Below are 57671 nucleotides of genomic sequence, written 5' to 3'. Positions count from 1 at the left end.
CGTGACGAAGCGCTTCGGATTGCGGAGGAGGCCGAGGAGACACGGGATTTTACCCCGAAAATCGGAGAGGTTACGGTTGGGCTATCGTCAGGAACCAGCGGCAGCCGCGGTATTTTCCTGGTCGGGCCGGATGAGCGGGTCAGATGGGCCGGTGCCATACTGGCGAAGGCATTGCCGGGGCCGCTCTGGGAGAAGCAGCGGGTCGCCTTTTTTCTGCGGGCCAACAGCAATTTGTATACATCGGTAAAACGGAAACGGCTGCAATTCGCCTTTTTCGACCTGCTTCTTTCGCTGGAAGCGCATATTGCCCATCTGCAGCAATACCAGCCGACGATACTGGTAGCGCCTCCCTCCATGCTTCGGTTGCTGGCCGTCGCCAAGCAGGAAGGCTCCCTTGATATCCGGCCAGGCAAGGTTATCTCCGTAGCGGAGGTGCTGGACCCGATCGATGAAGAGGTGATCCGCGAGGCATTCGGCGGGCCCGTCCACCAGATCTACCAATGTACGGAAGGCTTCCTGGCGGCGACCTGCTCGCATGGCACTCTGCATGTAAACGAGGACATCCTGGTAATGGAAAAGGAGTATCTGGACGAGGAAAAAACCCGGTTCCATCCGATTATTACCGACTTTTCCCGGTACACGCAGCCGATGATCCGATACCGTTTGAACGACATCTTGACGGAACGGAAGGACCCTTGTCCCTGCGGCTCCGTGTTTTTGGCTCTCGAACAGATCGAGGGACGGGCAGATGACATTTTCTATTTTCCATCTGCCAAAGGCGCTGATGGTTCTGCTGAAAGAGGCGAGGGGCTCCGCCCCTTTTTCCCTGATTTTGTCCGCCGGGCAGTGATGACTGCGTCACAGGGAATTGAGGAGTACATCGTCCGTCAAAAAAGTCCCGAGCACGTAGAAGTCTCGCTTGTCATTTCGTCGGGATATCGGCGGGAGGATGTGGAAGAGGACGTCCGTCGGAAGCTGCAGCGGGAAATAGAGAGGCAGGGGTACGCAGGGCCCGAAATCGTTTTTTCTCCTTATCAACCACCGGAGCGGGGAAGGAAGCTCCGGCGCGTGGAAAGGATGTTCCAACCTGATGAACGCTGAACGCGTCCGCCTGTATGAGAAAACGGATTTGGCAGAGCTTGCCTGGGAGAGGATGAAGGACGGAGAGTATGCCCGCGCCTATCTGGAGCCGCTGATTCTCGATTCTGTCCCGGCGTACATGTCTAATGTCCGCACGCGGATGGGGGCGCTTGTCATCGATGATCTCGTACTGCCTGTAACTGTCAATGACGAGGAGTACGACAACTCATACGTATGCTCGCCCTATACACACTACATCAGCTATGCCCGCGAGGAAATGAAGCTGGTCACGTCTTCCATGATAGCTTCTCTCGGCGGGCCGTTGTTGTCCGGGGCAGGTGCCCTGATGAAGCTTAGCCGTGTGAATCGGATTGTGTTCGTGAACAATTGGCTTCTGTCCACCAATCTGTATCACCCGTTGACGGCTGAACAGGTCCGGGAAATCACCAGCTTCCTGACCAGGAGGTTTCCGGACCACGCCGTGGCTTTTCGATCCGTAAGTCCAATCGTCTGTCCGGAGGCATGGACCGGCCTGGAGCGGAGCGGATATGTGATGGTGCCGAGTCGGTATGTGTACCTGTTTGACCCCAAACAGGCTAATGAAAAGGGCTGGCGCGTTCGCAATACGTTAAAGCGGGACCGGGATATGCTGAAGAAAAGCGGTTATCGCATCCTTCGGCACGAGGAGCTTGGGGAGGAGCATGCAGAGAGGATCGCCGCACTTTACCAAGCGCTTTACCTGGACAAATACTCCCAACTGAATCCGCAATTGACGCCGGCCTTTGTCCGACTGGCGCTGCACAGGCAGATACTGACCTTGATTGGTCTGGAAAAGGAAGGCAGATTGGACGGGATTCTCGGTTATTTTCAGCGAAACGGCATGATGACCACTCCCCTGTTCGGGTACGATACCGCTCTTCCCAAAAAACTGGGGCTGTACCGGATGCTCTCCAGCCTTTTGGTGTCGGAGGCGGAACAAAAGGGCCTCTTGCTTCATCAAAGCGCCGGAGTCGGGGCGTTCAAAGCGGATCGCGGGGCAGAGGGTACTGCGGAGTATACGGCAGTGTATATAAAGCATCTTCCTTACCGGCGACAGATGATCTGGAGAGCCTTGGCTGCGATCCTCGATCGCGCTGTCATCGGCATGGCGAAAAAGTACAAGTGGTAACGGACAAAAAGACAGCTTGGAAACCATTCAAGTCAGCACGGTATCGGTTTATGTCTATCGATACCGTGCTCTTTTTTTGCGGGCAAGGGATTTGCCAAAGACAAACGAACAGCGTGCATGCCGGACAATCGGATGTTCCGCGTTACCGATACAGGGTAAACTTCCGGACTTGGTCCTGCAGCTTCTCGGCAACCCTCGCGAGTGATTCGGCAGAAGAAGAGACCTGCTCGACAGCAGCCAGTTGTTCTTCGGTTGCGGCGGAAACGTTTTGTGTACCGTCTGCCGAGTTTTCTGCCACCTTGGATATTTGCTCGATCAAATAGACGGCTTGTTCCGTGCTTGCCGTCATTTGCTGGGAATAGGCCTGCACTTCCTGAATCTTGCTGGCGACCTGAGCGACGGATTCGCTGATCTGAACGAATGAGCTGCCAGCCTCGTTAACCACTTCAATACCGAGTGCCACTTCCTTCGTTCCTTTTTCCATGGAAAGCACGGCGGTATGGGATTCGGTCTGAATCGTTGTGATCAGTTGTTCAATCTGCTGGGCTGATTTCGCCGATTCCTCGGCCAGCTTCCGCACCTCGTCAGCGACCACGGCAAAGCCTCTTCCCTGCTCTCCTGCTCTTGCTGCCTCGATTGCAGCATTGAGTGACAACAGGTTTGTCTGTTGGGCGATGTCGGTAATCACCTGGACGATCTGTCCGATTTCCTGTGAGCTGTCTCCGAGGCGTTTGACGATGCCGGCGATCTCGTTTACTGTGCTGTGAATCAACTGCATCTGGCTCATGACCGTGTCGATCGCCTTGTTGCCGCCGACAGCAATTTCCGAAGCAGTCACGGCAGAGTCAGCTGCATTTTGTGCGTTAACGGCTATCTGCTGAATGCCCGTTGAGACTTCATTGATGGCTCCTACACTTTCCGCCACGCTTTGTACCTGCTGTTCCGCTCCGTATGCCACCTCCTGAATCGAAGAGGCGATCTGTTCCGTTGCCTTGCTGGTCTCCTCGGCATTGGCCGACAGCTCCTCTGCAGAGGAAGCGAGCTCTTCGGCTGCTGTGTTTACCTGTTCGATGATTGACCTCAGATTGCCTACCATATGGTTGACTGACTCGGAGAGCTGCCCTACTTCATCCCGGCTTCTGATGGCCAGCGGATCTACCGCCAGATCGCCATCGGAAATTCGGCTGGCCACGGCGGCAACCTCAACGATGGGACGGCTGATTTGACGAGACACAAAGTAGGCGGCTGCAATGACGATGGCTGCTACGATACCTACAATCAACATCACATTCAGTGTCAGCGCTGTTACCTCAGAGGTGATGGACTCGATCGGGATGTGGAAAAACAGGCTGTAATGAGTCTTGGGGATAGAAGCGTACGTAACGACGTATTCGGTACCGCCGTCCAGATACGTAAAGGAGCCCGATTCGGGTGCGTTATTTTTGAGAATGCTGCTCAAGCCTTCAGGGAGAGCTGCTTCCTCAATGGTTTTGCCGATCAGGTCGGGGTTGGGGTGTACCTGGATCAGTCCTTGGTTATCGACCAAAATCGGGTAACCGCCTTCACCCAGTTGTACATTGTCCAAAAAGGTCGAGGTGAACGAATCCACGTTTACAAGCCCGGTCAGTACGCCGAGTTTTTCTCCGGCATTGCTCACAACGGGAGAAGCGACTACAATCGACCGATTTCCGGTCGTTTTTGCGATCAGCATGTCAGAGTAGCTGGTTTTTCCCTCCATGCCGAGTTTGAAGAACGGACGCTCCGCCAGGTTGATCCCTACGCTGCCTTCAAACGTGTCCGCTGTTACCTTCCCGTCCGGGGAAATAAATGTATTTCCGTCAAAGATTTTGATTTCGTTCGTAAATTTGCGAATGAACTTGTTCTTTGCTTCATTGTCAAAGGATTGGATGTCCGAGGATCGTGCCAGAATCATTACTTCCGACAGTCTCCTGTCCAGCCATTGGTCCATGGCGTTTGCAGTCGACTCCGTCAAATGAACAAAGGAATCCTTTTGCTTGTCGATCAAAATTCTGGTGCTTTCGGTCAGTACCAGATAAGAGCAGGCGATCAAGGGGAGTACGGCCACAAGCAAAAACCAGATAATGATTTTATTCCGAAGCTTGCTGAACAGACGCATCGTTGCAGCATCCTTTCATAATTCATGCTGGGAATCCGGAAGGGACAGAGTATAAAGCTGGAAATGCAGACTGCTGAGATAATCCCAGCAGTCTGCACGTATTATAAATCAATAGCCCATGGCAGCCCCTTCGCCGCGCGGGTCTGCACCGCCAAACTTGATGTTGCTTTTCGGATCGATCAGAATGGCACCGGATTGACCCATCGCATCGGTATAAGCGGCTTCCAGCTTCTCAACCGGATGACCGCGTTTTACCAGCTCGTCGAGGACTTCCTGCGGAATGCGGCTCTCTACCTTCAGATTGTTGGAGGAGGAGCCCCAGTTGCGGCCATGCAGCCATCTCGGTGCTTCAATCGCGTCTTGAACCGTGAATCCGAAGTCGATAATGCGCGTGACGAGAGCGGCTTGTGTCTGCGGCTGCCCCTCACCGCCCTGTGTACCGTACAGCAGGTAAGGCTTGTTGTCTTTCAAGAGCATAGCCGGGTTGATCGTGTGGAAGGTGCGCTTGCCTGGCTCCAGGTGGTTGATATGATTCGGGTCCAGAGAGAAGTAGCTTCCACGGTTTTGCAAGAGAACACCAGTGTCCTTCGCGACGACGCCCGAGCCCCAATCGAAGTAGTGGCTCTGGATCATGGAAACGGCATTGCCGTACTTGTCGACTACACCGAGCCAGGTAGTGTCGCCCTTGGGATCGAGCGGTTCTACGGTTTTGGCAGCCTGCTTCATGTCAATCCGGGCAGCAAGGTCTTTGCCGTGCTGCTTGGACAGCAGCTCGTCTACCGGAATGTCAACAAACTCAGGGTCTGTCAGCCATTTGTCGCGGTCGGCAAACGCTTGCTTCGTCGCTTCCACGATAGCGTGGTAGTAATCCGGCGTGCCTTCGCCCATGCTCTTCAGGTCAATGTTGTTCAATATGTTCAGAATCGACAATGAGGCCATGCCTTGAGAGTTGGGCGGTACGTTGTAGGCTTGGTATCCGCGATAGTCGACGGTGATCGGATCAGCCCAGGTGGACGTGTGCTTTTCAAAGTCTTTCAGAGTCAGCAAACCGCCGTTTGCCTGCATGTCTTTTACGATTTTTTCGGCGATCTCGCCTTTGTAAAAACCGTCTGCGCCTTTTTTGGCGATCACTTTCAACGTTTTCGCCAGATCCTCCTGCTTGAGGATTTCGCCGGCCTGGTACGGCTCGCCGTTCGCTTTCAGGTAGGTCTTGCGGAACCCTTCAAAGCGCTGCAGATTTTTCAGATCGTTGTCTGTCGGATCGATCGCGTATTTGGTCCAGTACACTTGGTTGGGAGAGACCGGATAGCCTTTTTCCGCATATCCAATCGCCGGCTCCAACAGTCTGTCCCATTTCAGCTTGCTATCTCCAGCCAATTCCTTGTGTGCGTAGTTGTACGCTTCCCACCAACCGGAAACGACACCAGGGACCGTGTTGGCGGACTCGTACCCGCGGGAAGGAATTTTTTCGTAGCCTTTCTTTTTGTAATATTCGATCGTTGCCTTTTCACCAGCTCGACCGCTTCCGTTCAGCGCTCTTACTTCTTTCGTCTTTGCATTGTAGATCAGCCAGAAGTTGTCGCCGCCAATCGACGTGTAGTGCGGGTAAACAACGGCGAGCGTAGACGCGGCGGCAATCGCGGCATCGACTGCGTTTCCGCCCTCCTCGAGTGTTTTGAGAGCTGCGGCTGTAGCCAGGTAGTGAGGAGCCGTAACCATGCCGTTTGGCGACATTGTTGTGGGGCGATTTGCCGCCTCCACTGCGGCAGTTGTGAAGCTGGACAGACCGATCGTCGCGGTCAGCGCTAAAACAGAGAGTTTCTTCCAGATTGACTTTTTCACTTTCCATCCTCCTTGTTGTGTACGGTCGAAGCATGAAAGGTTGAACGGTTCGGGTCAAAATCGATTGGCATCACCTCCTTTGCATAACAACACAAAAAGACCAATGACATAGGATCATTGGTCTTTGGTCCTACATCAATACTTCGGCAGCTGGCTGGCTTGTCCATTTGCTGGAGGTAGCCCCTGTAGCTTTGCGTCGCCGGATTTCCCCGGGTTTGCCATTATCGATATCAATGTGAAATAAGATAGTGAACGCAATTTGTGAAACTTAGTACATATGAAAAATTGTACATATGGGAAAAGATTCGTAAGATTGAATCTGATTCCATAGATGCAAAAAATATCTATCCATTACCTATATTCGGTAATATTGGACTAGTACTTTAGTGAAAAATTTATTTATTTTTTTCAAACAGATGCATATCCGTCTTCCGTTTCTCTTTCTTACTCCGAAACGGCTAAGATCTGCTGGCTAAGCTGTTGAAGGTTGCGAGCAAAGAGGCTGGGATAGCTCCAGGAGGCATATGGTTCGGGTATGGGGATTGCTTCGATGGCTTCGGGTGTGGAGCCGTTCTCGGCCAGATGCTTGGCTTGGTCCCACAAAGCTTCCAAATAGTGAAGACAGCTATCCACAGTTTGATGGTCTCCGACCGGGCCGTGGCCGCCGACTGCTGCCGAAATGGGCAGGTCTTTCCAAGCCTTCAAAACGGAGACCCAGTGGGAAAGATTTCCTGTCTGCATACTGGGATGATTTTGCACAAAAAGCAGGTCGCCGGCCAGAAGAACGCGGTCTTCGGGCAGGTACAGGACAGAGTCGCATGTGCTGTGTCCGTTTCCTTTGGCGGTCAGTACGGCAGTTCGCTTCGAGCCGTGGAGCGTGACAGAATCAGAAAATGTCAGGGAGGCAGGGGTCGCGGAGAACGTAGGCAGTGCAGCGTCAAGGGCGAGAATGTCTCCGAGGTCGGTGCGAAGCTCCTTTTGCTTTTCCGGATCTGATTCGGCTTCCAAAGATTGGCGAACCTTGTCAGGGTATTCGGGGTGCTGCTTTGCGAATTGGACGAGGCTTGTACAACGCTCGAGCATGAGATTTTTGGTGGTTTCTGTGGAGAGGATAATGGCATCGGAAAAGACTTGGTTGCCGCCCACATGGTCAAAGTGGAAATGGGAATTGATAACCAACGATACAGGGCGTCCAAGCAATTGCTCGGCTGCTTCTCGCAGTGCAAGCCCTGCCTTGGGCGTGTACATGGTGTCAAAAACGACCGTCCGATCGCCCAGATCGACGATGGCGGCATTGCCCATGGCTCCTGTGCCTGCTTTGATAACGGCGGCAAAAACACCTTCCACAATTTCTGCCAATGTAAAAAAGGAGGATTGTGTATTGATTTTTTCAAGCACACTCACAACAGATCACCCCAATCATAAAATATGTTTCTGCCTGTAGGATAAAATGGGAATCTTTTGGAAACAACTTCAATTTATATACATCGTGTGAACACCCACGGGGGCTCTCCTGCTTATGATAGTAAAAACCCTCTGAAGGGCGGTTTGTAAAAGCGCCTGGTCCAGAGAAGGTGATTCTTGCTACAAGCCGGTTGGCCAAGGGGTGACTGATAACGATGATGCATCGGCCCAACATCAGAAGCCAGGCGAATTTGTTGAACTATCGCCGGGGAATCAGTATTATGGAATGTAAAGGTGAAGGGAAAGGTTGAATTTCTGTGGAAAATAAATCGGCATCATCATCCAACTTTATCCGCAACATTGTCCTGGAAGACCTGCGAGAGGGCCGAGTCGGGGAAATCGTTACCCGCTTTCCTCCGGAGCCAAACGGGTATTTGCACATCGGACATGCCAAAGCGATTTGCCTTAATTTTGAACTGGCAAAGGAATTCAATGGCAGAGCCAATCTTCGTTTTGACGACACCAACCCGGTGAAAGAAGACACGGAGTACGTAGAAGCGATCAAGGAAGACGTACAATGGCTTGGCTTTGAGTGGGACGGACTGTTCTTTGCATCGGATTATTTTGAGGAAATGTACAATCGCGCCGTTCTGTTGATAAAAAAAGGACTGGCTTACGTATGTGATCTGTCCCCGGAAGAAATCCGCCAAACCAGAGGGACCTTGACGGAGCCGGGTACAAACAGCCCTTACCGCGACCGGTCGGTGGAAGAAAACCTGGATTTGTTCCAGCGGATGCGCAACGGCGAGTTTAAGGACGGCGAAAAGGTGTTGCGCGCCAAAATCGACATGAGCTCCCCCAATATCAACCTGCGTGACCCGATTTTGTACCGGATTTCGCATGCTACCCACCACAACACGGGAGACAAATGGTGCATCTACCCGATGTATGATTATGCACACCCGCTGGAGGACGCTATCGAGGGCGTAACCCACTCTCTCTGTTCGCTTGAGTTCGAGGATCATCGCCCGCTGTACGACTGGGTTGTCCGCGAATGTGAAATGGAAAACGTGCCGAGACAATACGAATTTGCCCGGTTGAACCTGACCAATACGGTAATGAGCAAACGGAAGCTGAAACAGTTGGTCGACGAACAGGTAGTAGACGGATGGGATGATCCGCGCATGCCTACCATTTCGGGACTTCGCCGCCGCGGCTTTACTCCTGAGTCCATCCGTACATTTGCCCGGGAAATCGGTGTGGCCAGAAGCAACAGCACCGTGGATGAAAAAATGCTGGAGCACTTCATCCGCGAGGACCTGAAGCTGAAAGCGCCGCGGACGATGGCTGTACTGCGCCCGCTGAAAGTGGTCATCACCAATTATCCGGAAGACCAGGTCGAGCTGCTGGATGCGGAGATCAACCCGGAAAATCCGGAAATGGGAACCAGACAAATTCCATTCTCCCGCGAAATCTACATTGAGCAGGACGACTTCATGGAGAACCCGCCGAGCAAGTATTTCCGCCTGTTCCCGGGAAATGAAGTACGGCTCAAGCACGCGTACTTCATCAAGTGCACGGACGTGATCAAGGATGAGCAAGGCAATGTCGTCGAAATCCACTGTACGTATGACCCTGAAACGAAGAGCGGCAGCGGCTTTACCGGTCGCAAAGTAAAAGGAACGATCCACTGGGTAGACGCCAAGCATGCGCTCCCTGCGGAGTTCCGCCTGTATGAACCGCTGATTTTGGATGATCAGGAGGAAGGAACCACGTTCCTTGACAATATCAATCCAAACTCTTTGGAGATCGTGAACGGATACGTGGAGCCTAACATGAAAGAGACCAAGCCCCACGACAAATACCAATTCTTCCGTCACGGATACTTTAATGTCGACCCGAAATATACGACAGAAGACAAGCTGGTGTTCAACCGGATTGTTTCCTTGAAGAGCTCGTTTGAACTGCCGAAGCAGCAGGGATAACAGAGAATGCAAAGCAGAAAGCTGTTGAAGTCTCATTGAGGCGTTCAACAGCTTTTTTTATTGGCTACATAGGATTAGGAACGTGGCTGCAGTGAGAGAAGCATATTTCCAGGATGCGCTCCGGTCTGCGTCCGCAAGGGAGCCGAGACTGTCCGCTCTACAACGATTCGCGGGGGAGCGTAAAAGCAGCAGCCGTTCCGAAGCCCAATCAGAGTTACGCTCCTGATTCCCGCGATTTCGTTGTTCCGCTGGGCTGGACTCCGCTAGTCGCTCCGCCTGGAAATATGCTTCTCTGTCGTCGCGGGTTCTTTCGGGTATCTCGGGGAGAAAACAAAAGCTGTAGAGATGAAACAGGAGAAAAACGCGAAGGTCTTTGGGACACATACCCAGGCTTCGTTCCAAAAGTGGAACACGCTTTTAGCGTCCAACCTCTGAGAGGCTTCTGCGAACGGGCTGCTTTTGGACGCGGTTCCACTTTTGGAACGAAGCCGGCCAGGATTACCCACGGCAAGTGTCCCACCGAACCTGGAGCGTTTTTCTCCTGTTTCATCTCCTCCTCCCAAAGCCCGAGCAACGCTCATTCTAAAAAACTACTATCGCTACCCTCGGTATCCATCTGACGTTCTTATCAAAATGGCCCTAGCAGATTAAAGAAGATTTGCTGTACCCAAGTCCATCTATAAACCTGTTCAAGCCATTGCGAGAGTCAGCGCGGAGGGGTAAACTAGCATCATGATCATGTAAACCGTTTTCATAGATAAAGGAGGTTACTAGAGATGGGAACGTCTCTCTTTCGGCGAAAGTGGACGACTGTCGACTTTGTCCTGATCGTCGTCACGGCGGCCTTGTACGCGGTCGCCTTGATTATGCTCGCTAACATCAAATTAGCTCCATCCGTACCGCTTCGACCGGCGAATGCGCTGCAGCCTGTTTTCGGCATTTTGTTTGGCATTCCCGGCTGCCTGGGTCTAGCATTTGGAAACGTGGCCAGCGATCTGCTGACGGGAGGCACACCGCCGCATGCAGTCATCGTCGGCTTCATCGGCAACTTTTTAGGAGGATTGATCGGATATTTGGCTGTGAGTCATCCGGCCTTGAAAACAGGGCGCAGCATCTTGCAATATTACATATTTGTTGTATTGATTGCCTCTGCAGTGGTGGCCTGCTCGATTTTGATCAATGTGGCGCTTGGCTTTACGCCGATGGCCATCGCAACCTTGTTTATTCCGACCGTCTTTTTGAATCAGGCAGTATCGACGGCAATACTGGGGCCAGTTCTGCTAAAGCTGCTGTATCCGTTTGTGAAGCGGGCAGGCTTGTACCGGGGACGAGCACACGGCAATGGACTGCTTTCCATTGAAGAAGGCGGGCTTCGTCCGTGACCGGTCAGCCGCTGCTCCGTTTGGAGAACGTTCGTTGGCAGTACGAGGATAGCGCCAAGCATGCGCTATCCGACATCAATCTTTCCCTCTATCCGGGCGAAGTGGTGGGAATCGTCGGCCCCTCTGCCGCGGGCAAAACAACGCTTCTTTTGGCTTTGGCCGGGCTGGTACCGCGCAATTATTCCGGGCAGTTTTCCGGCGAACGCCGGGTCACCGGGGAGTTGGGCATCGTCTTTCAAGACCCGGAGACACAGTTTATCGGCCTTACGGTAGAGGAAGAGATCGCCTTTAGTTTGGAAAACAGCGGGCAAGCGGATGAGGAAATCGAGCAGCGGATTGGTGAAGTCCTCAAGCTGGTCGGTCTGGAAGGCTTTGCTCTCCGCTCTCCCTTTGAATTATCCGGAGGAGAGAAGCAACGGGTGGCCATCGCTTCGGCATTGGCCCATCAACCCCGAATCTTGCTTTTGGATGAGCCTACCTCCGAGCTGGACCCAAAAGGAGCTAGGGAAGTGTTTCAACTGCTTTCACAGCTAAAGCGGGAGCAGGAAATCACGATAGTCGTCTCTTCCCACGCGACAGAGGAATTGGCTCAATTTTGCGATCGCATTTTGCTCTTGGCGGACGGGCGGATTGAACTCGATTTGCCCGTACGTCCGTTTTTTGGCAAGGTGGAGGAGCTTGAGAAGCACGGAATTCTCGTCCCCGATGTCATACAGTTGTATTTGCAGATGTGCCGGACAGGCGTCATCACCGCGAACAAATACGGGGTGCCGCTCCATGTGGATGAGTTGGCCGAGTGGTACCGCGAAGCTCGCATAAGCGGCAGGAGGGATGAGACATGAGCAGCTTGATCCGTTTTGAGAACGTCTCATTTGGCTATGAAGCTGACAAGCAGGTGCTCAAGGATGTTTCCCTGAACGTGGATCGAGGCGAACTCATCGCCATTATCGGCGGAAATGGCTCCGGGAAAACGACGCTGGCCAAGCATTGCAACGGTCTGTACAAACCGACGAGCGGGACAGTCACAGTAAAAGGAAGAGATACGCGTGAACAATCGGTTGCTGAGCTGTCTCGCACCGTGACGTACTGCTACCAAAATCCTGATCATCAGATTTTTCAATCAACCATTTTCGAAGAAGTCGCTTTCGGGCCGAAAAACCTGGGGCTGCCGCAGACTGAGATAGAACAGCGCGTCACAGAAGCTCTGGCTGCTGTGGGACTTGAGCAGATGCGCTCAGCCGAGCCGTATTTTTCGAGCAAAGGGACCCGGCAAAAGATTGCGGTGGCCTCTATTTTGGCGATGAAGCCGGAGGCGATCGTGCTGGATGAGCCGACGACAGGGCTGGACTACCGCGGCGTGCGGGATATCATGGCGCTGTTGCGAAAGCTGCACCAGGCCGGCCATACGATCATCGTCGTGACCCATGACATGAAGCTGGTGGCAGAATACGCCTTGCGCGTGCTGGTCATGCATCAGGGGAGGCTGCTGTGCGACGGGACGCCACAAGAGGTTTTTGCCCGACAGGAAGTGCTGATGAAAGCCCAGGTGGAGGCCCCTGCAGTTTATCGTTTCGGCGTTGCCGCAGGCTGGAGCGAGCCTGTACCGCTCACACTGGAGCAGGCTAAGGTGCGGGTGACAGAGGAGAGAATGCTGCATGAAACACGCTCATCCTAGTTTTGTACTGCTGTCGTTTATCTTGCTGGGGACGTTGCCGTTTCTGTTTCAAGACCCGCGATTTCTCGCAGTCGTTTTGTTGATCAATGCCTTGTTGATCGCCAAGCTGGGGTGGAGCCGATCGATGTTGAAGGGCTACCTGTTGATCGGGGGAATCGGGGCCGTGTTTGCGGCGATCACGTGGCTGCCGTTTACCAGCATCGGCCATCCGTATTGGAGCAGCAGGATCCCTTTGGTCAATTATCCGATCCAAGTGACGGACGTAGGTGTCCTGTGGGCATTAGGCATGGGACTAAGGCTGGCAAACGTGGCTCTGCTGTCGATGTATTACCTGTTTTCAACCAGTCCCCGGGAAATGGCGATGGGACTGAAGGGGATCGGTGTTCCATTTTCCGTCAGTTATTTGCTCTCGCTGATTTTTCGTTTTATCCCTCTCGTCAAGCATGACCTTGTCACGATCCGGGAAGCCCAGATGGTGCGGGGCCTGCAGCTCAGTGAAGGAAGCATTCCGGAGAGGATGCGAAAGTATGGCTTCGTTCTGGTTCCGCTCATTTTCAGCTCGCTCAAGCGCGTGCAGTTGATCGCCAATGCGCTGGACGCGAAAGGGTTCCGGATGAGAAATCGCCAGCATCGCTTTTACCGAATGCCCAAATGGAAATCCAAAGAGCTCGTCGTACTGGCTTGCGGTTTTGTTGTCGTTGCCGTATTGCTTTACTTCGCCCGCATTCATCCTGAACATTTGGGCGTGTTGATACCCGGGAGGATTTGATTTGCACAAAATGCGGAAGTGCCGGGTTTGAAACATTACGGAAGGTAGGGGAATCATGGCCGGACAACAAAGAAAGCAGCTGGTGAAAAACGGACTTGTTCTGGCGTATACGGTCGCAGGGAGACCAGAGGCTCCTGCTCTTCTGCTGCTTCATGCGATTCGCAACACCAGTCGATTATTTGACCACATCCTTCCGGAGCTGGCGAAGCGTTGCCGGGTGATTGCGGTTGATCTGCGCGGACACGGAGAGTCGGTCAAAGAGGGGCCCTATACATTTGAACAGCTGGCTGAGGATATCCGTACCCTGCTGGATACGGAGGAAGTGGAACAAGCGGCCATCGTTGCCGCCTCTTTCTCGGCGGTCCCGGCACAAATGTTTGCGGCAGCCTTCCCGGAACGAGTCACACACTTGATTTTGCTGGACGGCGGCTTCTATAGCCTGCGAGAGATGCCCGGCTTTGACAGAGCGTCCACAGTAGACAGACTGGCAGAAACCCGCTTTCCTTCGATAGCTGCAGCGAGGGAGTCCTATATCGCCCGTTATGGAAAGGGCGGCATTCCGTCGTCCTTGCCGGAGAGCGAGCTGGAGCAAAAGGAAGACGGCGCTTATGGCTACAGGCTGCCGCGGGAAGCGTTTGACGGCTACTTTCGGGCATATGCCGCATTTGACAAGGAAGCCTTGTTTGCCTCGCTGAAATGCCCGGTATTGCTGCTGCTCGCAGACGAGATGACGCTGTCCGACGGGGAGCAGCAGCGTTTTTTTCAGAGGGCAGCAGCCGAATACAGACAAAAGGTTCCGCGTGCTGTATGCGAAAAAATTCCCCATGCACAGCATTTGCTCATGCTTACCCACCCGCGAGAGACGGTGGAGAGAATCATATCGTTTGTCCACTAGAAAAGGGACAGGCTGACTGGGTTGCCAGATCAGCCTGTCCCTTTTGCATGTGTACGACCGGAACGCATAGCAATAAAGGCTGATCGCGCCGGAGCACATAGCGAAGCTGGAGTTCTTGGGGCGCGATGCCGTCCCCGATAGCTTGACGAAGCCGAGCTTCTTTCACAAGCCGCCCTTACGGCTGTTTGGAACCGGAGCGGAACAGGAGAGCCAGGTCATCCCCGATATTGGCGCTTTCTTTTCCCGGCCTTGTCGCTTGCTTGATCCGATCCATGGCGGCTATCGCTTGCGGGTTGGTGACAGTCCGGATCTCTACGCCCCCGCCGTAAATGCGTTCGATTTGATCCTTGGCTTTGGACAGCGTTTGTGCTTGAGCGCTTGCGCCCATCGTACCGATTTTGTCCGTCGGCCGCGAAGGTCCGCGGTAGGAGCTTCCTTCATAGGGGCTTAGCAGGTGGTTTTGTGTCTCGTCCATAGAGTTGGTGGAAAGGGTTTTTCCGTCTGCCGGAGCGAGGAAGACGCAGTCATGAACGACCAGAACATTGACTCCGTTGACTCCCGCAGCGGCCAGACGAGCCTCCAGATTCGACGAAGGTCCGCCGTCGTTTAAGCCGGAGCTGCCCATCATGCTGTAGGTGGCTGTCCCCATGCCGCTGTTTGTTGCTCCGTACTGATTGGTGGTCAGCTTCTTGTCGCGGTCAACACTGGGAATGACAGTCGTGTGGTCGTGTCCGGGAGCAGCCTGCTGATGCATGGACTGGGTTTGCGCTCCCTGGTTCGCTGCTCCTTGGTTTTGCCCTCCTTGATTCGGTGTCGCCTGGTTTGTACACGCAGTCAAAAGGCAAATGACACCGATCCCGCTGATCATTTTTCGTATCCGCATCCAAAATCCCTCCAGATTAGTGTTTGCCAGCTACCCGATATGATTTGCCGATTATTGCCTATTTATTGATGTCCGCAGTTGGAAATTTTTTTGGAGAAAATGGTTATTTTGCCGAAGAATTGCACACATAAAAGATATACATTCAGGAGGTGGTAGCTTTGGCACAGACAAACGAAGGACAAGAGCAAGCCGTTTCAAGAAGGAAATTCTTGAAAAACTCCGGTTTGGTTCTGGGCGGTCTGGTAGTAGGCGGCGTTGCGGGCAGCTTGCTCAGGACACAGGCCCCGCCCCCACCTGCGGCAGCTCCTGCACCGGCCGACTTCAATCAGGCTCTGATGTATTTTTCACCGGAGCAATTCCGGGTGGTTGATGCGGCGACAGAGAGGATTTTCCCTGAGGATGAGAACGGCCCCGGAGCCAGAACCCTTGGTGCAGCTTATTTTATCGACCACCAACTGGCAGGGGATTGGGGATTCAATGCCCGCGATTATATGCAAGGCCCTTTTTATCCCGGTGAAGCTACCCAAGGATATCAAGGCCGGCTCAGAAGGCGGGAAATTTTTGATATCGGGATTCAGGAAATGAACAACTACAGTACAACGAAATACGGGAAGCGTTTCTACGAATTGGAGGCAGATCAGCAAGATGCTGTATTAAAAGCCTTTGAAGCGGACGAAGTGAAGTTGACCACCATCTCTGCCAGCGGCTTCTTCAAGATGCTGCGTGCCAGCACGATGGAGGGCGTCTACGCTGATCCGCTTTACGGCGGCAACAAAAACATGGACGGCTGGAGGCTGAAAAATTACCCGGGGAACCAGATGGCTTATACCCAGGTAATCGAGCAAGACCAATTTGTCAAAATGGAACCAAAAAGCTTGCGTGACCATCAGCACGGATAAGAGGGGGATCGGACATGCCCAGAAGACTGCCCAAGGTAGATGTCGTGATTGTCGGAGTTGGTTGGGGCGGAGGAATCATCGCCTCGGAATTGACGAAGCAAGGCATGACTGTAGTAGGTTTGGAGCGAGGGAAAGAGCGAAAAACGGAGGACTATTTCATGGTCCACGACGAGCTGCGCTACGCTCTCCGCTACGAGCTGATGCAGGATTTATCCAAGGAAACGATTACTTTCCGAAGCAATACGAGGATCAGAGCGCTGCCGATGCGGAGCTACGGTTCCTTCTTGCTGGGGACGGGATTGGGCGGTGCCGGTGTCCACTGGAATGGACAGACCTTCCGCTTTTTGCCGTATGATTTCGAGATTCGCAGCAAGACGATTGAGCGGTACGGCGAGAAGAAAATTCCCGAAGGCATGACCATCCAGGATTGGGGCATCACCTATGATCAGTTGGAGCCGTACTACGACCGTTTTGAAAAACTCTGCGGGATCTCCGGTGAGGAAAATCCGCTGGCCGGAAAACGATCAAGTCCATACCCCACACCGCCGATGAAGCAGACACCGGCCATGAAAATGTTTGCCGAAGCGGCTAAAAAGCTGAAGCTTCACCCCTACATGATGCCTTCGGCCAACTTGTCGCAGCAGTATACGAACCCGGATGGAGTATCGCGGGCCGCCTGCCAATATTGCGGATATTGCGAGCGGTTTGGCTGTGAGTACGGAGCCAAAGCCGACCCGGTCGTAACCGTGATTCCTGTGGCGAAAAAGACGGGCAAGTTTGAGATCCGGACGCATTCCCATGTACGGAGAATTTTACATACCGGCAACAAGGCGACAGGTGTTCTCTACACAGACGTGACGACCGGAGAGGAATTCGAACAGCCGGCGGACATTGTCGTGTTGACCAGCTACGTGTTCAACAACGCCCGTCTTTTGCTCTTGTCCAAGCTGGGCCGTCCGTACGATCCGGCTACCGGAAGAGGAGTAATCGGGAAGAACTATGCGTATCAGGTAATCCGCGGGGGAGCGACAGGCTTCTTTGAAGAGAAGGAGTTTAACCTGTACGCAGGAGCAGGCTCTCTCGGCATGACGCTGGACGATTACAACGGGGACAACTTTGATCACTCCGATCTGAAGTTCCTGCACGGAGCGAGCATCAGCCTTTCGCAGACCGGACAGCGTCCGATCGCCAACAACCCGGTTCCTTCAGGTACGCCGAACTGGGGCAAGGAATATAAGGCAGCTTCGCTCAAGTATTTCAACAGGGCCCTCGGAGTCGGAGCCCAGGGGGCGTCCATGCCCTTCAGGCACCACTTCCTCGATCTTGACCCGACATATCGGGACGTCTTTGGCGATCCGTTGATGCGCATTACCTTTGACTTTGAAGAGCAGGACCGTCAATTGGCTGCCTTCACGGCGGACAAGTGTGGACAAATTTTAAAGGAAATGGGAGCGACCCATATCGATGTGAGGCGCGAGCTTGGCCCATACGACATTACCCCGTATCAGTCCACTCACAATACGGGTGGAGTTATCATGGGTGCCTCGCCTGACACTTCTGCCGTGAATAACTACTTGCAGATGTGGGATGTGGAAAATTTGTTTGTGGTCGGTGCGTCGGCTTTCCCCCACAACAGTGGTTACAACCCGACAGATACTGTGGGGGCGCTTGCTTACCGGGCGGCAGAGGGGATTGCGAAGTACGCGAAAGGCAACGGAGGGCTGCTTGTGTAGGTGGTTTGGTCTTTCGATGGAGGGACCTGGCTGTTTGAAGAAGGGGGCGTCTTGGGCGCTTCCTTCTTTTTTCTTGATGATACGCATCTGGGGCGGACTCTAGCGTACCTGGGCCTGACTTTCGTGAAGGAGATGAAAACGGAGAAAAACGCTACAGGTTCGGTGGGACACTTGCTCGGGATTGACTGTCCGGCTCCATTCCAAAAGCGAAACCGCGTCCAAAAGCAGCGGTTTCAGGGGGTATCTCAGAGGTTGGACGCTGAAAGCGTGTTTCGCTTTTGGAATGGAGCCTGGGTGGGTGTCCCAAAGACCTTCGCGTTTTTCTCCGTTTTCATCTCTACAGCTTTTAGGTTTTATCAGTTGGTCGCAGCGCCCACTCAAACGCTCGAGTACGCAGTAGTCAGTCAGACACCCGAGCCTTCATTCTTCACTTTCAAAGTCCATTCTCCACACTGATTGTCAGTTTTGCTAAAACGTTTAGCGAAAATGCGAAAAAACGGGTGTAGATTTGTTGGGGAAATTTGCGGGTCGGTTTCCGGCCTTTTTCTCCAATAGGGAAAAACACCGTGTTGGTAAGGAAAATAAGGCGGTTTTGGAACGCTTAGTTTCGGTATTTAAGTTAATTGCAGAATTGGCACAATCCTTGCAAAAGTAAAAGGCAAACGAACAGTGAGAGGAAGAAGCATCATGGACGCAAAAAAATGGAAGATGGATACAGCGTTGATTCATGCCGGGCATCAGCCTTGCGATAAGACGGGGGCGGTAGCTCCGGCAGTTGTACCGGCGGTGGCTTATGCGTTTTCCGATGCGGATGCCGCGGCTGCGGTTGTATCCGGGGAGAGGGAGGGAACGTACTATGGACGCTACGGCAACCCTACGATTGCTTCTTTGGAGATGAAGATCGCCGCGTTGGAGAATGGCGAGGCGGCTTTGGGCGTCAGCAGCGGCATGGCGGCGATCTCCGGGGCTTTGCTCGCTTTTTTGAAGCAGGGTGACCACGTCGTATGTACCAAGGATGTGTACGGCGGCAGCCATAAATTTTTGACTTCGCTTGCTCCACGCTACGGGATTGAGGTCGATTTTGTCGATTGTACCAAGCTCGCTGCTGTGAAACAGGCGATCAAGCCGAACACGCGGGTGCTTTATCTGGAGACGCCTTCCAATCCATGTCTGACAGTCCTGGATCTCCGGGAGCTTTCCCGACTGGCCCACGAGCACGGACTTACGGTCATTGTCGACAATACGTTCATGACGCCGTACCTGCAAAAGCCTCTGGAACTGGGGGCCGATGTGGTCGTACACAGCGCGACCAAGTATCTAAACGGCCATGGCGATGTGATCGCTGGCTTCATCGTTGGCAAACAGGATGTGATCCGGTTTATTCGGAAAAATATCATGGGTGATCTGGGCCAAAATTTGAACGCCTGGGATGCCTTTTTGATTTTGCGCGGGCTCAAGACGCTGGGCTTGCGGATTCGCCAGCACTGCCAGAGCGCGGAGGCGATTGCCCGGTATCTGGAGGCGCATCCGGCGATCGAACGGGTGTATTATCCGGGTCTTGCCTCGCATCCGCAGCACGAGCTGGCGAAAAGGCAGATGAGCGGGATGGGCGGAATTGTTTCGTTTGAAGTAAGGGGCGGATACGAAGCAGCAAAATCTTTCATTAACGGACTGCGCCTGGCTATGATATCGTTTAGCTTGGGAGATCCGGAAACACTGGTTCAGCATCCAGCGTCCATGACGCATTTTTCCATACCGCCAGAGGAGAGGGAAGCCTTTCATATTACGGAAGGGTTGATCCGGCTGTCTACGGGCCTGGAGGATGTGTCGGACATTATCGAAGATCTGGAGCAGGCGCTTCGGCCGCTTGCGAATCACGTGTCTGCCGGCGTGTAACGTTTGACCGGGAAATGGCAGGGAGGTCGGGGCATGACGGAATTTTCTCGCATCCGCACATTTATTCAGGGGTACGCGGATAATATTGCGGAGGTGCTGGGGCTTGATGTCACTATTCTGGATGAACAGGGCATCCGGGTCAGCGGAACCGGAGATTACCGGGACCTGATCGGTTTGCCAGCCCCGGAAGGTTCGTTTTTTCGGATGATTTTGCAGACCGGGCAGCCGGGTATCATTTACGACATGAAGAAGAACGAATCCCAGTGCATGAACTGCAAGTTTCTGCTGCAGTGCAGGGAGCTCGCGACGATCGGGTTTCCGGTTCACAAACGGGAAAAGACCGTTGGTGTGATCGGCCTCATCGGTTTTTTGCCCGAGCAAAAAGAGAAGATGCTGCAGCATTCGGAAAAGCTGATGACGTTTTTGCACCATACCAGTGCTCTGATCGTGCACAAGCTGCTGGAGCTGGAGGAAGAGCGCAGACAAGGCTGCAATATCCAGGAGGAATTGCCCTATGACCCTGCCCAGGCCGTCTATTTCGCCCAGCTGATCGGAGCGGAAACCGGCTTGCAGGAGGTCATCCGCAAAGCGAAAAAGGTGAAAGACAGCCTCTCTACAGTGCTGATTCGCGGTGAAAGCGGGACGGGCAAGGAGCTGTTGGCGCGTGCGATTCACAGCGAAGGCAACCGCGCTGCGCATCCATTTATAGCTGTAAACTGCGCGGCGATTCCGGAAACCCTCCTGGAGAGCGAGCTGTTTGGCTACGAGGGAGGAGCTTTTACCGGTTCGAGACGAGAGGGAAAGCCGGGGAAATTCGAGCTGGCGCACAAGGGCACGATTTTTCTTGACGAGGTCGGAGATATTCCGCTTTCGCTCCAGCCCAAGCTGCTTCGCGTGCTGCAAGAGCGGACGGTGGACCGCGTAGGCAGCGTCAAGCCTGTCGCTGTGGACGTGCGGGTCATCGCGGCGACACATCGGGATTTGGAAAGCATGGTGAGGGAAGGTGCGTTTCGGGAGGATTTGTACTACCGGCTAAACGTCATTCCGCTTCGGCTGCAGCCTCTTCGGGAGCGGCGGGCGGACATTCCGCTCTACATTCACCATTTTTTGAACAAGTATGGAGCCCTCCTGCAAAAAGGTCGAATAGAGGTCGATCTGGACGTGATGGAACGGTTGAAAGGCTATGATTGGCCGGGAAACATCAGACAACTGGAGAACGCGATCGAATACATGGTCAATATGGCCGAGGATACGGTGATCGGAGCTGGCGACTTGCCGGAATACCTGGCGCAGCTTGAGCTGCCGGCAGTATCTGAACAGACGGGAGGCGAGGCGGCCAGCGGAAGCCTGGAGGATATGGTAGCCATGTATGAGCGAGATATTTTGCAGCAGTATTTTCGCTCGCCCAAATGGGGGGGCGACAAGACGAGGATTGCGGAGGAGCTGCAAATCAGCCTGTCCACGCTTTACCGAAAGCTGGAGAAGCACAGGCTGATTTGACTGTGGTTCGGCGGAGTGTATGCTTGTCAGTCACCTCAGTCTTGGCCTATTCTACGAGCGCCAGCCCCGGGAAAAGCAGCCTTGGGGTCGCAAAAAAGCAGCGTCCCTTTTGGGGCCGCTGCTTTCTGCATGAATGGTCGATTATGTCAATAAAAGACCGGTACAAACTCCTGCGACATTGCATGGTTTGCCTGCCAAGCGCCAAATAAACGGACAGAAGGCGACTTTGGCCAAACGTAAAAATGAATGCTGTCGCTATTGAAGCAATGAACGAATTTCACCCGTATTCGGATTGACGACAAACCATCCATACGTGCTCGTGTAGCTGTCGCCGGATTGGAAGTTGTTCACTACGGTCTGGTATATCTGGATGACGTAGTGCCCTTTTTCGTCGTCATGATCGTATTCGACGATATGCTGCGGTGTCAGGCTGCCCGCGAATTTCTTTTTGACCAGCTCGACGGCTTCCATTTTGGAATACATTTTCCCGGCAGGAAGCTTGCCGAGATAGATCGATTTGGTTTTTCCGTCGTAAATGACTGACTTGCCGAGATTTTCCGCGACAAAACGGATGGGTACATAGACTGAATTTTTGTACAATATTCCTTGTACGTCCATCGCTGGTGATTTTGGCACTCCGTCAAAATAATAGGTGAACGGTGTCTTGTTGATCTCGCTTGAATCCGGGTACGCTGGTGCCGCCAAGGCCAGTCCGGAGAACAGTGCTGATCCCACGACAATTCCCCCAACAAATGACTTCACATCCCACTTCATAAAAAACCCTCTTTCCCATCTCTATTTCTATGAATGAATTCCAAGGGATATTATGACAAAAAACATAGGACCAAGCTATCAAGCAAGGGTCATAGGAGCGAACGCCCAGAAACCGGGAAAAAGGCATTCTGTTCCCTCTGCGTTGGTCCTAGCAGGGGGATGGTTTTCCCGGGCAGGCAAGGAAAGAAGGCCCGTCTGATGGCGGGATGATTTCCCGGTCTCTTTTCTAGCAAATGAGAAGAAGGTATGATAGAGGGAAAGCTTTACTGAGAAAAGGCAGGTGTCTAGCATGTCTATTTTGCGGAACGATTGGGCTGAGATATTGGCGGACGAGTTTGAAAAGCCATACTACATCCAGCTTCGTGAATTTTTGAAAACAGAATACCAGAGCCAGGCAATCTATCCTGACATGTACGATATATTCAATGCGCTTCACCTCACACCATATCGGGAAGCCAAGGTCGTCATCCTCGGCCAGGACCCGTATCACGGTCCTGGTCAGGCACATGGACTCAGTTTTTCTGTCAAGCCGGGGGTAGCGACGCCGCCGTCCTTGCAAAATATTTACAAGGAGCTTCAAAGCGACTTGGGCTGTACGATCCCGCAGCACGGGTATTTGGTCAATTGGGCCAAGCAGGGCGTGCTGCTGCTCAACACGGTGTTGACGGTGCGAGGGGGAAACCCCAACTCTCATAAAGGCAAAGGCTGGGAAATCTTTACGGACCGGGTGATCGCCGCCTTGAACGACCGGGAAACGCCGCTGGTGTTTATTCTGTGGGGACGGCATGCGCAGGAAAAGGCGTCATTTATTGATACGAACAAGCATTTCATCATTTCGTCTCCGCATCCGAGCCCGTTTTCGGCCAATCGCGGCTTCTTTGGCAGCAGGCCCTTTTCGCGGACCAACCAGTTTTTGCGTTCGCAGGGGATGAAGGAGATCGATTGGCAGCTTCCGTTGCAGGCGGAGCTGGAAGAGGCGACTGCGGCTCGGTCGTAAGCTTTAGAAAATGAGCGAGCCATGAATGATGTGAGTGTGCAGGTAGGCACCGTTCCTCTGGAGGACGTAGGCCGGAGCGGGGAGCGGTAACAGGCTTCTCTTCAAACGCAGTCGCTTTTCTTTTTTGTGGTTGGACCGGCTCTAGTGGAGGAGATGAAAAAGGAGAAAACAGCTCAAGGTTCGGTGGGACACTGCGAAGGGGCTGGACTGGCCGGCTCCATTCCAAAAGCAAAACCGCGTCCAAAAGCAGACTGCTCGATGGAGCGTTTCAGAGTTGGACGCTAAAAGCGTGTTTTGCTTTTTCCATTCCGCCTGGGAGGTGTCCCAAAGACCTTCGCGGTTTTCTCCTTTTTCATCTCTACATCTGTTGGTTTTCTCGTAAAAAACCGTTCGGACATACGCCCGAACTGTTTTTAGAGAGGCTGGTTTGCAAGGAAGCTCGTATAAATGAACATCCGTCAGATTGCTGAGATCAGGCTTGTCGTGGGCCTTAAACAACATGAAGTCAGTTGCTGATAAATGCTTGCGGAGGTTTTTAGCCAGAGTTGTGGTCATGACTTTTTGCTCGAAATCCGTAGTCAATTAGAAGCCAACCTACTGACAGGTGAACCTTAGACACCTTTGAACGATCCCACATGCTCTTTAAAGCTGGGAGAAGCAAATCCCGCTCGCCAGAGAAGCCTGTTTCCAGTCGGAGCGACTAGCGAAGTCCGGCCCAGCTCCGCAATGATCCCGAGGAAGCAGAATCGCAACCTATGAATACACTTCGCAGCTGCGCGTCGTTTTGCGATTCCCTCGGGAGCATTGCGGAGCGGACAGTCCCAGCTTCTTTGCGGGACGAAGACCGGAGCGGAGAGTGGAAACAGGCTTCTCTCCACCGCAGCCGCTTTTTGAAAGTAGAAAAAAGCTTCTCCCCGCAGCCAGAGAGATTCACTGTCTAATCCATGCTCTGAATCACAATCAGGCAACCGGCCTCGATCGAAACCGTTCCGGTTTCCGAAACCAGTACGTTGCTTATGCCCAGCGTGTCGCCCATCCGCAGAGTCGCCTTGTCCAGCGGGTACTGAAAGCCGGATAGGGTGATTCCGCTGACCGTCTCTGTGAGCGGCAGCAGGGAGACGTGGGAATACCGGCTTTTCCGCAGGGTGATTCGGTCGGTGACGAGCATGATCTCGTTTTTTTCGTCCACGATCCGGCAGGGCACGCCAGCCTTCAGCCCTTTTGACAGCAAGTGAACATTGGCAAGCGTATGGTCGAACCGGGAGCCCAACGCTCCGACGAGAACGATCTCAGCCGGCTGCTGCTCCAGCGCCCAGAGAAGGCCCATCTCCGTATCAGTCAAGTCCTTCATGACCGGGTCGCAGGAACGCATTTCCTCGCTGTTTTGGCAGATGATCTCCCGCTCATCGGGTGTGACCGAGTCGAAGTCCCCGATGGACAGATGGGGACGTCTCTCGTTTTGTATCAAAAATAACGCTCCTCGGTCGACTCCGACCAAAAAGGCATCCTCGTCTATTTCTTCCAAAGCCCAACTGCCCAGATTTCCTCCTGCAAACAGTATGATTTTGGACGATTTCTCCATGATGTTCCCTCATTTACGTGGATTCGCGGCTGTCAAAGGAAAAGGCTGATTTGTTGAGCGGCCAAGCCTGACAGCATCTTTCTTTATCTTACCATGCAGGTGCGGTTAAGAGACAGGAGGGGCAGACATTGCAGTTACTGTAAGCAATACAGGCAATACAGGCAATGCAGGCAATGCAAACACTGCAAACACTGCAAGCACTCAAGCAATACAGGTACTACCTCCCGCTTGCTTTCTATGCCGGAAACGTACTACGATACTTTTACTATCCAAGATAGATGACTATTGGAGGCGAGAGCATGTCCGATAATTATACGAAGGTGTACACGGAAGAATCCTTTTGGGACAAAGTGAAGAAGTTCGCCAAAAAAGCGGGAGGAAAAGTAGTTTACGTAGCGCTGCTGCTCTATTACGCCCTGCAAAATCCCAAAACGCCTGCGTGGGCGAAAACGGTCATATTAGGGGCGTTGGGCTACTTCATCACTCCGTTGGATGTGGTGCCGGATATTACGCCGGTCGTGGGATATGGAGATGACCTGACAACGCTGATCGGAGCCTTGCTCATGGTCGCTGTCTATATTGACGACGATGTCAAAGGAAAGGCCCGCGGCAAGCTGACGGATTGGTTCGGGACGGAAGTGCTGGACGAACTTTCCGAGATCGATGAGAAGCTGAACAGCAAGAAGGAAGAGTAGGCTGACACAGCTTTCTTCCTTCTTCAGCCACGTAAACAAGAGGTTTTCTTTTCGAGTGAAGCGATATGGCCAGGATGATCGAAACCAAAACAAAACGATTGAATCTTGCGAATTTATTGATTAAAAATTTTTTATCGAACCAAGACCATTCCACTCCTTGCTTCCTGCATCCATGCAAATCTCGCCGAAGGATGGGTGAAGTCGAGCTTTTTATAAAAAAGACGGAGAGTGATTACCCGTGTCCACGATTTCCATCAAGCGTTTTCCGGAGTGTACGTTGTCTGAAATTACCGAGGCCTGGAACAGAGGATTTGAGGGGTACTTTTTCCCTGTCAATATGACGGTGGAAAACATGATTCAAAGGCTGGGAACCGAAGGGTATGCTGCTTCCCTTTCCGTCGTTGCCTTTGCAGACGGAGCGCCGGTGGGGGTTGTGGCGAGCGGTGTGAGAACGATTGGCGGAAAAAAGGTGGCCTGGAACGGCGGCACCGGAGTAGCGACAGAGTACCGGCGTCAGGGCTTGGGCAAAAGCTTGATGGAAGCCACACTTGCCCTGTACCGGGAAGCGGAGGTGGAGGTGGCCACTTTGGAGGCAGTCAGTCAAAACGACAAGGCGATCTCGCTGTACCGGCAGCTCGGCTATGAAGTGGTTGACAAGCTCTTGTTCTGGCAGCATAATGAAGCGTTTGCCAGCGACCATCCGTTTGGCGATCCGGCCTCGCTTCCGTACCGGATTCGCAGGGGAATTCCGCAGGAGTCCGCTTCGCTTTCCTTTTACCCGGCGAGCATTCCCTGGCAGAATCAGTGGCAAAGCCTCCGCGACGGTGAGGCTGTATTTGTGGAGGATGCCCTGGGCGAGACGCTTGGCTACGCCTTGTACAAACGGACCTTCGACGAGGAAGGAAAGCTGGCTGCGATCACCTTGCGTCAGTGTGCATATCACCCTGACCGAGCGGATGCGGAGGACATCGTTCGTTTTGCGCTCGCCCATGCCTACGGGCCGCTTGACTATACGTGCCGTAGGGGAACCTTTAATTTCCCGGCCTCACAGGAAACGGTTCTTCGGGTACTGGAGGAAGCGGGATTTGCCCCATCAGGCAATGAGCAGGTATTCATGACCCGTCAGATGGAGAGAAAAGGCTGACTGGCTTTTTCATTGCTGACAGCCTGTGCAGTAGAACACTTTGCGGGATGACCATACGTCCTGTGTAATCGGATGAGCGCAACGGGGGCACGGCTCGCCTCCGCGATCATAGACGCGGCAGTGTTCATTGTAGCCGCCCGTCAGACCGTCTCCGCGGAAAAACGGCGTTTCCATGTAGCCGCCGTGCTCCAAGGCATCGTGGAGGACAGCCTGCAGCGAGTGAAACAGCCGTTTTTCCTCTTCCGGCTGGAGGGAAGGGATGCGGCGGAGCGGCAAGATCCCTGCGTGATGACAAAGCTCGTCGGCATAACAGTTGCCAATGCCGGCAAGCACATGCTGATCGACCAGCGCGGCTTTCAGAACGCCGCGCTTTTTCTGTATCAAGCGGGTAAACTGCTCTGCGGTAAACAGGGGGTCGAGCGGCTCGGGACCGAGCTTCGCCAACCGGTTTTCCGCTTCTTCCTGCGTCAGCAGATGCAAGTACCCGAGGCGCAGCCCGTGAAAGTAGAGAACGTGCCGTCCCACTGAGATCGTCACCTGGGCAGTCCGGTCGAGCTTCTCCTCCGCGGTCCCCCAGTACAGAAAACCGCCGAGCATGAGATGCAGCAACAAAACACGGCCCGATTGCAGCCGGAACAAGATGTGCTTTCCTCTGCGTTCGACCGTGGAAAAAGCAGTGCCTTTCACATGCTCTTCAAAGGCCGCTGCGGGTATATTGATCGTTTTTTCCCGCTGCACGCTGACATCTGTAATCGCCTGTCCGGTTAAACGCTCCTGCAGCAGTCTGCGATAGGTCTCCATTTCCGGCAGCTCCGGCATTTTCGTATATCCCTCCAGTCTGTTTTCCCCGTTCTGTTTCAAAGCGTCTGTCTTCTGCGTCCTGCCTCAGAGCGTGCGTGCTACTCGTCGTTGCCAAGCTCCAGGCGGTTTAGCAGCACATCCTCGACTTTCAGCAAATGGTGGAGCATTCTCTGCTGCGCCATCAAGGCGTCGCGTTCGCGGATTGCCCTGTAGATCAAGACGTGTTCCTCGTACAGTCTTTCCGTGCTCGCCCTCTCGCCAAACAGCCACATTTTGCGGGTGTTCCGCATGCTCTTCGTCATGGCTCCGGAGATCGTCTTCATCATGTCGATCAACAGCCGGTTGTGACTGGCCTGCGCGATCGCCTGGTGAAAGTCGATGTCGGCCTGTTCGCTCGCCTCTTCCGAATCGGTGCCTGCCCTCATGTCATCCAATGCCTGTTTGAGCGCAGCCAGGTCGTCTTCTTCCCATTTTCGCGCAGCCAGACCGGCACTCCCGACCTCCAGGATTTTGCGGACTTCCAATAGCTCCAGAATGTCTTCGGAACCCATCAGGATGGTAGAGAGGGGAGCGGTCAGGCTGGACGTTTCAAACTTGCGGATAAAGGTGCCCTCGCCTTGCTTTATATCCACCAGGCCCATCGCCTGCAGGGCGCTCAATGCTTCTCTGACCGCAGATCGTCCGACCTGGAATTTTTCCGCCAAAGCCTGCACGGAATCCAGTTTATCCCCGGGCTTTACCTGCCCCTCCATTATCATTTGCATTAGCTCGTCGGTGACGGCTTCATATATCTTTTTGTTGGATATTTGCTGAATTGGCAATGTGCTTCCACCCTTTACCTTGTGCTGAAATCATTTTACTATACGGGAACCCCCGAAGCATCTGCCTCAGGTTTGTCTAGTAAAACAGTGTCGATGCGGAAAAAGATCACAGCCGCGTATAGTTGGTTTGCTTCCGTCACATCTTTTTTCGAGGAGAGCATGGCTGGATGCTGGAAGCTGTCTCGAAACTATATTTTGGGAATATTCAGTCGTATAGTCATCAGATGAGTGAAGACGAGAGCAAAGTATCAAAAATTGACTTTGTGATTCTTTAAAATAGATTCAATATTTAGGTATATATGATAAACTGGTATGTAGCAAGGGTTTTTCAGAAGCAAGCCAGGCAGTATCGGCGTTCGCTGCCTGATGGACAACGGCTGGAGACTTGGTGTTTCTACTTGCCAAGCGTTACTATTTGACAAAAGTCATCAGATGACCTGATCACTAAAACGGGGGATTAGACATGCTGGATACAGAAATTCGCAAAAAGCTGTCAGCGATTGTAGGAGAAAAATATTTGCTCGACACGCCGAATGAACTGTACACGTATTCCTATGACGCGACGCCCATCCACCAAGCCATGCCGGATGCGGTGGTGATGCCGGGCAGCGTAGAAGAGGTGTCGGCTGTGCTTAGGCTGGCAAACGTTCACGGCATACCGATCATACCACGCGGCTCGGGGACGAACCTTGCAGGGGGGACAATCCCTGTCGAGGGCGGCATCGTCATGAATATGAACCGGTTCAACCGCATTTACGAAATCGACAAGCAAAACCTGACGGCAACGCTGGGACCCGGTGTCGTGACTGCCGACCTGCATCAGGCAGTCGAAGCGGAGGGCCTGTTTTATCCGCCCGATCCGGGGAGTATGCGGATATCCACTGTCGGCGGAAACATGGCCCAGTGCGCAGGCGGGATGAGAGGACTGAAATACGGGGTCACCAAGGACTACATACTGGGGCTAGAATACGTCCTGCCGTCCGGAGAAGTGCTTCGCTGCGGCGGAAAAAACATGAAGGACGTGGCCGGCTATGATATGACGAGACTGATGGTCGGCTCCGAAGGTACACTCGGCGTCATTACCGAGATTACGGTAAAGCTGCTTCCCCTGCCGGAGACGAAGCGGACGCTGGTCGCCTACTATACCAACCTCGTCGACGCAGCCAAGACAGTGGAAACAGTGATTGCCTCCAAGATTATTCCGGCGACGATCGAGTTTTTGGATCAGTCCACGATGAAGGTCGTCGATGACTTTGCCAAGCTGGGCCTGCCTTTGGAGATGAAGTCGATGCTCTTGATCGAGCAGGACGGGCCGGAGGAGCTGGTCGTCCGGGATATGGAACGGATCGCGGAGATCGCCAGGCAGCAGGGGGCGGCCGAAGTCAAATTGGCGCAAACAGCCGAGGAGGGAGCCAAGCTTCTGGCGGCCCGACGTTCAGCTTTGGCGGCGCTTTCCCGGCTGCGTCCTACCACGATTCTCGAAGACGCGACGGTGCCCCGCTCCCGTTTGGCCGAGATGGTCGAAGAAGTGGAGCGAATCGCCGAAAAGTACCAGGTGCAGATCTGTACGTTCGGTCACGCGGGGGACGGGAATTTACACCCCACCTGCATGACCGATGAGCGGGACAAGGAAGAGATCCACCGGGTAGAGCAGGCGTTTGAAGAAATTTTTCACGCCGCGATTCGCCTGGGCGGAACAATAACCGGGGAGCACGGCGTAGGGATGGCCAAGAGGAACTACCTCGACCTGAAAGTAGGTGCGGGCGGCATCGAGCTGATGAAGCGGATCAAAGCCGCTTTTGACCCGAACAACATCATGAATCCCGGCAAAATGTTCGCAAGCAGCGGCCGGCGCAGAGTGGTGGTGAAACGATGAGCAAGACGACCAGTCAGGAGCTGCTGTCGAAATTCAACATGGACGAGATCATGAACTGCATGCACTGCGGTTTTTGCTTGCCGGCCTGTCCGACCTACCGGGAAACGGGCCTTGAATCGCACAGCCCCCGCGGGCGCATCGCTCTCATGAAAGGCGTTGCCACCAGCCAGCTTTCCGTAGACCCGGAATTCGAGAAAAACATGTACGCCTGTCTTGGCTGCCGTGCGTGCGAGACGGCTTGTCCGGCGGGGGTCCCTTACGGCAGTCTCGTGGAAACGGCGCGGGAAGTAGTCGAGGACAACAAAAAAAGCGAAGCCACACCGCCTTTTCTTCGCCAGCTCGTGTTCGACAAGGTATTTCCTTATCCGGAGCGGATGCAAGCCTTGGGTACGGCTCTATGGGCAGCTCAAAGCGCAGGACTCCAAACAATGGCCAACAAGACCGGGCTGATCAACATTCTGCCGCGGGAGCTTGCAGAGATGCAGCAAGCGGTCGACAAAATCGCTTCCCCGAGGGAGCGCAAGCAGCGGGAAAAAGTAATGAAAGCGGAAGGAAAGGCCGCCCTGAAGATCGGGATGTTTACGGGCTGCATCATGGACGTGATGTTTTTCGAGACGAATCAGGCGACGGCAAGGCTTTTGACAAAAGCGGGCTGTGAGGTCGTTTTCGTGGAAAACCAGGTATGCTGCGGGGCGCTGCACGCTCATGCGGGAGAAAAGGAAGGGGCAGTCGAGCTTGCCAAGCGCAACATGGAAGCGTTCGAGCGGGCCGGAGTGGACTTCGTCGTCAACAACGCAGGCGGCTGCGGCGCGGCGTTGAAGGAGTACCACCACTGGTTCCACGACGATCCCGAGTGGAAGGAGCGGGCCATGGCGTTTGTCTCCAAGGTGAGAGACGCAAACGAGCTTTTGGCCGAGCTGCCGCCGCTGACCTTTTCCAAGCCGCTCAACGTCCGTGTCACCTATCAGGATTCCTGTCACCTGGCTCACGGACAGGGCGTTCGCAACCAGCCGCGCCAGCTACTGAGGAGCATCCCCGGCGTCGAGCTGATTGAAATGACCGGTGCGGACAGCTGCTGCGGCTCCGCGGGAATTTACAACATCACCAACTTCGACATGTCGATGCAAATTCTCGACGGCAAGATGGAGCATGTAAAGGAAACAAAGGCCCGCGTAATCGTCACATCCAATCCCGGCTGTCTCCTGCAAATGAAAAAAGGCATCATGCGCGCAGGGCTGGAGGGGCAGATGGAAGCGGTCCACATCATGGATTTGCTGGCCCGGGCATTGTAAGGCTGATCAATTGGTTCCTCCGCAGGCCGCCAATTGCCAAGAAACAGACAAATGCGAGCCGTTTCATACCGTACGATCATAGTCCCGTTTCCGTTTGGACGGGACTTTTTGGTTTGCCCCTGTAGAAGATTACCAATACACCAGCAGAATCGGGTAATATAGTATAGGGGGAAAGACCCTCCCATTTACGCACGGACAGGAGATTATGGAATGCAAAAAGTGGAATTGATCGCAACGGCGACATTTGGCCTGGAGTCAGTGGTAGCCGATGAAGTTAGGGCACTGGGCTATCAGGATGTCAGAGTAGAAAATGGAAAAGTTGAGTTTACGGCAGATATTTCCGCGATTCCCCGGACAAATTTATGGTTACGAACGGCGGATCGCGTGCGTCTAAAGATAGGGGAGTTTCGGGCGACGACGTTTGACGAGCTGTTTGAGCAGACAAAAGCGCTTCCGTGGTCGGATTGGATACCGGCAGATGCGACATTCCCCGTCGAAGGAAAATCGGTAAAATCAACGCTGTTCAGCGTACCGGACTGCCAGGCGATCGTCAAAAAGGCAGTCGTGGAAAGTCTGAAAAAGACGTACAAGCAGGATTGGTTTGAAGAAAAGGGGCCGTTGTACAAAATCGAGGTAGCACTTTTGAAGGACATCGCGACCTTGACGATTGACACGACGGGGCCGGGGCTCCACAAGCGCGGCTACCGGAGCCTGATCGGCGCAGCTCCCTTGAAGGAGACGATGGCGGCGGCGATGATTCTGCTGTCACGCTGGAAGCCGGACCGGACGTTGATGGACCCGATGTGCGGCTCGGGGACAATTCCGATCGAAGCGGCTTTGATCGGGCAAAACATCGCGCCGGGTATGAACCGGGAATTCGTTTCGGAAAGCTGGCCGACGATACCGAAGACGGCATGGCGGGAAGCGCGGGCCGAGACGCATGATCTGGCCAGATACGACCAGCCGCTGGAGATTATCGGAACCGATATTGACGAGGATATTTTGCGGGTCGCGAGACGGAATGCAGCCGAAGCAGCCGTAGATGAGCACATCCATTTTCAACAGATGGACGTCCGCAATGTCCGCACCAAGCGAAAGTACGGCTACCTGATCTGCAACCCGCCGTACGGCGAACGGCTCGGAGACTGGAAGCAAGCCGCCCGCCTGTATCGGGAGATGGCGGAGGCTCTGCGGACCTTGGATACATGGTCCATCTACATGCTGACCTCGGACGAGCAGTTTGAGGAGCATTTTGGACGCAAGGCGAGCAAGAAGCGGAAGCTGTACAACGGAAATATCAAGGTCGACTACTACCAGTTCTTTGGACCGCGGCCGCCCCGTCCGAACAAATCAGAAACCCCGGCGGATTGATTCGTTTGTTCAAAGGAACCGGGACGTCTCTTGTGGGGTAACGTAAGCAAATCAAACACAAAGCAGAAAGAAGCGCAATGGAGGAGAAAACATGGGTGTAAGACGATCTGCAGGGAGGGTAATGGCTGCTTTCCTGGCATTTTCATTGATGGCCACCTCGGCAGCCGCCGCCACGGGACCGACTGTTCCGACCGGCACCGCCCCTGAGCCGGACAAAAAGACAGAGGCGGAGCGCTTGCCTGATGAACAGGCGATTGTCTTTAGCGATCTGACGAACAGCTATGCCCGCGAGTCGGTCAATCATTTGGCGTCGCTTCAACTGATCAGCGGGAAAAAGGACAATCTGTTCCTGCCGCAGGAGGCTATTTCCAGACAAGACGTGTTCGTTTTGCTGGCAAAGGTGATGGGGGTACAACCCAAGCTGCCGAGAGAAGAGAAATACGAGGATGTGTCGATGAACAGTCCTTATGCGCCGTACATTTACGGCCTGACGGAACTTGGCGTGCTGAACGGACGCAGCGATGGCACGCTGGGGGCTGCAGATCCCCTGACCCGGCAGGAGATGGCCGTCATTTTAGACAGGCTTTGGAAGGCGGGCAGTGGTCCGAAGCAAATACTGGGGAAGGAAGCGTACGACGACGAGGATGAAATCGCCGACTATGCCAGGGAAGCGGTAGCATCCGTCACCGCCCAAGGCTGGATGAAGGGAGCCAATGGCGCATTCCGTCCACAGGGACAGGTGACGAGAGGAGACGCTGCTGTCATCGCGGAGCGCGTCTGGAATGCCCGTTATCAGCTGGCGGAGAAAGTCGATTTTGCCGTCAGCAAGACAAAGCTGACGGTGATGGCTGGCACCAGCGAGCGCGTAGAGGTCACACGCCCGAGCGGAGGAGCCCTGCCGTTTACCCCGGTCTTCGCGTTTGACCACCCGGAGCTCGGTACGATCTTGCCGGACGGCACCTTCGTCGCCGGTCCCTCTGCCGGGAAAGGCACACTGACGGTAAACGTCGGTTTCAAACAAGTGACGATTCCCGTGGAAATAACGAATGCGCCTGTCGAGCCGAAGAAAGACGAGGCAAAAGGACAGGATGCAAAGGGAACGGCGGAAGGAAAGCAAGCCGCTGACGCCAAGGAATCTGGCAACGCCGCGAAAAAAGCGGATGCGGATGAAAAGCAGGCGGAATCCAAAAATGGACAGGCATCCGAGAAAACGGGAACGCCTGATTCGGAAAAGAAAGAACAAGCTAGTACAACCGACACGGCAGCATCCGAGCTTGCGGGAGACAGCCAGTCCCAAAAGGCGGAGAACGGCAAAAAAAATGAAGCGGTTGGTTCGCAGCCGGGCAGCGGCCAGGAAGCCAGCAGCAAGGGTAGCGACAGCAAAGCTGCCGGAAGCGAGGATACTGGAAGCAAAGAAACAGGCAGCAAAGAAACCGACAGCATGGATACTGGAAATAAAGATACCGAAAGCAAAAATGCCGAAAACAACGATAATGATAGCGAAAACACCGACAGCGATGTCGATCAGCCTTCCGAGGAGGACGAGCTGGTCAATCTCGCCCCGGGGAGCTTCACATCCGTAAAAACGTTTGGAATGGCAGATGCATTCTTCCAGGAAGTCGAAAAACAATATCCCGGCCCAGTCGGCGGCTTGGTCACGCCTTCCGAGACATGGACGGGCTACAATCGCCAATTTGGCCGAAAAGTGACGGTCGTACTGCCGGAAGCCAAACAGCTGGAGAGAGTAACACTCACGCTCAAGCATCAGAGAACCTCAGGGATTACCATTCCGGAGTGGATGGACGTGGAAGTGTCGCCAGACGGGAAAGCATGGTATTTTGCCGGAAAAGCAAAGCACGATGTATCTCAGGCGGAGGATGCTGTAGTTGAGCGGACGCTGGCCGTTACGCTGCCGCAGGTGGAGACCCGCTATGTACGGGTATCCTTCCCGGTAAAGGTGTTTGCCTTCGCCAGACAGCTCGAAGTATGGGGCAGGGATGGCAAGGGAAGCGCAGCGCCGCCGGTGCTGCTGCCATTTGCCAACCAGACCGATCCCCAGGCGGTAAAACCGTTGCCGCGCCGAGTCGAGAACATGCTTCTCGCCTATACCGGTGAACATGGCGAACGGGGAACCTGGACGAAGGAAGAATTCCTCCCGATGGTCGGCTACCGGACCACAGACGGCTTCATGCGGGATCAGATGTTTGACACGATCCTCTTCCTGCCGTACCAGACCATGCCGGCCACCAAGGACAGGTGGAATCAGTATTTGGACGATTTGTTCCGCTCCAACCAGCAGCTCGACGCGCTGAACAGCGCGATGCGGGAGTTCAACCGACTGCGGGGAACGCTGTATGCATCGCCAACGATAGAAAATGTCGTATTGGCGCTGCCGTACCCCAATTCGGCGCAAACGGACTTCGGCGTGATCGATCCGAAAAAAGGGTCGCTTTCCTTTAATGCCAAGCAGGTGGGCGAGGAGCAAGCGTATCAAAACCGCAAGCAGGCATTGGAATGGTATTATGGCGAACTGAAAAAACGCTGGGATCAGGCTGGCTTCCAGTATCTGCGCCTGGATGGCATCTACTGGTTCCACGAGCTGGTGGAAGACGCAGCTCCAAAGGAACGAGACCTGATCCGCCACATGGGCAGCATGGTCCACAACGACTCGCTGCGCTACTACTGGATTCCCTATTTCGGAGCGCCAGGGCTCAGCGAGTGGAAGTCTCTGTATTTTGACAATGCGTTCCTGCAGCCGACCTACTACACCGACAAGCCGGTTCCGCTGGAGCGTATCCAGGGAACGGTGGAAGTGATGCAAAAGTACAGCATGGACGTCGAGATCGAAGGAGACGACCGGATGTACCGCGATCCGAAGTTCTACCAGCTGTACTACAACCAGTTGATCGCGGCGCGCAAAGCCGGAATGGACAAAAATAATATTCACGCCTATTATTTTGGTTCGAAAACGCTGCTGATCGCCGCGAACAGCGATGATCCTGTGATCCGCGCTATCTATGATGACACGTATAAGTGGATGCGAGGAAAGTTTGAGCAGGATGAGTATTATCTGCCGGAAGAAATTCCGGTGAACAAGTAGATTTGTGAACGCTGAAAAAGGTCTGCCTCCGAAGGGAAGCAGACCTTTTAGCAAGTTTTAATAAGAGCTGATTTCATTGTAGTTTTCGTCGTACGCTACGATTGTGGAAAACGTTTTAACACCGAGTCTAACATCAAAGTAGTATTTATAATTATCGATCATTATTATGGAAGATTCATTATTTGGGTATGTAATTTGAACCGATTTGATCCTGCTGTCATTAATTACTCCGCAAATGATTTGGAAATTAGTGTCTTTATTTGGCAAGCCTCCTACTACTTGCAGTTTTGTAAACGGCGAGTTAACATCCATCTTTGCTATTTCCAGATGAACAATCTCCCAGTTGTTTTTGTTATGTTCAGCATAGAATGAACCTTCAAATCGTTCCTCATTCTTATTAAAAATAAATTGTCCAAATCCAGATTGTTCGATATATGAAACCTTCACAACTTTGAAATCTTCAACTTTCGAACCTATTTTTTCGTCTGTCTTTTGATGAACAAATGAAATTAGCGCTTGGTCTTCATCTGTAAAACTAATCGTTTCTGGACTGGTGTTTATTTCTTTAGGTTGACATCCTAATAAAAGCAGAAATAACAGTACAGTATAAAATAATTTAGTTTTCATTAAATTGGTTTCCTCCTTAAATAAAAGTGGGGTTTCCCCCACTTTTATTTATACATAGCGGCAAACATGTAAATAATACCGGGTCCTTCAACCTCACTAATTGCGTATTGCTTCCAGCTTGCCGAGGCTCCAGCGTTAATGGATAATCCCAGAAAACTAGCAGAAAATGCCTTAGATACTCTTGCTGTCGCTGGTTGGTAGGATTGAATGTAACTTGAGATCCCTTTGGCATAAGTAAAAGGGTTTTTTACAGACTCTTCTGTAATTTCTACAACTCCGTAACCTGCTGCGGCACCACTAGTTGCTGATGTATTCGTGCTTACAGCATCATCTAATATATTTCCGGGGGTATTGTTATTGTTTAAATAAAAGTGATGGACTATCGCTACTCTAGAGTAACTAATACCTTGTTGAAACTCCCACGATGGACCTGTGACATAGTTTCCCGACTTATCAGGAGTTGTATGTGTGTCAATATATGTCGAATAATTCCACGGACCAGCAATGTGAGGTAGTAATTGAGCTGCTGCTAGATCTTTTGTTAGTTCTTTATATCTTTGAGGGTCTGTTTCAGATGTGTTAAAACTAGCTCTAAAAATGGTACCATCAGCAAATTTTATTTCATATTGATCTTTAAGTTTTCCTTTTTTTTCTATCCCTATCAATTATTTTCTGGGCCTCTTCCATTCTATCTGCTTGTTTTGCTAAAGCAACTAATTCCTTTTTCCATACTGCTTTGTCTAGATTGCGAATTCTTTCTTTGTACTCACGGGGATGAGAATTAACATATTCTTCAGTAACATCACTTAAATTATATTTATTTTCAGATTCACTATATTCATCAAGAGAGAACTAAACACCCTTTCCAAAAAATATTTTATAATTGTATAATATTGGTAATAAACAACAATATAAACCATTTATTGTATAATTTTCAATTAGCATTTTGTTACTTGATTTGTTTATTACAAGTCGTTAACTTTGTCTCGGACAAGTAGAAAGGACACCATTTACAAGGTAAGATAGTTAAGTAGAAACAAGAGGGACTAACTCCCTCGGAAGACAAACCCTCTTGTTTTAATCTAGTAGCCTCATCTTACAGGACACGCCTGGCATCTCTTATTATATTCCTACTTTGCTTTGCTCGTCTTTTACCCTCCATACCCCGATGTTCTTTCAATACCACCACCCTCCGGTATTAACCGGAACATATACACATACAGCAAAGCACTCAACAGCGAAATACCCAAGATAATCGAGAAGACGCCGAGCGGCGACAGCCACTCGGACAGACCGATGGCGAGCGGCGCAATAAACCGGCCGATGGAAAATTGCAGCGACGACGCTCCCATGTACTGACCTCGGGCGTCCTCAGGCGCATATTTGCTGATAAAGCTCTGCACGACCGGCGTGCGGATCAATTCGCCCAGAGTCAGTACGAACATACAGCCGAACAACAGCCAGATATTGCCCGTAAATGCCATCAAAAACAAGCCGAAGCCGTACAGGACGGAGGAGAGGATCAGGCTGTTCCGATCGCTCCAGTGCTGAAACCAGCGGGTGACAGGCAGGGTAAACAGCACGACCAAAAGACCGTTCAATCCCATCAGCCAGCCAAATGCGGATGTCCCCCCGATAGAAAAGGACCAATCTCCCCACCAGACCAGCGGCTGACTGGGCACGTGCTCTTTTACGTACAGTGCCATGTACAGGTCCAGCTGCATGAAGGCGATGGCTACCAGAATGCCAGCCAGAATGTAGATGGCAAACGGTTTGTCTGTAAAAATGACCGCATAGCTCCGGAACTGTTCTTTCAGCGAAAAACGCTTGGCCGGCGCGGCCTCTGCCTTGCCGATGAGAGAAGGAAGCGTCTCCCGGATCAAAAAGAAGAGCAAGACCCCGTAGACAAATTCCACGATGGTACAGGCGAGCAGCAGTTCAAAGCGGTAGTGGACAAAGAAGATGGAACCGAGCACGGGACCGGCGACAACCCCGATGTTCATCGCTGTGTAAAAGGTGGCGAAGACAACGCGGCGCTCGTCTTCCGTTGTCAGATCGGCCACCATGGCAGAGCTGGCGGGCCAATACATCGAGCCGGCCATCCCAATGCCGATAAAAGCCACGTAAGTCATCCACGGCGAAGACGAAAATGCAAACAGTGCAAACATGACGGATGATGAAAAAATGGCGATCAGCATGGTCTTTCTACGGCCGATCCGGTCTGCCAGATACCCGCCGGCCAGATTGGCGACGATGCCGAGCAGCGGAGGAACCATCAGCAGCAGTCCGGCTACATCCTTGCCGAAAACATCGCTGAAATATAGGGCCATGAAGGGAAAGTACATCCAGAAAAACGTATGCGTAATCAACTCGCCGAACAGGCGGACCTTCAGGTTGAGGTCCCAAGAACGCCAATACATGAAAATTTCCTCCAATCTCTCAAAGAAGCTCGTTTCGCATCTGCAGGTGCCCCGCCTTTGTGAGGGGCTGATTCTCTCCTGGTTCGGCTTGGATTATGAAAAAAAGCGCAAACGGAGGAGTGTGAAAACCTCTTCCGCTTGCGCTTTTTGCGTCTGGGTCGGGATACTGGGACGGGGTCTTGGGGTACGCGAAAACAAGGTACGTATCCCGTACGCAGAATCGACAAAAGAACGGTCTCGATTCTACACCGAATGTCCCAGATCAGAAAAGACGGAAGCGGGTTCAGGCATCCTGCAGCTTCTTGCATTCAGATAGGGTTTTGTCAGGGGTGAGGACCCCTGGACAAGGTCCCCAATCTAAATCGTAGAAACTACAGAAAGCAACATGAACCAACACTCCCGTCTTTCAAAAATTTTTTGCCAGATTGACTCTTGTTGACTAGAATACTCCACTGTCGGGAAAAAATGCAAGAAAATTTTTTTGTTCTACGGGTGAACCTCGATCATACCTGGATGGTCCTCTACGACGTCCGCGATGATCCGGGCCCACTCTACTCCATTTGCATGCAGGGTTTGCAGCAGCCGCTCGCCATCAGCAGCAGGCAGGCTGATCAGCAATCCCCCGGAGGTGACGGCGTCGCAGAGGATCAGCCGGTCTGTTTCGTCCAATGCTTCCGGGAAACGGACGCGGTCCGATACCCAGCGGAAATTGGATTTGCTGCCGCCCGGGACGATGCCCTGTTCAGCCAGCTCGCGGGTACCAGGCAAGACGGGCACTTGTGACTGGCGGATGCGGATGCCGACCTTGCTGCCTTCCGCCATTTCCAGCGCATGCCCCATGAGGCCAAAGCCGGTCACATCCGTGCAGGCGTGCACGGGAAAATCGTGCATGCATTCAGCGGCCCGCTTGTTCAGCGTAGCCATGATTTCCATGACCAGCTCTGTCTTCTCCGGAGAAAGAGCTTCGCGCTTGATCGCGGTCGTTTGGATACCCACACCGATCGGCTTGGTCAGGATCAGCACGTCACCCGGCTTGGCCCCGGCGTTGGTCAGCACGCGGGAAGGGTGGATGATACCGGTAACCGCAAGACCGAATTTTGGCTCCTGATCGTCGATGGAGTGGCCGCCGACGAGCACGGCACCCGCCTCTGCGACCTTTTCAGCGGCGCCGCGCAGGATGTCCGTCAGAATCGAAGGGTCCAGCTTGTGAATGGGAAAGCCGACGATGTTCATGACCGTCAACGGTTTTCCGCCCATGGCAAAAACATCGCTGATCGCATTGGCAGCAGCGATCTGGCCGAACCAGTACGGATCATCCACGATCGGGGTGAAAAAATCGAGCGTCTGTACGATAGCCAAATCGTCAGTCAGTTGGTAGACGCCGGCATCGTCCGAAGTCTCCACGCCGACCAAGAGACGCGGATCGCGCTCTGCAGGCTTGGGCAGATTTTTGAGTACAGACGAAAGGGCGTCAGGGCTGATCTTGCAGCCGCAGCCTCCCTTTTGGGTAAGAGCAGTAAGCTTGATGGTTCCAGACATGTTATGACCTCCTGACCAGCGAGGAATAATGATAAGATAGAAAAAACAAACAAGCTGATACATTCAGGATACCAGAAGCAAGGGTGACATGACATTGCAAGATATAACCGTAGAAGAGATGCTGCATCGGGGATACGCCAATCTGATCGATGCCCGTTCCCCCGGGGAATTTGCCCGCGACACGATCCCGGGAGCGGTCAATATTCCATTGTTTAGTGATAGTGAACGCGCACAGGTCGGAACTGCCTATAAGCGTGAGGGACAAGCAGCGGCTCAGTGGCTCGGCATGCAAATTGTCTCTCCCAAAATGGAGACGCTGATGGAAGCCATCCGGCAAAGGGGAGAGGAGACGGGGGAACCGCCGGTGATTTTTTGCTGGCGGGGCGGGATGCGCAGCAGGGCGATGGCGACCTTCTCCACGTTTGCCGGTGTCCCGGTCCGCCGACTGATCGGAGGCTATCGTGCGTACCGCAAGCATGTGGTTGGCACCATAGAGCCGTATGAGCTGAATCGGCCGGTCTTCCTTTTGCACGGCATGACAGGAGTCGGGAAAACAGAGCTGCTGCGCCATTTGGAGGCATCCGGCTTGCCTGTCCTCGACCTGGAGCGAATGGCAGGCCATCGCGGATCGGTATTTGGGCACATCGGCAAAGGAAAGCCGGCGAATCAGAAGATGTTTGACGCGCGTTTGTTTGAAACGCTGCGAAGGCTGAAGGATGCGCCGTACTTTGTCATGGAAGCGGAAAGCCGGCGGATCGGCAATGCGCTGCTCCCGCCGTTTTTGCTCCAAGCCAAGGAGCAAGCTGTCCACATTTTGTTGACGGCTCCTCTGGAGGTGCGGGTTCAGCGTCTTTATGATGAATACGTGACTCCCTTTTCCTGGAGACCGGATTTTGCGGAAAAAATAAAAGACGCCTATCTAAAAATCGCCCGCCGCATTCCTACCGCGCAGGCAAAGCTGTTGACGGAGGCTCTGCAAGCTGGTGATTATCGCCAGGCGATCGCGTCGCTGCTGGTCCATTACTACGATCCTAGGTACCAAAACAAGCAAAGGGATTACGTAACAGAAATACACGAATGCGTAGATGCCGCCGATCTGGAAGCAGCAGGAAAAAGCATCCAGGCACTAATTGAAAAATATCTGCCAGTTCGGTAAAGTTATTTTTATCAAACTATGGTGCAGGAGGAGATGGGATGCTGGACCCACGCATAGTCAAGCTGGCGGAAAACCTGCTGAATCACTCTGTTCGTTTGCAGGAGAAGGAATGCTTGTTGATAGAAATTCGAGGAGAAGGGCACCCGCTGGCAAAGGAATTGGTTAAACAGGCGTATGCCAAGGGAGCGTATCCGTTTGTCCAGATCATCGATCCGTCTATCGAGCGGGAGCTGATGATGGGGACGGATGAGGAACGAGCGTCGTACATGCTCAAATGGAATGAGCCCAAATTCAAAGACATCCAGGCCTACATTGTGATCAACGGTCCGACGAATGACAGCGAGTCCGCTGATGTTCCCGTAGATCGCCGCCGCGCCCATCATAAAGTGGTGCAGCCGCTCAATGATTACATCGTTTCCAACGTGCGCTGGACACTGCTCAACTACCCGACCCCGTCCATGGCCCAAAGCGCCAATATGTCGACGGAAGCATTTGAGGACTTTTACTTTGACGTCTGTTCGGTGAATTATCAAAAGATGCACGAAGCTTTCCTGCCGCTCAAAGAGCGGATGGAGAGAACAGACAAGGTGAGATTGACCGGACCGGGGACAGATTTGACGTTTTCCATCAAGGGAATTCCAAGCATCATCTGTGCAGGGGAGTTCAATATCCCGGACGGGGAGATATATACGGCGCCTGTGCGTGATTCGGTCAATGGAACGATTTCCTTTAACGCAGCGACATCGTATATGGGCACCCGCTTTGAAAACGTCAAGCTGACCTTTGAAAACGGGAAAATCATAGAGGCAACCGCCAATAACACCAAGCGGCTGGGTGAAATCCTGGACAGTGACGAGGGAGCGCGTTATATCGGCGAGTTTGCCATCGGGGTAAATCCGTATATCCTCCACCCGATGAACGATATTTTGTTTGACGAAAAGATCGCTGGCAGCTTTCACTTTACTCCCGGCCGCGCCTATGAAAACGCGGACAACGGCAACCGCAGCCAGGTGCATTGGGATATGGTCAACATTCAGCGCCCTGAGTACGGCGGCGGTGAAATCTGGTTTGATGACGTGCTGATTCGCAAAGACGGATTGTTTGTACTGCCTGAACTGCAAGGATTAAACCCGGAGAATTTGAAAGGGTAAGCGGGCAGGTGCAGAAATGAACGCATGGCCATTTCTCTGATGAATTTCAAAGCCAAATACGGAACCTCCCGGATGCTGCCATCCAAGTGGCTGTTCGGCGAGAAGCTTGGTTAAAACCTCTTGTGAAAGCAAGGGGTTTTCTGTTTTTTGCATATGGGGCATCCATTCTACAGGTTCAAGCAGTGGCCAATGGCTGTCACGACCCGGCAAAGTCTTTTTGTAACTTTACAAACAAAAATGTTTACAAAATAACACCTCTAAAATATACTTAATATACAAATAAGTTTAAAAAAGAGGTGTTTACCATGACCCGCTTGCTTTGGAAACATCGTTTGCATATGTTTTTTGACGGAAACCTCATTGGTCGGGAGTACCACGCAGAAGAAGGATATGTCACGCAATGCCTGGAAATGGGGCAGGCAAAAGCGGCCATCGACTTTGACCGGTGCATAAGCGATGTTGTACTCCGCTTTTGAACAAAGCGGTCAACTGGCGCTTGCTCATCATCTTCCGATACAATAGGAGGAAATGAGAACGAAAGCAGGAGATGGGCTTGAGCAAAAAAGGCTGGCTGGAATATGAGGTGGCAGAGGCGGACGCAGGGCTTACTGTCGAGAGCATCGTCCGGGAAAAACTCCATGTCTCGGGGAGAATGCTGCAACGGCTTACGAGGAGCAAGGGAGTGCTCCTGAACCGGAAGCCCCCTTTTCTAAAAAGGGTGGTAAAAGCAGGGGACAAGGTAGCGGTCAGGGTTCAAGATCAGCCCGGGCAGGATGCTTCACCGCAGCAAGCAGCCCAGCGAAAGCAGGGGAAGAGCGTTGAAGCGGCTTTACCTGTAGAGATTTTGTACGAGGATGAGCATCTGCTGGTCGCAAACAAGCCGGCGGGCATGATGGTCCATCCCGTCAAGCAAGATCAACAAGGCACACTGGTTCATGCCCTTGCCGAGTATTTGCGGGAAAAGGGCGAGCCGGACCGCGTCCATCCGGTACATAGGCTTGACAAGGAGACCTCGGGAGCTATTTTGGTGGGAAAGACCAGCTACGGGCATCAGCTCGCTGATCGATTGCTGCGCGACGGGAGCTTGCATCGGGAATACCTCGCTGTCGTCTGCGGGCGTCTGGAGGAGGCGAACGGTACAATTAGCGCTCCTATCGGGCGAGACCCCCGCCATCCTACCCGCCGCAAGGTAACGGAACGGGGGGAGGAGGCTGTCACCCATTACGAGCTGGAGGCCTTTTCTGCGGATACCAGTCTTGTCCGGGTATGGCTGGAGACCGGGCGAACGCATCAAATCCGCGTTCATTTTCGCCACATCGGGCATCCGCTTGCAGGAGACGGCATGTATGGCGGCAGAAGGGACTTGCTCAGGCGTCAGGCCCTCCATGCCAGCAAGCTTTCCTTTCCGCATCCGATTACCGGGCAGGAGATCGTTTGCGAGGCGCCGCTACCAGATGACATGAACGAATTGATAAAAAGGGAGTACAATCTGGCAAATCGCTAGTTTTTGGAGCTGTTGACCCATACGGTCAGCAGCTTTTTTCATTGATGTTGACAGGAAATGAAAGAGACCCTGCATTTATGATATTATCCCCTTTAAGTAGACAGGAAAAAGCAAGTCCCTTACTGTTTACTTGGAGGGGATTTTTCTATGGGGAAAATACGTACGACTTATTCCAAAGAAATCAAAGAAAAAGCTGTTCGGCTCTATTTCGAAGAGGGAGTTGGAAGCACCACAATCGCAAGAGAGCTTGGTATACCGAGTCATAAAATCGTGATGAGATGGGTCAGACACTTTGAGAATGAAGGGCTGGAGGGGCTTGAAGAAAAACGAGGCAAGTCCAGAGGATTTCGGAAAGGAAGGCCGCGGAAACACCCCATGAGTTTGGAAGAGGAAAATGTTCGGTTACGAGCAGAAAATGAGTATCTAAAAAAGTGGCTCGGACTCGAAAGGCGGTGAAGAATCAAAGAGAACAAGCCAAAGCCTACGCCATTATAAAGGAACTGTCTGAAAGATATCCGATTCTTATGTTGTGCTCTCTCGCAGGTGTTTCGCGAAGTGGTTATTACAAGTGGGTAGCCCGACAACAGAGTCTGTCTAGCAAGTTGGTGGAGGATGAGGATTTGAAGACAAAGATTTTGGAGTGTCATCAAGAGGTAAACAAAATATACGGTTATCCGCGAGTGAAGGTGTGGCTTCGTCAAAAGTATGGGATTCACGTGAATCATAAGCGGGTGTATCGGCTCATGAGAGAACTAGGCATCCAGGCTTGTATTCGGAAGAAGCGAAAACATTTCGGCCACAAAGAGAAGGTCGTGATTTCCGAAAATAAACTGAACCGTGAATTTACTGCTTCACGTCCGAACGAAAAATGGGTAACCGATATTACTTACGTAATTTTCAGCGGACGTCGACTATATTTATCTGTTATTTACGATCTGTTCAACAACGAAGTTGTTGCCTACAAGTTGAGCAAAAGAAACGATCTGCGGCTGGTGATCGATACGGTCAAGGCTGCCATAAAAAAAGGAGATGTGAACGGAGTCCTGTTGCATAGCGACCAAGGATTCCAATACACATCCCGACAATATAACCAACTACTCCAACAATATAACATCACGGCGAGTATGTCCAGAAAAGGAAATTGTTTGGACAACGCTTGTATCGAGAGCTTTTTCAGCCATCTGAAATCAGAGTGTCTGTATTTACACAACTTCAAAACGGATGAAGAAGTACAGAACGCCATTCATAACTACATTCGTTTTTACAATCACAAACGTTTTCAGACCCGCTTAAACAACCTGAGCCCGGTACAATACCGAGCTCAAGCAGCTTAACTAACATTGAAATGAAAGGGCTTATTAAAGTCTGTCTACTTGACAGGGGTAAGACCATTTATACGTTTCACGTATGGCTTACAGCTCCGCTAAAAAAGCCCGGGTCCAAAAACCCATTTGGAACGCATGCAAGTATTTACATGCATGCAAAGCTCCGTTATAATGGGTTTGCTAATTATTGCCATGTGAAAGCAAGTGCTTGCATGATACGGAGGTAACAAAATGGATAAGCCGGATCACGAAAAAATCCAGAGCGGGAAAGGAGATGAACAGGAAACGAGGGAACGGATTTTGGCTGCTGCCCGCCAGCTCATGTCCCAGAAAGGCTACAAGGGCGCAACCACTCGCAAAATCTCCGAGCTGGCCGGCGTGAATGAAGTGACGATTTTCCGCCATTTCAAAAACAAGGAGCGGATTCTCATCGAGCTTTTGGAGGAGATGACCGAGATTCGCCCTGCGCTGGAAAAAGCGATTCACGCCTGCGGCCACGACGTCAAAGCGATGCTCATGCACTACGGCGAAGCCTATTACAACGCGCTTGTGGAGCGAAAGGAAGTTCTGATCATCTGTCTGATCGAATCGCAGAATCACCCAGAGGTTTTCAACCTGCTCAGCCGCATGCCGCAGATCGCCGATGAGATGCTGAGCGAAAAGCTGCAGGAGATGCATGAGGCCGGACTTCTTCCCAAAGGAGACTTTGCGACCGCAGCCCACATGTTTGTCTCGGCATTCTTCCACTCTTTTTTGGCAAGGCATTGGGTGAAGGTAGACTGCGACAGCTTGATCGATATACCGACAATGACGGAAAGCAGTGCAGACATTCTGCTGCGCGGCATCGGCAGCCGATGAAATTTTGCCAGTTTTCAGTTGTATATGATGAAAGCACGTAGATGAGCGGACATATAGGGGAATGGAGTGGAGGGTCACATGAGAAAACAATGGCTGTCTTTTCTCGCAATCGCCGGGCTATTGGCGACGACGGCTTGCAGCAGTCAGGAGCCTGCTGCGGAAGCTGTGTCCGAAGTAAAGCAAGTAGAGCTTGCCGTGGTGAAACAGGAGCAGGCGGTGAAGGTAACCGAGCTTTCCGGCACATTGCAGCCGCTGGAGGAAGCGCTCGTCTCGTTCGAGGTAGCTGGACGGATCACCGAGCTTGCCAAAAACGAAGGTGACACTGTCAAAAGGGGTGACATCCTGGCTCGTCTGGACGGCAGCGATTATTCGCTTCAGGTCGCTTCCGCCAGTGCCACCGTTCAGCAAACAGGAGCCACGCTGGAAAAGGTAACAAAGGGAGCACGCGAGCAGGAGATCGAGCAGGCGCGCCTGGTTGTGGAAAAGGCGACGATCGCCCATCAACAGGCGGAGGACGACTTCAAACGGATTGAGGCGCTGTACCGGGAAAAGGCCATCTCCCAGAGCGAGTACGAGACTGCGCAAAATCGCGTAAATGTTGCCCTGACGGATTTGCAAAACGCCCAGCAAGCCTTGTCGCTGGTTACGCAGGGCGCTCGCGCCGAGGACAAGACACTGAGCCAGGCGAGCTACCATCAGGCCGTGATCGGCAAAGAGCTGGCTGCCAGTACGCTGGCCAAAACCCAGCTGCGCGCTCCGATCGATGGCACGATTATCGCCAAGCTCGGATCGGCGGGCTCCCTGGTCGGTGTGGGAAGCCCCGTTTACCGGATCGGACAGATCGATACATTGAAGGTCGTGCTGCCGGTTCCAGACCGGGAGATTTTTGCCTGGACGGAAGGTGAGGCCATTACGCTTGAGCTTTACGGGCAAAAGCGGGAGGGCAAGGTGGTGAAAATTCACCCGGCCGCCAACCAAAGCACGGGGACCATCGGTGTCGAGGTACAAGTGAAAAACGAGAAGCACGACTGGTTCGCCGGTCAGGTCGTGAAGGCGACCAAAACGGTGCAAGGAAAAGCAGGGCTGTACGTGCCGGTCGAAGCGGTGATCAGCCGAGGGCAGGGCGAGGCCCACGTCTTTGTCGAAAGCGCCGGAAAAGCGGTGAAAACCCCGGTGACGATCGGCGAGATCAACAGCAACAGACTGGAGATCACCAGCGGGTTGAAGGAAGGGGACCGACTTGTCGTCAAAGGAGTAGACCAGTTGTTTGACGGCGATCCGATCGAGGCGGCAGGAGGACAACCACAGTGATTGAATACATCGTCCGCAAACGAAAAATCACGCTCTTGTTCTTTACAATGGTCGTCCTGATCGGTTCTCTCAGCTTTTTCCAGCTCCCCAAGCAGGAGCAGCCCGACATCATTGTCAATCTTGCCACTGTCACCACGATTTATCCGGGTGCTTCGCCAGAGAAAGTAGAGCAGACGGTCACCAAGAAGCTGGAGAAAAAAATCAACGAGCTTCAAGGCCTGAAATACGTCTCGTCTGTCTCCGGTCTGGGCGTGTCGAGCATTATCGTGGAGACAGACGGAGATGTCGATCCCAAACAAAAGTGGGATGAACTGCGCAAAAAGGTAAAGGATGCCGAGGCTGATTTGCCGGAGGATGCCAAGCAGCCGATCATCAATGACGACCTGAACCGCACCTTCGTCCAGACGCTCGCGATCACCGCTGACACCCGCGAAGAGCTGTACAGCCTCAGGTCCACCCTGAAGTCGTGGAAAGAACAGCTCCGCACGATTCCCAATGTGGCAGACGTGACCATCAAAGGCTTGCCGGACGAGGAGATCCAGATTCAGGTGGATACGCAAAGGCTGAGCCAGTACGGGCTGACCTGGGGCCAGGTGCTGATGGCGGTCAAAAAGGAAAACGAACGGATTCCGCTTGGAGACTTGACGGCCGATAGCCGCACGTACCAGCTCAAGCTGGCGGAAAGCCAGGATGTGGAGGCTTTAAACGACGTCATCGTCTCCCGGACACAGCAGGGCTTCCCGATCTATCTGAAGGATGTCGGTAGCGCCATGCTCACCACAGAGCAGATCGAGTCGTATTCCTACTTCAATGGCAAGCCGTCTGTATCGATCAGCATCAACGCCGAGACAGGCAGCGACGTACCGTCCCTGCAAAAGCGCGTCGACGAGATGGTGAAAACGCTGGAGAAGTCGCTTCCCGCATGGGCGCAGAAGCATTCCATTTACTCGCAAAAGGAACGCGTCGATGAGCTGTTCGGGGATCTTTCACGCGAGATGCTGATCGCCGTTTTGGCTGTACTGTTGGTATGTACACTGGGATTGAACCTGATCACTTCTTTTGTGGTAGCGCTGGCGATCCCGATCTCGCTTGCATCGGGGTTGTTGTTCCTGCCTTCCATGGGCATCACGCTGAATATGATTTCGATTGTCTCGCTGATCATCGTGCTGGGGATTCTCGTGGATGATGCCGTGGTCGTCAATGACAACATCGAGCGGAGGCTGTCCACGCTGGGCGAAAAACCGCTCCCGGCAGCAGTCAAAGGCGCAAAAGAGGTGTCCATCTCCATCGTCACGGCAACGCTTGCGACAATCGCTTCCTTCGGTCCGCTGATGTTCATGAGCGGAAACGTCGGACAGTTTATCCGGCCCGTGCCTGTGATTATTTCCTTGACGATGCTCGCTTCGATGCTCATGTCGCTGACGATTATCCCGATATTCCGGCAGTGGTACGAACATCGCCGCAGAGGCGGAGTCGAAGGGTACCGGAAGCCGCCGGGGCTGCTCGGCAAGCAAATTTTCCAATTGACGAACTGGTACGCGGGCAAGCTGATGCCGCGGATTTTAAAACGGCCCGTGCTCGCGGGCATGGTCGGCGTTTTGATCGGCACCAGCGCCTACGGATTGATCCCGCTGACACCGATCCAGCTTTTCCCCAACGACGAGCGGCCGCAATTTCTCGTCAACGTCCGTCTGCCGGTCGGGACCAGTGTGGAGGAGACGGACCGGGTCGTACGGGGAGTGTCGGACTGGATCCAAAAGCAGCCGGGGATCGAGTCGGTCGCCGCTTACGCGGGCGGCAGCGCCCCCAAAATGTTCAGCGGCGATACCGAAATCGGCGAGGGCATCACGCTTGGGCAACTGGTCGTCCGCTTTGACAAGTCAAAGGTAAAGATTGAGGATATGCTGGAGCCTTGGCGCGAGGAGTTTAAAAAGCTCTATCCGGAAGCGAGCATTTTGCCGAAGCAACTGGAAGCAGGTCCCCCGGTCGGCAAGCCTGTTGTGATCCGGGTATATGGGGAAGACATTCCTACGCTACGTTCGTTAGCAGGGGATATCAAGGACCGGATCGCCAAGCTGGAAGGCACGTACGACATTCAGGACGATTTCGGAATAGAGCGGTACACCCTGGAGTTTGTGGTGAACCGGGAGCTGATGAAGGAAAAGCTGGTCAATTACAACGATCTGTCGCAGACGCTCCGCCTCGCCAGCGAAGGCATCACCGTCAGCCAGTTCGATACGGGGACGGATTTGCTTGACATCAAGCTGTTTATGCAAAAGGGAGCGGCCGATCCGACCGTCCTATTCCAGCGACTGACCGTAACCAATGCGGCAGGCGAGCAAATTCCGCTGTCCCAGCTAGCAGAGGTCAAGCCCACTTTCAGCACGCAAAAAATCCCGCACCGGAATCTCTCGCGTGCCGTGACGATTACGAGCGACCTGCGAGGCCGTACGGCGACAGAGGTCATGGCTGAAATCAAGCCGCTGCTCGAATCCATTTCATTCCCTGAGGGGTATCGCTGGGAAATCGGCGGCGAGACTTCGGAGCAGACGGATATCTTTATCGACATGGGGAAACTGTCGGTCATCGTCCTTTTCCTCATCCTGATTTTGATTGCAATGCAGTTTTATTCGCTCAGCATTCCCGTGCTGGTTCTCAGTACGGTGTACCTGGCCTTTGCCGGAAGCTTGATCGGGCTGTTCGTCACGCAGACGCCGCTCGGCTTCATGACGATGATGGGGGCGATCTCGCTATCGGGGATCGTGGTGCGAAACGGCATTGTGCTGATCGAGTTTATCGAAGAAGCGCGGCATGCCGGAGCGGAGCTGAAGCAGGCCGTGATCCAGGCCGGAGAGGCGCGTCTGCGTCCGATTTTGCTGACCTCGCTTACGGCTGTGGCGGGCCTGACGCCGCTCGCGCTGTTTGGGGACGTACTGTTCCGTCCGCTGGCGGTCACCATCATCTTCGGATTGATCTTTTCCACGCTGCTGACGCTGATCGTCGTTCCGTCTTTCTACACAGTGCTCGCGGAGCGGAAGGCCAGGCGGAAAGCCAGACTGGCAGCCAAGCGGCCTGATCTGTACGGGCCGGAGGCGGAGCTGGAAGGGTAACGAAGTTTCGATACGTAAAAGCATCGAATACAAACAGGCACCGAATACACTAGTACCGAAAACAAACAAGTACCGAATACAGCAAAGATGCTTTTATCACTTTGCGGCGGGCTTCTGCTCCTAAGGGACAGAAGTCCGTTTCTCTTTCAAACACGAGCCTCCCCGAATGAAGGCACACAAGTACATAGCTCGCTGGATGTCGAAGGGAAAATAGCAATGGCAAAGCCTGTTATTTTCATCCCAAGGCATATGATATAATCCCGATAGAGGATGTTCAAAAAGTCCGGGAAAAGCAAGCTGCGAATTTATGATGTGGTCCGACTACTGTCATGTAATGCCGCGACGTATGTGGGAGAGGCGCACGTCCGAAAAAGCTGTTGTCCACCCATCCGCGTATACATAGCATCTGCATATACAGCTTCACCTGCGCTCCGCACATACAGGCTCAGCATACACAGCCGCACCTGTGCTCCGCTGCTGGGGTCTGCCGTGCCTTGAACTGAAACGGCCTGGTTTTCCCGGACTTTTTGAACGCGGCCCACTTAACCAGGAATTTTTTCGAGCCGGAAGGGAGAGTGACCAGATTGAAACAGCCCCAGCTTTTAGACGAAGAAAAAGTGTTTAAAGACCCGGTGCACAGCTATGTACATGTACGGGACAAGCTGATCTGGGATTTGATCAATTCGGCGGAATTCCAGCGTCTGCGTCGCATCCGGCAGCTTGGTACAAGCTTTTTTACCTTTCATGGCGGTGAGCACAGCCGCTTCAATCATTCGCTTGGCGTCTATGAGATCATGCGCCGCATCCTGGAGACGTTCGAGGGGAGAATTCATCTTTCCTATGAAGAAAAGCTGCTTTGTCTCTGTGCTGCTCTGCTTCACGACGTGGGGCACGGGCCGTTTTCCCATTCGTTTGAAAAAGTATTCCGCTATCATCATGAGGATTGGACAAGGGCGATCCTGCAGGGTGATACCCAGATCAACCGGATACTGAAGCGCATGGGTGAAGATTTTCCGAAACGGGTGGCTGAGGTTATCGCCAAGACTTACGACAACAAGCTGATCGTCAGTCTGATTTCCAGCCAGATCGACGCTGACCGGATGGATTATTTGCTGCGCGACGCGTATTACACGGGCGTGAATTACGGCAATTTCGAGATCGAGCGGATTCTTCGCGTCATGCGTCCGGGCGAAGACGGAATTGTCTTTAAGTACAGCGGCATGCACGCCGTCGAAGACTACATCATGTCCCGCTATCAGATGTACTGGCAGGTTTATTTTCATCCGGTGACGCGCAGTGCGGAAGTGGTTCTGCGCAAAATTTTTCAGCGTGCGAAAGAGCTCTTTCTGCAAGGCTTTCCCTTCCGTCAGGAGCCGACTCTCCTGCTGCCGTTTCTAAACGAACAAGTAGAGCTTGCCGATTATTTGTCCCTCGATGAGTCGGTCATTCTCTTTTACATGCAGCTCTGGCGCAATGAAAATGATGCCGTTCTGAAAGATTTATGCGCCCGTTTTCTCGACAGGAATCTCTTTAAATACGTCGAATATAACCCAAGAGATTTCCGCTTGCTGGCAGACTTGAAAGAGCTGTTCCAGTCTGCGGATATTGATCCGGCCTATTATTTGGAAGTGGACACGACCTCCGATCTTCCGTATGATTTTTACCGTGCTGGCGAAGATGAAGAGCGGATTCCGATCATGCTGGTAATGCCTTCAGGCGAGCTGACCGAGCTGTCGGAGAAGTCGGAGATCGTGCAGGCGATCAGCGGCAAACGCCGGTTTGACTACAAGCTGTATTTTCCTATGGACAAGGTTATGGCATTGCCGGAGGAGCTCTCCGGAAAGATACGAGATCGTCTGGGAGTGATGGAGGATGCTTAGGCGTCACGCCAAAATCATACGTTTAATCGAGACCGTGGGCGAAGTGAGCGGTCGCAAAAAGCTGCAAAAGATGGTGTACATAGCGAAACATCTGGATATGGACTTCGATGAGCGGTTCGAGTTTCATATGTACGGTCCTTACTCGGAGGAGCTGACCTTGCGCGTGGACGAGCTGTGCAACATGGGACTTCTGGACGAGCAGGTGGAGACCAAGGGGGCCATTCACATGTACCGGTATACGCTGAATGACACCGGGCGTGATTTTTTGCGTTTTCACGAAGTCGATTTCGGACTGGGCGAGCAAGCAATCCGGCGGATGAACGAGGAGAACTCCCGTTTTCTTGAGCTGGTCTCGACCATCCTTTACTTCAATCATCTTCCCTATGAAGAAATGAAAGCGAAGATTTTTACCTTTAAGAGCAAACAGCGCTATACCGAAGAGGAGATTCAAAAGGGGTTGGCTTTTATCGAAGAGCTCCGCGAGCTGACGAAAGCTGGTCATACCCCGTTGATATAGTTTTTTTGTGTTGGAAAAAATGCAATCATCTTTCTTGTTTCCATGATGAATACGTTTTGCGCAGCGGGGTTTTTAGCGCCTGCTGCGGTACCTTTCGCCAACCAGCCGGTCAGATGACCGGCTTTTTTTTGTCCCAGGAGAAAACGGCATAATGGACTCACCGTTCTTTGACAAACGCATATCGCCATTACAGTGTTAGCAACACACACTATAAAGCTTGTTCGGGAGGGAACCCTCATGAAGACAGGATACAAGCAGCGAGGAAAGAACTGGCGCTGGATTTGGGGGATAACCTTTGTGCTCGGGTGCATGTTCGCCGCAGCTCTCATGTCTGTCACGATGGGAGCGGAGCAAGGGAGGGTCGTGTACGTGTACAGCGACAGTTGCGGATATTGCACCACATTCGCCCCTAAATTCGATGAAGCTGTGCAGGATATTTCTTCTGGCTGGCGGGTAGAAAGGCTCGACATCCATAATCCAAAAGAGCTGGATGAGGCGGAAAAGCTGGGTGCGGAGGTTACGCCTACGGTGTTTATTGTGAAGGATGGGAAGGTAGTGGATAAGCTGGAGGGGGATGTTTCCGGGGAAGTGCTTGACCGGTTTATTCAGAAGCAGATGGACGCATATTCTTCTTGATTGCTTATACAGGTAACTTATACCATAATTGGAAGGTAGAAAGGTGTGGGAAGATGGCGAAAAAGGAGGATGTGTCTTGAAGCGATTCTATAAACTTTTTTCAAGCGTAATTGTTTTGGTCCTGACAATTGGTGCAGGATTATCCGCTCTTGTGCCGGTAACCAATGCAGCCCAAGTACCGGCCAAGCTAAGTGATTATCAGAATCATCCACATCGCGATGCGATTGATTATGTTGTGAAAAATAAATTGATGTGGCTTTTTCCGGATGGGAGTTTTCAGCCTGACAAACCGATTACTCAGGCGGATTTGGTTGCAGGTCTGGTAAATGTTAAAGGGTTGACTTCGGGTGAGCCTGTACAAGAATTACCTGAAAATCATTGGGCAAGGATCTTCTATGAAAGAGCTCAAAAAGACGGTATTTTAGACGGGATAGTTGTTAGTCCGAGTAAGGTTTTGACCCGTGAAGAAGCCAGTCAACTTATGACTAATACATGGAAGAGCCTTCGCTCTCAATATAAAAAAGTTCCACAATACTACATTACTTATGCTGTAAATTCGGGTTGGATTCTCGAACGGAACGGGAAGTTTCCAAATGGTCTCTCAACAACACGGTATGATTCATTTGGGGATTTAAGTCGTGGGGAGCAGGCACTTGCCCTCTATACTCTACATCACGATTATTTAGGCATCCAAGTAGGTGAAAAAATTGCTACACAGTTTCATAATTCTTTGAAAATATCTGGGGGATACCTTCATGGAAGTGTCCCAGCCTTGAAGGGTTTTGACATTCGCTTACTTGTTAGGTTTAAGAATGGCGAAGCATCCTCTGTTTATTCAGGAAATTTTTCGTTTAATATAAGTCAGGTTGATTACGCAGAGTTCGGAGTTACGAGGAACAAGGAAGCTAAGGTCCTGGCTTTATATCAATATCTCAAGTTTCCTTCATTGCAGAGAGAAAATTCAAGGTGATTGTTAAATGAGAACTAAAACTTACGCTAGGTTTTTAGTTTACGTTCTATCTCTAACTATTTTAATTCAATCCATTTTATTTCAACCATTACCTTCGGCTGCCTCTACTAACTCTCCTAATACATGGGGGAGAATTCCCGGTTGGTTAGATTCTAACAAGGAGGTTCAAGGAAGCGATCGTAGTTTTGTAAACGGGTTGGGTATTGATGAGCATATGTATTTGACTATAGCTGATGTACAATATTCTGGAGCAACAAATGGTACCGGTAAGGTCGCCAACTACTCAAGGGCATCAACTAATACCGAAAATGGGTATCCCATTGTTGATTTCAGTGAGGCGCAAGATTGGGCTCGCTTATTTAACGGAAACCCGTCTTTCATGACTAGTGCAAACGGACTTTATGGGGGAGAGATCAGTCAAGGAGGACCTAGAGCTCAGATATACACAGGGTACCTGTTGGCGAAGGTTGCAGAAATGTCTGGAGGCAAGGGGAATCCTTATACCTTTCGAACGGCACGGTCTGGAGAACAAGGTTCTTATGTCGGGGTAACCAGCTTCACCACAACCCAGCGCCCCGATGGAAGTATCAAAACCGACAAGACAAAATATGAAGTCGGACAAACTGTTACGATAACTGCCCAAGGAAAAGACTACAGTATCTACAATCGCGGATTAAAAGTCTTAAACTATTACATCTACAATCTGGATACAGGGCAGACCGAAAAGGCATTCTCTGAGGCGATTACAGAGTATCCGATTAGTGGGGAAGGAAACGGCAGCGGCCAATCTGTAAACTTTCCACAGAAAACATGGGTACCCACTAAAGCTGGACATTATGAAGCACGAATCCTATTCACAGATACCCATGCAAGAAATACAAAAAATGCTCCCGCGGTAGACGGACAAGGTGTTGCTTATGCAGCACCTTTTGTTGTTGGCGAGGTACCACCGCCTCCCGGTGAGGACAATGGCGGGGGCAAAGACCCCGATCCACCACCAACCGGTTGCAAAAAAACGACCATGGAAATACGAATCGAAGGAGAGAAAAACGATACGGAACGGCAGGGTGTACCGAGCGGAGGAGATACGGAACGCATTGAAAGAGATGCAAGGGTCGTCTTCACCGCATCAAAGCCCGGCACCTTTTCCTACAACGGCACCCCGATGCAAATAGGCTCCGGGAACAACAGGAAGGTGGGGATCATGTACGTTCCCTCATCAGGCTCCTTTACAGTGAAATACGTAAGCGACGACGGTACGCTATGCTGGGACAAGCAGTTTTATGCTGGTTCTCCAAACGACAAGTACGATAGCTGTCCCATCGTCAAAGTGAATGGAGACGCCATTCCAAGGGGTGGAGTCATTGAAGTTATGCCCGGAGAAAGTCTGAAATTTGTAGCTTCATACAAAGATAGCGGCGGTGAAACGCAACCGTTTCATACTACGTGGAATGTTACGATGCCTGATGGCCGAGAAAGGGTAATCCCGTTGGATGAGGGAGACAATGGCCGCGTGCGTCCGTATGTCTCCGATCATGTTTCCTTGCCTTACCGAGGTCCGGATAGAAGCTATGACATTCCCCTGGAACGCGGGAAAACGTACAAGCTGTCCTTGGAACTAAAGCGAACAGACTTTGAAAAGCGCCCAGAATGTGAGTGGACGATTACAATCAAAGTAAAGGATACAAGTTGTACGATCGACGAACAAAAACGCATAGGATTTAAAGCTTATGGTGAGCCTCCGAGCTATTATCCACCGGCAGGAGAGAATCTCTACAATGGTTTGAAGTATCTCTATTTCTCCAATCTGACCGCTACAGGGGACGGGTACGATACCCATACGGATATTTCTGCCGATGTCGCTGGTTCTTGGTTTATAAAAGAGGGGGACAGGAACAAACCGCTGTCTGGCAAGCTTGCAGCAAATGAAAGGTTCCGGTTGATCTTACCGAAAACGATTGACGCCGGGGATGATGTAACACTAGTCTTCATAAGTGACAGAGATTGTGTCGTAGAAATGACCTTCCCGATTCTGTCTGATAGAAGATGCTACATTCTTACAGCAAAGATAGCGGGCGGCAAATACGGCGATGATGACGTTGTTTGGAGCAAGCCGGTTAAACGCGGCGAGACGCTGGAAATGAGTCCGGAGCAATGGACCGATCCCTGGCATTCCTTTACACTCTTTGCTGATGAAAAGATAGACTTTGTTACCTATTATTTCGATCCAGACAAACGTTCCTGGGAGCGAAAACGCGATGGGAAATGGCTTTCTGATTCAACGAATGCAAGATACCAGCAAAAAATCATCTTTCCGATGGACCCGGCCACAGATGGTTATTTTCCTCTTTCCGGATTGTACAAGGTTGAATTTTATGCAGAGGATCGCACAGCAGCGGATTGTGATGGCTTTTTCTTTGTACAGATCGGGGAAGGGCCGCCAAAACCCGAGGGAGAAAACCTGCTCATCGTAAAAAGCAGCTTCAAGATAACCCCTGCTGATCCGCAAGCAGCCGGATCAGATGCGACGATAACCTTTGATGTGAAGAATGACGGCAAGCAGGAACACGATACCAAGCTGGCCGTCCGCTGGGAAAGCTCAGACAAAGCAACAATGCTGGACGTGGCCAAGTTTAAACCCGGAGAGGTGCGGAAGATTACCGTTCCAACCAAATATCCGCAAAAATCGGAGGATTTTATCGCCCATATCAACCCGGATAAAGACAAACCTGATAACGAGACCATTTGGCCGGATAACCGCGCAGTTTGGCCCGTAAAGGTAACAGGTGATGAAGGCGGGGGCAACGGGCCGAAAGAACCGGAGATACCGAATCCGCCGGTTGGAGGAGGAGACTTCGATGGCGGTGAAATTGGACTCGACATCTATGACAGTGATGGCCGCCAACTGCAGAGACTGCAGGTCAATGTGGATGGGGTCTGGGAGAGAGAGCCGGCGAAGATTCGCG

46 protein-coding genes and 1 riboswitch (2 of these 47 running past the window's edge) are annotated in these 57671 nt (G+C 52.5%); of the genes, 34 read left to right on the top strand and 12 right to left on the bottom strand.

Annotation, left to right across the window (positions count from 1 at the left end):
- Both NST37_RS23610 and NST37_RS23605 read left to right on the top strand, forming a co-directional pair.
- A protein-coding gene (locus NST37_RS23610; RefSeq protein ID WP_003388540.1) for a F390 synthetase-related protein crosses the window boundary here: on the top strand, positions 1-1101 show its 3' portion. 252 nt of this gene lie to the left of the window's left edge; the window shows 1101 of its 1353 coding nt (coding positions 253-1353); its start codon lies off the left edge, out of view; its stop codon occupies positions 1099-1101.
- Positions 1091-2248 carry a GNAT family N-acetyltransferase gene (locus tag NST37_RS23605; RefSeq protein WP_031932548.1) on the top strand — a complete coding sequence of 386 codons (1158 nt, stop codon included), beginning with the start codon at positions 1091-1093 and terminating at the stop codon, positions 2246-2248. The genes NST37_RS23610 and NST37_RS23605 overlap by 11 nt, the downstream gene beginning before the upstream one ends.
- Before the next feature lie 142 nt (positions 2249-2390).
- Here NST37_RS23605 and NST37_RS23600 read toward each other — a convergent pair whose 3' ends face one another.
- The 3 genes from NST37_RS23600 to NST37_RS23590 all read right to left on the bottom strand — a co-directional run bounded on the left by NST37_RS23600 (position 2391) and on the right by NST37_RS23590 (position 7631).
- Complete coding sequence (locus NST37_RS23600; protein WP_003388538.1) at positions 2391-4385, bottom strand: methyl-accepting chemotaxis protein; 1995 nt, start codon at positions 4383-4385, stop codon at positions 2391-2393.
- 108 nt (positions 4386-4493) lie between these two features.
- Positions 4494-6119, bottom strand: coding sequence for a gamma-glutamyltransferase (ggt, locus tag NST37_RS23595; protein ID WP_227277540.1), 1626 nt, complete (start codon positions 6117-6119; stop codon positions 4494-4496).
- Positions 6120-6369: 250 nt separating this feature from the next.
- A riboswitch (cyclic di-GMP riboswitch) is annotated at positions 6370-6457 on the bottom strand.
- A 214-nt stretch (positions 6458-6671) separates the two neighbouring features.
- Positions 6672-7631, bottom strand: a complete 960-nt coding sequence (locus tag NST37_RS23590; RefSeq protein ID WP_003388536.1) for an MBL fold metallo-hydrolase — start codon at positions 7629-7631, stop codon at positions 6672-6674.
- 317 nt (positions 7632-7948) lie between these two features.
- Here NST37_RS23590 and NST37_RS23585 point away from each other — a divergent pair, with 317 nt between their 5' ends.
- The 6 genes from NST37_RS23585 (at position 7949) to NST37_RS23560 (ending at position 14337) form a co-directional block, all read left to right on the top strand.
- The gene (locus NST37_RS23585; protein WP_003388535.1) at positions 7949-9616 is read left to right on the top strand and encodes a glutamine--tRNA ligase/YqeY domain fusion protein; all 1668 of its coding nucleotides are present in this window, start codon (positions 7949-7951) and stop codon (positions 9614-9616) included.
- 776 nt (positions 9617-10392) lie between these two features.
- Entirely contained in the window at positions 10393-10998 is a 606-nt protein-coding gene (locus NST37_RS23580) for a QueT transporter family protein (RefSeq protein ID WP_024983717.1), read from the top strand.
- Entirely contained in the window at positions 10995-11840 is an 846-nt protein-coding gene (locus NST37_RS23575) for an ATP-binding cassette domain-containing protein (RefSeq protein ID WP_311067959.1), read from the top strand. The genes NST37_RS23580 and NST37_RS23575 overlap by 4 nt, the downstream gene beginning before the upstream one ends.
- Positions 11837-12673: an energy-coupling factor ABC transporter ATP-binding protein gene (locus NST37_RS23570; protein ID WP_003388531.1), complete on the top strand. Its 837-nt coding sequence runs from the start codon at positions 11837-11839 to the stop codon at positions 12671-12673. Before NST37_RS23575 ends, NST37_RS23570 begins: the two co-directional genes overlap by 4 nt.
- On the top strand, positions 12654-13442 hold the full coding sequence (locus tag NST37_RS23565; RefSeq protein WP_243014096.1) for an energy-coupling factor transporter transmembrane component T: 789 nt from the start codon (positions 12654-12656) through the stop codon (positions 13440-13442). Before NST37_RS23570 ends, NST37_RS23565 begins: the two co-directional genes overlap by 20 nt.
- Before the next feature lie 55 nt (positions 13443-13497).
- On the top strand, positions 13498-14337 hold the full coding sequence (locus NST37_RS23560) for an alpha/beta hydrolase (protein WP_003388529.1): 840 nt from the start codon (positions 13498-13500) through the stop codon (positions 14335-14337).
- A gap of 175 nt (positions 14338-14512) precedes the next feature.
- Here the strand turns inward: NST37_RS23560 and NST37_RS23555 are convergent, their stop codons facing one another.
- Positions 14513-15220, bottom strand: coding sequence for a hypothetical protein (locus tag NST37_RS23555; RefSeq protein ID WP_024983719.1), 708 nt, complete (start codon positions 15218-15220; stop codon positions 14513-14515).
- 158 nt (positions 15221-15378) lie between these two features.
- On the opposite strand from NST37_RS23555, the gene NST37_RS23550 reads away from it, so the two are divergent.
- From NST37_RS23550 to NST37_RS23535, 4 genes are all read left to right on the top strand, one after another.
- Entirely contained in the window at positions 15379-16119 is a 741-nt protein-coding gene (locus tag NST37_RS23550; RefSeq protein WP_003388527.1) for a gluconate 2-dehydrogenase subunit 3 family protein, read from the top strand.
- A gap of 14 nt (positions 16120-16133) precedes the next feature.
- The gene (locus tag NST37_RS23545) at positions 16134-17852 is read left to right on the top strand and encodes a GMC family oxidoreductase (protein ID WP_031932551.1); all 1719 of its coding nucleotides are present in this window, start codon (positions 16134-16136) and stop codon (positions 17850-17852) included.
- 687 nt (positions 17853-18539) lie between these two features.
- Complete coding sequence (locus NST37_RS23540) at positions 18540-19748, top strand: aminotransferase class I/II-fold pyridoxal phosphate-dependent enzyme (protein ID WP_031932553.1); 1209 nt, start codon at positions 18540-18542, stop codon at positions 19746-19748.
- Between the two features lie 33 nt (positions 19749-19781).
- The gene (locus NST37_RS23535; RefSeq protein WP_003388523.1) at positions 19782-21248 is read left to right on the top strand and encodes a sigma 54-interacting transcriptional regulator; all 1467 of its coding nucleotides are present in this window, start codon (positions 19782-19784) and stop codon (positions 21246-21248) included.
- A 255-nt stretch (positions 21249-21503) separates the two neighbouring features.
- Here the strand turns inward: NST37_RS23535 and NST37_RS23530 are convergent, their stop codons facing one another.
- On the bottom strand, positions 21504-22022 hold the full coding sequence (locus NST37_RS23530; RefSeq protein WP_003388522.1) for a stalk domain-containing protein: 519 nt from the start codon (positions 22020-22022) through the stop codon (positions 21504-21506).
- A 289-nt stretch (positions 22023-22311) separates the two neighbouring features.
- Between NST37_RS23530 and NST37_RS23525 the strand changes: the two genes are divergently transcribed.
- Positions 22312-23019: a uracil-DNA glycosylase gene (locus NST37_RS23525; RefSeq protein WP_003388521.1), complete on the top strand. Its 708-nt coding sequence runs from the start codon at positions 22312-22314 to the stop codon at positions 23017-23019.
- Between the two features lie 755 nt (positions 23020-23774).
- Positions 23775-23960 (top strand): hypothetical protein, encoded by a 186-nt coding sequence (locus tag NST37_RS23520; RefSeq protein ID WP_039071046.1) that lies wholly within the window; start codon positions 23775-23777, stop codon positions 23958-23960.
- Here NST37_RS23520 and NST37_RS23515 read toward each other — a convergent pair.
- Positions 23957-24601 (bottom strand): thiamine diphosphokinase, encoded by a 645-nt coding sequence (locus NST37_RS23515; protein WP_003388519.1) that lies wholly within the window; start codon positions 24599-24601, stop codon positions 23957-23959. The two genes, NST37_RS23520 and NST37_RS23515, sit on opposite strands and share 4 nt — an antisense overlap.
- Before the next feature lie 299 nt (positions 24602-24900).
- Between NST37_RS23515 and NST37_RS23510 the strand changes: the two genes are divergently transcribed.
- On the top strand, positions 24901-25296 hold the full coding sequence (locus NST37_RS23510) for a DUF1232 domain-containing protein (RefSeq protein WP_003388518.1): 396 nt from the start codon (positions 24901-24903) through the stop codon (positions 25294-25296).
- A 238-nt stretch (positions 25297-25534) separates the two neighbouring features.
- The gene (locus NST37_RS23505; protein WP_243014093.1) at positions 25535-26440 is read left to right on the top strand and encodes a GNAT family N-acetyltransferase; all 906 of its coding nucleotides are present in this window, start codon (positions 25535-25537) and stop codon (positions 26438-26440) included.
- Between the two features lie 9 nt (positions 26441-26449).
- Here NST37_RS23505 and mutM read toward each other — a convergent pair whose 3' ends face one another.
- Together mutM and NST37_RS23495 are read right to left on the bottom strand one after the other, a co-directional pair.
- On the bottom strand, positions 26450-27259 hold the full coding sequence (gene mutM / locus NST37_RS23500) for a bifunctional DNA-formamidopyrimidine glycosylase/DNA-(apurinic or apyrimidinic site) lyase (RefSeq protein ID WP_243014120.1): 810 nt from the start codon (positions 27257-27259) through the stop codon (positions 26450-26452).
- Positions 27260-27339: 80 nt separating this feature from the next.
- Positions 27340-28062, bottom strand: a complete 723-nt coding sequence (locus NST37_RS23495; RefSeq protein ID WP_279041659.1) for a FadR/GntR family transcriptional regulator — start codon at positions 28060-28062, stop codon at positions 27340-27342.
- A 463-nt stretch (positions 28063-28525) separates the two neighbouring features.
- Between NST37_RS23495 and NST37_RS23490 the strand changes: the two genes are divergently transcribed.
- The 4 genes from NST37_RS23490 to NST37_RS23475 all read left to right on the top strand — a co-directional run bounded on the left by NST37_RS23490 (position 28526) and on the right by NST37_RS23475 (position 35701).
- Complete coding sequence (locus tag NST37_RS23490; RefSeq protein ID WP_251255143.1) at positions 28526-29938, top strand: FAD-linked oxidase C-terminal domain-containing protein; 1413 nt, start codon at positions 28526-28528, stop codon at positions 29936-29938.
- Positions 29935-31230, top strand: coding sequence for a (Fe-S)-binding protein (locus NST37_RS23485; protein WP_031932560.1), 1296 nt, complete (start codon positions 29935-29937; stop codon positions 31228-31230). Before NST37_RS23490 ends, NST37_RS23485 begins: the two co-directional genes overlap by 4 nt.
- A 210-nt stretch (positions 31231-31440) precedes the next feature.
- Positions 31441-32601 carry a class I SAM-dependent RNA methyltransferase gene (locus NST37_RS23480; protein ID WP_031932561.1) on the top strand — a complete coding sequence of 387 codons (1161 nt, stop codon included), beginning with the start codon at positions 31441-31443 and terminating at the stop codon, positions 32599-32601.
- A gap of 91 nt (positions 32602-32692) precedes the next feature.
- A complete protein-coding gene (locus tag NST37_RS23475) occupies positions 32693-35701 on the top strand; it encodes a DUF4855 domain-containing protein (RefSeq protein ID WP_035991301.1) in 3009 nt (1002 codons plus the stop codon).
- 57 nt (positions 35702-35758) lie between these two features.
- Here the strand turns inward: NST37_RS23475 and NST37_RS23470 are convergent, their stop codons facing one another.
- The 4 genes from NST37_RS23470 to selD form a co-directional block, all read right to left on the bottom strand.
- Positions 35759-36328 (bottom strand): hypothetical protein, encoded by a 570-nt coding sequence (locus tag NST37_RS23470; protein ID WP_339185936.1) that lies wholly within the window; start codon positions 36326-36328, stop codon positions 35759-35761.
- Between the two features lie 44 nt (positions 36329-36372).
- A complete protein-coding gene (locus NST37_RS23465) occupies positions 36373-36993 on the bottom strand; it encodes a hypothetical protein (protein ID WP_003388507.1) in 621 nt (206 codons plus the stop codon).
- Between the two features lie 486 nt (positions 36994-37479).
- Positions 37480-38748 (bottom strand): MFS transporter, encoded by a 1269-nt coding sequence (locus tag NST37_RS23460; protein WP_339185934.1) that lies wholly within the window; start codon positions 38746-38748, stop codon positions 37480-37482.
- Positions 38749-39234: 486 nt separating this feature from the next.
- Positions 39235-40287, bottom strand: coding sequence for a selenide, water dikinase SelD (gene selD, locus NST37_RS23455; protein WP_122957965.1), 1053 nt, complete (start codon positions 40285-40287; stop codon positions 39235-39237).
- 88 nt (positions 40288-40375) lie between these two features.
- Between selD and mnmH the strand changes: the two genes are divergently transcribed.
- The 14 genes from mnmH to NST37_RS23385 form a co-directional block, all read left to right on the top strand.
- Positions 40376-41443, top strand: coding sequence for a tRNA 2-selenouridine(34) synthase MnmH (mnmH, locus tag NST37_RS23450; protein ID WP_122957964.1), 1068 nt, complete (start codon positions 40376-40378; stop codon positions 41441-41443).
- A gap of 38 nt (positions 41444-41481) precedes the next feature.
- A complete protein-coding gene (locus tag NST37_RS23445; protein ID WP_003388501.1) occupies positions 41482-42594 on the top strand; it encodes an aminopeptidase in 1113 nt (370 codons plus the stop codon).
- A gap of 305 nt (positions 42595-42899) precedes the next feature.
- Positions 42900-43070 carry a hypothetical protein gene (locus tag NST37_RS23440; RefSeq protein WP_155807961.1) on the top strand — a complete coding sequence of 57 codons (171 nt, stop codon included), beginning with the start codon at positions 42900-42902 and terminating at the stop codon, positions 43068-43070.
- A gap of 71 nt (positions 43071-43141) precedes the next feature.
- Entirely contained in the window at positions 43142-44098 is a 957-nt protein-coding gene (locus NST37_RS23435) for an RluA family pseudouridine synthase (protein WP_081924370.1), read from the top strand.
- Positions 44099-44245: 147 nt separating this feature from the next.
- Entirely contained in the window at positions 44246-44554 is a 309-nt protein-coding gene (locus tag NST37_RS23430) for a transposase (RefSeq protein WP_339185498.1), read from the top strand.
- Positions 44530-45432: an IS3 family transposase gene (locus NST37_RS23425; protein ID WP_339185930.1), complete on the top strand. Its 903-nt coding sequence runs from the start codon at positions 44530-44532 to the stop codon at positions 45430-45432. Before NST37_RS23430 ends, NST37_RS23425 begins: the two co-directional genes overlap by 25 nt.
- A 222-nt stretch (positions 45433-45654) precedes the next feature.
- Positions 45655-46281 carry a TetR/AcrR family transcriptional regulator gene (locus NST37_RS23420; RefSeq protein WP_003388499.1) on the top strand — a complete coding sequence of 209 codons (627 nt, stop codon included), beginning with the start codon at positions 45655-45657 and terminating at the stop codon, positions 46279-46281.
- Between the two features lie 78 nt (positions 46282-46359).
- The gene (locus NST37_RS23415; protein ID WP_003388498.1) at positions 46360-47592 is read left to right on the top strand and encodes an efflux RND transporter periplasmic adaptor subunit; all 1233 of its coding nucleotides are present in this window, start codon (positions 46360-46362) and stop codon (positions 47590-47592) included.
- Entirely contained in the window at positions 47589-50702 is a 3114-nt protein-coding gene (locus tag NST37_RS23410) for an efflux RND transporter permease subunit (RefSeq protein ID WP_339185928.1), read from the top strand. The genes NST37_RS23415 and NST37_RS23410 overlap by 4 nt, the downstream gene beginning before the upstream one ends.
- A gap of 584 nt (positions 50703-51286) precedes the next feature.
- The gene (locus NST37_RS23405; protein ID WP_003388496.1) at positions 51287-52582 is read left to right on the top strand and encodes an HD domain-containing protein; all 1296 of its coding nucleotides are present in this window, start codon (positions 51287-51289) and stop codon (positions 52580-52582) included.
- Positions 52575-53099, top strand: coding sequence for a hypothetical protein (locus NST37_RS23400; RefSeq protein ID WP_003388495.1), 525 nt, complete (start codon positions 52575-52577; stop codon positions 53097-53099). Before NST37_RS23405 ends, NST37_RS23400 begins: the two co-directional genes overlap by 8 nt.
- A 237-nt stretch (positions 53100-53336) precedes the next feature.
- Entirely contained in the window at positions 53337-53735 is a 399-nt protein-coding gene (locus NST37_RS23395; RefSeq protein WP_003388494.1) for a thioredoxin family protein, read from the top strand.
- Positions 53736-53811: 76 nt separating this feature from the next.
- Entirely contained in the window at positions 53812-54705 is an 894-nt protein-coding gene (locus NST37_RS23390; RefSeq protein WP_039071038.1) for an S-layer homology domain-containing protein, read from the top strand.
- A 7-nt stretch (positions 54706-54712) separates the two neighbouring features.
- Positions 54713-57671, top strand: the 5' portion of a protein-coding gene (locus NST37_RS23385) for an ABC transporter permease (RefSeq protein ID WP_339185925.1). 1067 nt of this gene lie beyond the right edge of the window; the window shows 2959 of its 4026 coding nt (coding positions 1-2959); the start codon lies at positions 54713-54715; its stop codon lies beyond the right edge, outside the window.

The organism is Brevibacillus sp. FSL K6-6036, assembly GCF_037964015.1.
Taxonomy (GTDB): Bacteria; Bacillota; Bacilli; order Brevibacillales; family Brevibacillaceae; genus Brevibacillus; species Brevibacillus borstelensis.
Note: the sequence above shows the minus strand (reverse complement) of the source record. Positions and strands in the feature narration are given on the sequence as shown.

Bases quoted from the DNA above. Each gene is read 5' to 3' on its own strand.
- NST37_RS23605 (WP_031932548.1), top strand. From the start codon at position 1,091: ATGAACGCTGAACGCGTCCGCCTGTATGAGAAAACGGATTTGGCAGAG.
- NST37_RS23600 (WP_003388538.1), bottom strand. From the start codon at position 4,385: ATGCGTCTGTTCAGCAAGCTTCGGAATAAAATCATTATCTGGTTTTTG.
- ggt (WP_227277540.1), bottom strand. From the start codon at position 6,119: ATGTCGCCAAACGGCATGGTTACGGCTCCTCACTACCTGGCTACAGCC.
- NST37_RS23580 (WP_024983717.1), top strand. From the start codon at position 10,393: ATGGGAACGTCTCTCTTTCGGCGAAAGTGGACGACTGTCGACTTTGTC.
- NST37_RS23570 (WP_003388531.1), top strand. From the start codon at position 11,837: ATGAGCAGCTTGATCCGTTTTGAGAACGTCTCATTTGGCTATGAAGCT.
- NST37_RS23565 (WP_243014096.1), top strand. From the start codon at position 12,654: ATGAAACACGCTCATCCTAGTTTTGTACTGCTGTCGTTTATCTTGCTG.
- NST37_RS23560 (WP_003388529.1), top strand. From the start codon at position 13,498: ATGGCCGGACAACAAAGAAAGCAGCTGGTGAAAAACGGACTTGTTCTG.
- NST37_RS23555 (WP_024983719.1), bottom strand. From the start codon at position 15,220: ATGCGGATACGAAAAATGATCAGCGGGATCGGTGTCATTTGCCTTTTG.
- NST37_RS23545 (WP_031932551.1), top strand. From the start codon at position 16,134: ATGCCCAGAAGACTGCCCAAGGTAGATGTCGTGATTGTCGGAGTTGGT.
- NST37_RS23540 (WP_031932553.1), top strand. From the start codon at position 18,540: ATGGACGCAAAAAAATGGAAGATGGATACAGCGTTGATTCATGCCGGG.
- NST37_RS23535 (WP_003388523.1), top strand. From the start codon at position 19,782: ATGACGGAATTTTCTCGCATCCGCACATTTATTCAGGGGTACGCGGAT.
- NST37_RS23530 (WP_003388522.1), bottom strand. From the start codon at position 22,022: ATGAAGTGGGATGTGAAGTCATTTGTTGGGGGAATTGTCGTGGGATCA.
- NST37_RS23525 (WP_003388521.1), top strand. From the start codon at position 22,312: ATGTCTATTTTGCGGAACGATTGGGCTGAGATATTGGCGGACGAGTTT.
- NST37_RS23520 (WP_039071046.1), top strand. From the start codon at position 23,775: ATGAATACACTTCGCAGCTGCGCGTCGTTTTGCGATTCCCTCGGGAGC.
- NST37_RS23515 (WP_003388519.1), bottom strand. From the start codon at position 24,601: ATGGAGAAATCGTCCAAAATCATACTGTTTGCAGGAGGAAATCTGGGC.
- NST37_RS23510 (WP_003388518.1), top strand. From the start codon at position 24,901: ATGTCCGATAATTATACGAAGGTGTACACGGAAGAATCCTTTTGGGAC.
- mutM (WP_243014120.1), bottom strand. From the start codon at position 27,259: ATGCCGGAGCTGCCGGAAATGGAGACCTATCGCAGACTGCTGCAGGAG.
- NST37_RS23490 (WP_251255143.1), top strand. From the start codon at position 28,526: ATGCTGGATACAGAAATTCGCAAAAAGCTGTCAGCGATTGTAGGAGAA.
- NST37_RS23485 (WP_031932560.1), top strand. From the start codon at position 29,935: ATGAGCAAGACGACCAGTCAGGAGCTGCTGTCGAAATTCAACATGGAC.
- NST37_RS23480 (WP_031932561.1), top strand. From the start codon at position 31,441: ATGCAAAAAGTGGAATTGATCGCAACGGCGACATTTGGCCTGGAGTCA.
- NST37_RS23475 (WP_035991301.1), top strand. From the start codon at position 32,693: ATGGGTGTAAGACGATCTGCAGGGAGGGTAATGGCTGCTTTCCTGGCA.
- NST37_RS23470 (WP_339185936.1), bottom strand. From the start codon at position 36,328: ATGAAAACTAAATTATTTTATACTGTACTGTTATTTCTGCTTTTATTA.
- NST37_RS23460 (WP_339185934.1), bottom strand. From the start codon at position 38,748: ATGTATTGGCGTTCTTGGGACCTCAACCTGAAGGTCCGCCTGTTCGGC.
- selD (WP_122957965.1), bottom strand. From the start codon at position 40,287: ATGTCTGGAACCATCAAGCTTACTGCTCTTACCCAAAAGGGAGGCTGC.
- mnmH (WP_122957964.1), top strand. From the start codon at position 40,376: ATGACATTGCAAGATATAACCGTAGAAGAGATGCTGCATCGGGGATAC.
- NST37_RS23445 (WP_003388501.1), top strand. From the start codon at position 41,482: ATGCTGGACCCACGCATAGTCAAGCTGGCGGAAAACCTGCTGAATCAC.
- NST37_RS23440 (WP_155807961.1), top strand. From the start codon at position 42,900: ATGACCCGCTTGCTTTGGAAACATCGTTTGCATATGTTTTTTGACGGA.
- NST37_RS23435 (WP_081924370.1), top strand. From the start codon at position 43,142: ATGGGCTTGAGCAAAAAAGGCTGGCTGGAATATGAGGTGGCAGAGGCG.
- NST37_RS23430 (WP_339185498.1), top strand. From the start codon at position 44,246: ATGGGGAAAATACGTACGACTTATTCCAAAGAAATCAAAGAAAAAGCT.
- NST37_RS23420 (WP_003388499.1), top strand. From the start codon at position 45,655: ATGGATAAGCCGGATCACGAAAAAATCCAGAGCGGGAAAGGAGATGAA.
- NST37_RS23415 (WP_003388498.1), top strand. From the start codon at position 46,360: ATGAGAAAACAATGGCTGTCTTTTCTCGCAATCGCCGGGCTATTGGCG.
- NST37_RS23400 (WP_003388495.1), top strand. From the start codon at position 52,575: ATGCTTAGGCGTCACGCCAAAATCATACGTTTAATCGAGACCGTGGGC.
- NST37_RS23395 (WP_003388494.1), top strand. From the start codon at position 53,337: ATGAAGACAGGATACAAGCAGCGAGGAAAGAACTGGCGCTGGATTTGG.